At 73.9% G+C, this 57671-nt stretch carries 39 protein-coding genes and 1 tRNA gene (1 of these 40 only partly in view); 22 read left to right on the forward strand and 18 right to left on the reverse strand.

Translation table 11 applies throughout. The annotated features are described in order from the left end of the window. Window positions 1-60: 60 nt before the first annotated feature. The 3 genes from ACZ6ZR_RS24000 to ACZ6ZR_RS24010 all read right to left on the reverse strand — a co-directional run bounded on the left by ACZ6ZR_RS24000 (window position 61) and on the right by ACZ6ZR_RS24010 (window position 3656). Complete coding sequence (locus ACZ6ZR_RS24000) at window positions 61-933, reverse strand: geranyl diphosphate 2-C-methyltransferase (RefSeq protein ID WP_465645455.1); 873 nt, start codon at window positions 931-933, stop codon at window positions 61-63. A gap of 66 nt (window positions 934-999) precedes the next feature. Further along, window positions 1000-2262, reverse strand: a complete 1263-nt coding sequence (locus tag ACZ6ZR_RS24005) for a family 2 encapsulin nanocompartment cargo protein terpene cyclase (RefSeq protein WP_465645457.1) — start codon at window positions 2260-2262, stop codon at window positions 1000-1002. After that, window positions 2259-3656: a family 2B encapsulin nanocompartment shell protein gene (locus ACZ6ZR_RS24010; protein WP_465645459.1), complete on the reverse strand. Its 1398-nt coding sequence runs from the start codon at window positions 3654-3656 to the stop codon at window positions 2259-2261. The genes ACZ6ZR_RS24005 and ACZ6ZR_RS24010 overlap by 4 nt, the downstream gene beginning before the upstream one ends. A gap of 497 nt (window positions 3657-4153) precedes the next feature. Between ACZ6ZR_RS24010 and ACZ6ZR_RS24015 the strand changes: the two genes are divergently transcribed. The 4 genes from ACZ6ZR_RS24015 (at window position 4154) to ACZ6ZR_RS24030 (ending at window position 7865) form a co-directional block, all read left to right on the forward strand. Continuing rightward, window positions 4154-4894, forward strand: a complete 741-nt coding sequence (locus ACZ6ZR_RS24015) for a class I SAM-dependent methyltransferase (RefSeq protein ID WP_465645460.1) — start codon at window positions 4154-4156, stop codon at window positions 4892-4894. A 66-nt stretch (window positions 4895-4960) separates the two neighbouring features. Further along, entirely contained in the window at window positions 4961-5917 is a 957-nt protein-coding gene (gene pip / locus ACZ6ZR_RS24020; protein WP_465645461.1) for a prolyl aminopeptidase, read from the forward strand. A 165-nt stretch (window positions 5918-6082) separates the two neighbouring features. Next, window positions 6083-6970 (forward strand): SGNH/GDSL hydrolase family protein, encoded by an 888-nt coding sequence (locus tag ACZ6ZR_RS24025; protein ID WP_465645462.1) that lies wholly within the window; start codon window positions 6083-6085, stop codon window positions 6968-6970. 142 nt (window positions 6971-7112) lie between these two features. Continuing rightward, window positions 7113-7865 carry a ferritin-like domain-containing protein gene (locus ACZ6ZR_RS24030; RefSeq protein ID WP_465645464.1) on the forward strand — a complete coding sequence of 251 codons (753 nt, stop codon included), beginning with the start codon at window positions 7113-7115 and terminating at the stop codon, window positions 7863-7865. Between the two features lie 103 nt (window positions 7866-7968). Here the strand turns inward: ACZ6ZR_RS24030 and ACZ6ZR_RS24035 are convergent, their stop codons facing one another. Together ACZ6ZR_RS24035 and ACZ6ZR_RS24040 are read right to left on the reverse strand one after the other, a co-directional pair. Beyond that, window positions 7969-10377: an ATP-binding cassette domain-containing protein gene (locus tag ACZ6ZR_RS24035; protein ID WP_465645466.1), complete on the reverse strand. Its 2409-nt coding sequence runs from the start codon at window positions 10375-10377 to the stop codon at window positions 7969-7971. A 118-nt stretch (window positions 10378-10495) separates the two neighbouring features. After that, window positions 10496-11911: an amidase gene (locus tag ACZ6ZR_RS24040; protein ID WP_465645468.1), complete on the reverse strand. Its 1416-nt coding sequence runs from the start codon at window positions 11909-11911 to the stop codon at window positions 10496-10498. A gap of 213 nt (window positions 11912-12124) precedes the next feature. On the opposite strand from ACZ6ZR_RS24040, the gene ACZ6ZR_RS24045 reads away from it, so the two are divergent. Further along, window positions 12125-12526 carry a hypothetical protein gene (locus tag ACZ6ZR_RS24045; RefSeq protein WP_465645470.1) on the forward strand — a complete coding sequence of 134 codons (402 nt, stop codon included), beginning with the start codon at window positions 12125-12127 and terminating at the stop codon, window positions 12524-12526. On the opposite strand, the gene ACZ6ZR_RS24050 is transcribed toward ACZ6ZR_RS24045, so the two are convergent. Continuing rightward, a complete protein-coding gene (locus ACZ6ZR_RS24050; RefSeq protein ID WP_465645471.1) occupies window positions 12499-13161 on the reverse strand; it encodes a response regulator in 663 nt (220 codons plus the stop codon). The two genes, ACZ6ZR_RS24045 and ACZ6ZR_RS24050, sit on opposite strands and share 28 nt — an antisense overlap. Before the next feature lie 32 nt (window positions 13162-13193). Beyond that, a complete protein-coding gene (locus tag ACZ6ZR_RS24055) occupies window positions 13194-14342 on the reverse strand; it encodes a sensor histidine kinase (protein WP_465645473.1) in 1149 nt (382 codons plus the stop codon). Window positions 14343-14536: 194 nt separating this feature from the next. On the opposite strand from ACZ6ZR_RS24055, the gene ACZ6ZR_RS24060 reads away from it, so the two are divergent. Further along, window positions 14537-15193 (forward strand): DUF2306 domain-containing protein, encoded by a 657-nt coding sequence (locus ACZ6ZR_RS24060; protein WP_465645475.1) that lies wholly within the window; start codon window positions 14537-14539, stop codon window positions 15191-15193. A 62-nt stretch (window positions 15194-15255) separates the two neighbouring features. Continuing rightward, a complete protein-coding gene (locus ACZ6ZR_RS24065; protein WP_465645477.1) occupies window positions 15256-16161 on the forward strand; it encodes a hypothetical protein in 906 nt (301 codons plus the stop codon). Window positions 16162-16168: 7 nt separating this feature from the next. Here ACZ6ZR_RS24065 and ACZ6ZR_RS24070 read toward each other — a convergent pair whose 3' ends face one another. Next, entirely contained in the window at window positions 16169-17575 is a 1407-nt protein-coding gene (locus tag ACZ6ZR_RS24070; RefSeq protein ID WP_465645478.1) for an FAD-binding oxidoreductase, read from the reverse strand. Window positions 17576-17956: 381 nt separating this feature from the next. On the opposite strand from ACZ6ZR_RS24070, the gene ACZ6ZR_RS24075 reads away from it, so the two are divergent. Next, window positions 17957-18391: an LppU/SCO3897 family protein gene (locus ACZ6ZR_RS24075; RefSeq protein WP_465645480.1), complete on the forward strand. Its 435-nt coding sequence runs from the start codon at window positions 17957-17959 to the stop codon at window positions 18389-18391. Between the two features lie 29 nt (window positions 18392-18420). On the opposite strand, the gene ACZ6ZR_RS24080 is transcribed toward ACZ6ZR_RS24075, so the two are convergent. From ACZ6ZR_RS24080 to ACZ6ZR_RS24090, 3 genes are all read right to left on the reverse strand, one after another. Then, entirely contained in the window at window positions 18421-19014 is a 594-nt protein-coding gene (locus tag ACZ6ZR_RS24080; RefSeq protein ID WP_465645482.1) for an NUDIX hydrolase, read from the reverse strand. 5 nt (window positions 19015-19019) lie between these two features. Continuing rightward, complete coding sequence (locus ACZ6ZR_RS24085; protein WP_465645484.1) at window positions 19020-20525, reverse strand: hypothetical protein; 1506 nt, start codon at window positions 20523-20525, stop codon at window positions 19020-19022. A 470-nt stretch (window positions 20526-20995) separates the two neighbouring features. Further along, complete coding sequence (locus ACZ6ZR_RS24090; protein WP_465645486.1) at window positions 20996-21619, reverse strand: NPCBM/NEW2 domain-containing protein; 624 nt, start codon at window positions 21617-21619, stop codon at window positions 20996-20998. A 424-nt stretch (window positions 21620-22043) separates the two neighbouring features. Between ACZ6ZR_RS24090 and ACZ6ZR_RS24095 the strand changes: the two genes are divergently transcribed. The 3 genes from ACZ6ZR_RS24095 (at window position 22044) to ACZ6ZR_RS24105 (ending at window position 23909) form a co-directional block, all read left to right on the forward strand. Then, window positions 22044-23342: a hypothetical protein gene (locus tag ACZ6ZR_RS24095; protein ID WP_465645488.1), complete on the forward strand. Its 1299-nt coding sequence runs from the start codon at window positions 22044-22046 to the stop codon at window positions 23340-23342. Window positions 23343-23472: 130 nt separating this feature from the next. Then, complete coding sequence (locus ACZ6ZR_RS24100) at window positions 23473-23613, forward strand: hypothetical protein (RefSeq protein ID WP_465645490.1); 141 nt, start codon at window positions 23473-23475, stop codon at window positions 23611-23613. Between the two features lie 222 nt (window positions 23614-23835). After that, a tRNA-Met gene (locus tag ACZ6ZR_RS24105) sits at window positions 23836-23909 on the forward strand. Window positions 23910-24401: 492 nt separating this feature from the next. Here ACZ6ZR_RS24105 and ACZ6ZR_RS24110 read toward each other — a convergent pair. The 4 genes from ACZ6ZR_RS24110 to ACZ6ZR_RS24125 all read right to left on the reverse strand — a co-directional run bounded on the left by ACZ6ZR_RS24110 (window position 24402) and on the right by ACZ6ZR_RS24125 (window position 28441). Next, window positions 24402-24563 (reverse strand): hypothetical protein, encoded by a 162-nt coding sequence (locus ACZ6ZR_RS24110; protein WP_465645492.1) that lies wholly within the window; start codon window positions 24561-24563, stop codon window positions 24402-24404. Window positions 24564-24953: 390 nt separating this feature from the next. Next, complete coding sequence (locus ACZ6ZR_RS24115) at window positions 24954-25262, reverse strand: GNAT family N-acetyltransferase (protein WP_465645494.1); 309 nt, start codon at window positions 25260-25262, stop codon at window positions 24954-24956. 55 nt (window positions 25263-25317) lie between these two features. Next, window positions 25318-25659 (reverse strand): VOC family protein, encoded by a 342-nt coding sequence (locus ACZ6ZR_RS24120; RefSeq protein ID WP_465645496.1) that lies wholly within the window; start codon window positions 25657-25659, stop codon window positions 25318-25320. Between the two features lie 109 nt (window positions 25660-25768). Continuing rightward, a complete protein-coding gene (locus ACZ6ZR_RS24125; RefSeq protein ID WP_465645498.1) occupies window positions 25769-28441 on the reverse strand; it encodes an SCO7613 C-terminal domain-containing membrane protein in 2673 nt (890 codons plus the stop codon). A 243-nt stretch (window positions 28442-28684) separates the two neighbouring features. On the opposite strand from ACZ6ZR_RS24125, the gene ACZ6ZR_RS24130 reads away from it, so the two are divergent. Continuing rightward, window positions 28685-29458 (forward strand): hypothetical protein, encoded by a 774-nt coding sequence (locus ACZ6ZR_RS24130; RefSeq protein WP_465645500.1) that lies wholly within the window; start codon window positions 28685-28687, stop codon window positions 29456-29458. An 18-nt stretch (window positions 29459-29476) separates the two neighbouring features. Here the strand turns inward: ACZ6ZR_RS24130 and ACZ6ZR_RS24135 are convergent, their stop codons facing one another. After that, a complete protein-coding gene (locus ACZ6ZR_RS24135; RefSeq protein WP_465645502.1) occupies window positions 29477-30223 on the reverse strand; it encodes an SDR family oxidoreductase in 747 nt (248 codons plus the stop codon). Between the two features lie 104 nt (window positions 30224-30327). Between ACZ6ZR_RS24135 and ACZ6ZR_RS24140 the strand changes: the two genes are divergently transcribed. The 4 genes from ACZ6ZR_RS24140 (at window position 30328) to ACZ6ZR_RS24155 (ending at window position 34028) form a co-directional block, all read left to right on the forward strand. Next, on the forward strand, window positions 30328-30888 hold the full coding sequence (locus ACZ6ZR_RS24140) for a TetR/AcrR family transcriptional regulator (protein ID WP_465645503.1): 561 nt from the start codon (window positions 30328-30330) through the stop codon (window positions 30886-30888). 230 nt (window positions 30889-31118) lie between these two features. Further along, window positions 31119-32513: a hypothetical protein gene (locus tag ACZ6ZR_RS24145; protein WP_465645505.1), complete on the forward strand. Its 1395-nt coding sequence runs from the start codon at window positions 31119-31121 to the stop codon at window positions 32511-32513. After that, entirely contained in the window at window positions 32506-33654 is a 1149-nt protein-coding gene (locus ACZ6ZR_RS24150) for an ImmA/IrrE family metallo-endopeptidase (protein WP_465645507.1), read from the forward strand. Before ACZ6ZR_RS24145 ends, ACZ6ZR_RS24150 begins: the two co-directional genes overlap by 8 nt. 14 nt (window positions 33655-33668) lie before the next feature. Next, window positions 33669-34028, forward strand: coding sequence for a hypothetical protein (locus ACZ6ZR_RS24155; protein WP_465645509.1), 360 nt, complete (start codon window positions 33669-33671; stop codon window positions 34026-34028). 24 nt (window positions 34029-34052) lie between these two features. Here the strand turns inward: ACZ6ZR_RS24155 and ACZ6ZR_RS24160 are convergent, their stop codons facing one another. After that, on the reverse strand, window positions 34053-34634 hold the full coding sequence (locus tag ACZ6ZR_RS24160; protein WP_465645511.1) for an AMIN-like domain-containing (lipo)protein: 582 nt from the start codon (window positions 34632-34634) through the stop codon (window positions 34053-34055). A gap of 178 nt (window positions 34635-34812) precedes the next feature. Between ACZ6ZR_RS24160 and ACZ6ZR_RS24165 the strand changes: the two genes are divergently transcribed. The 4 genes from ACZ6ZR_RS24165 (at window position 34813) to ACZ6ZR_RS24180 (ending at window position 42357) form a co-directional block, all read left to right on the forward strand. Continuing rightward, window positions 34813-38121 carry a hypothetical protein gene (locus ACZ6ZR_RS24165; protein WP_465645513.1) on the forward strand — a complete coding sequence of 1103 codons (3309 nt, stop codon included), beginning with the start codon at window positions 34813-34815 and terminating at the stop codon, window positions 38119-38121. A 567-nt stretch (window positions 38122-38688) separates the two neighbouring features. Beyond that, the gene (locus ACZ6ZR_RS24170; protein ID WP_465645515.1) at window positions 38689-41463 is read left to right on the forward strand and encodes an AAA family ATPase; all 2775 of its coding nucleotides are present in this window, start codon (window positions 38689-38691) and stop codon (window positions 41461-41463) included. A 114-nt stretch (window positions 41464-41577) separates the two neighbouring features. After that, the gene (locus ACZ6ZR_RS24175) at window positions 41578-42156 is read left to right on the forward strand and encodes a helix-turn-helix domain-containing protein (RefSeq protein ID WP_465645517.1); all 579 of its coding nucleotides are present in this window, start codon (window positions 41578-41580) and stop codon (window positions 42154-42156) included. 24 nt (window positions 42157-42180) lie between these two features. After that, on the forward strand, window positions 42181-42357 hold the full coding sequence (locus tag ACZ6ZR_RS24180; RefSeq protein ID WP_465645519.1) for a hypothetical protein: 177 nt from the start codon (window positions 42181-42183) through the stop codon (window positions 42355-42357). Between the two features lie 117 nt (window positions 42358-42474). On the opposite strand, the gene ACZ6ZR_RS24185 is transcribed toward ACZ6ZR_RS24180, so the two are convergent. Further along, window positions 42475-42975, reverse strand: a complete 501-nt coding sequence (locus tag ACZ6ZR_RS24185; protein WP_465645521.1) for a hypothetical protein — start codon at window positions 42973-42975, stop codon at window positions 42475-42477. A 315-nt stretch (window positions 42976-43290) separates the two neighbouring features. Here ACZ6ZR_RS24185 and ACZ6ZR_RS24190 point away from each other — a divergent pair, with 315 nt between their 5' ends. Continuing rightward, window positions 43291-52491, forward strand: a complete 9201-nt coding sequence (locus ACZ6ZR_RS24190; RefSeq protein WP_465645523.1) for a type I polyketide synthase — start codon at window positions 43291-43293, stop codon at window positions 52489-52491. Window positions 52492-52506: 15 nt separating this feature from the next. Beyond that, on the forward strand, window positions 52507-57671 hold part of the coding region annotated (locus tag ACZ6ZR_RS24195) for a type I polyketide synthase (protein WP_465645525.1) (this coding region is incomplete at its 3' end). Its footprint extends 1085 nt past the window's final position; 5165 of 6250 annotated nt are visible.

The raw sequence follows: 57671 nt of genomic DNA on the forward strand, positions 1-57671 counted from the left end.
GAAGCTCTGCGGATCGGCAGAGCTTCGCGCCCCCGGAGGCGTAGCCGGTCATCCGGAAGGTCAGACCCGGTCGGCGGCGATCAGGAGGTACTGGAAGGAGCCGTCCTTGTAGGACTCGATGAAGGCCTCCTCGATGCCGGTGACGATCGAGGTGGTGGCGCGGAGCTCCCAGTAGGGGAGGGTCGCCGGGGTGAGGTCGATGACGGCCTGCGGGACCAGGCGGTTGTCGGCCAGGGCGCGCATGTACTCACGGCGGGAGTGGATGTTGCACTCGAAGTGGGCGTTGATCTGGGAGACCCACTTGGAGGGCTGGCCGTAGACCGGGTTCCAGCAGCCGGTGATGGTGACGTAGCGGCCGCCGAGCTTGAGGATGCGCGAGTGCTCGGCGAACAGGTCCTCGAGGTCCACGTACATGCTGGACTCGTTGTTCCAGGACGCGGCGGCCTGGCCGGTCTCGAACGGCATGTTGAGCATGTTGGCGACCCGGGAGCGGACGGCGTGGTCGATGCCGAGCTCGCGGGCGCGGTTGTTGCCGAAGTCGGCCTGGGTGCTGGAGAGGGTGACGCCCTCGACGGTGCAGTTGAAGCGCTGGTGGGCCATCACCATCGAGCCGCCGCGGCCGCAGCCGGCGTCGACCAGGGTGTCCTCGGCGGTGACCGGGCCGAGGTGGTCGAGCAGGACGTTGGTCTGGGCCGACTCCAGACGGTGCAGCTCGGTGATCACCTTCGGCTCGCGCTCGGCGTCGTTGTCGGCCTGGATCGCGGCCTGGTCGACGTCGCCGATGCCGTAGTGGTGGTGGTAGAGGCCGTCCACGTCGCCGAGGAGCAGGTTCACCGGGCGGGCCTCGTTGTTCCAGTACCGGGCGATGTCGCCCTGGTAGCTGGTGGCCGGGCCGGGGATCGCGGCGGTGGTGGGGGCGGCGGTCGTGGTCATGGGGGACTCTCCTCGTCGAAAAGGGTGTGGCGGACGAATGGCGGGCCGGCCGGGGGCCGGCGGCGCTCACCAGAAATCGGGGAGCGTGTAGCGGTAGGTGTTGGTCTGGTGCCAGTTGTGGTTGCCGTCCAGCCAGACCGCGACGCCGCGAAGGAAGCGCAGCAGCGCCGGGTTCGGGTACTCGACGGCCAACTGGGCCGATTCGGCCTCGAAGGCGTACATCAGCTCGTTGTGGACCTCGACGGCCTTGAGGTAGGCCTCGCGGGCCTCCAGCTCCTCGCGCCGGGCGATCACCACGGGGAGGTTGAGGTGCAGGCCGGGGCTCTGCAGCTCCTTGGTGTAGGAGTAGAGGTCGTTGACGATGGTGGTCGCGTTCCCGGCCAGCGCGATCACCCGCTGGAGGGCGGGCAGCGCGTGCAGGTCGGCCGGCAGCTCGTAGCCGCCCACCGTGTCGGTGATGGTCGGGCAGGGGCGGAAGTTGTTGAACTGACGCATCGCCAGGTACTCCCACACCTGGGGCACGTAGTCGGTCTCGTCCCACGCCGCCTCGGCCAGGTAGCCCAGGTGCAGCCGGGCCATGTCGTGCCGGAAGCGGTCGGCCTGGGAGGGGCTGGCGGCCTGCCGGAAGTACTCCATGGCCGAGGAGTACGCCCGGCGCGGCGCGTCGGACTGCAGCGACTCCTGCCAGGCCGGGGTGTACCCGGCGGCGGTGTGCACCGGGTCGAGCGCGGTGTGCGCCAGCAGGAGGCGGCCGCCGAGGCCGACCGGGGAGCCGCCGTGGTCCTCGCAGTAGACGTCGTCGACGACGTTCTCGGCGGCCATCAGCCGGGTGGCGATCATCAGGTGGTCGACGGTCGGCGCGTCCGGGTGGCAGGTCACCATGTAGCGGCCGAGCGAGAAGCCGTCGAACTGGTCCTCCCACTCCGGCGGGTAGAGCGCGACCTCGTGCACCGCCCAGTCCTTGATCCGGCGGCTGACCTCCTCGACCCGTGCCGGGTCCGGCTCGGCGACGGGGTGGAAGTACAGGCCGGGCACCGGATCGCCGGGGGCCGGCTTGCCGGAGGGGGCTGGCTCGGCCGTCGGCGCGGCGATCTCCCGGACGAGGAAGGGGAGTTGCGGCGGCCCGGGCAGCGTGACCGGCACGACCGCGGGGGCCTCTGCCACCTCGACCGCTCCGGTGACCCGGGCCGGCTCGGTGACCTCGGTGACCTGGGGGGCCTCGGTGACCTGAGGGGCCTCCGTGGGGCGCGTCAGGAAGAGGCTGGCGGTGCCCAGGCCGCTCGGGCCGCGCAACAGCCGCCCCAGCTCCTGGAGTTCGGTCCCGGTCATGCGGCCGCCCCGATCTGGCAGTTCTCCAGCAGCCCGAGCGCGTCCGGCACCAGGACGGCGGCCGAGTGGTAGCCGCTGACCAGGTACCGCAGCACGGACTGCTGGTTGATGCCCATGAAGCGGACGTTCAGCCCGGGCTCGACCTCCTCCGGGAGGTCCTTGGGGCGCAGGCCGATCACGCCCTGCTGCTCCTCGCCGAAGCGCATCGCCATCACGGTGGAGGTGTGGGTGTCGGAGACCGGGATCTTCGAGCAGGGGAAGATCGGCACGCCCCGCCAACCGGGCACCAGCTTGCCGTTGACCTCGGCCGGGGCCGGGTACAGGCCGCGCTTGTTGCACTCGGCGAAGAAGGCCGCGATCACCTTCGGGTGCGCGAAGAAGGCGTGGGTGGAGCGCCGCATGGCGAGCAGCTGGTCCAGGTCGTCCGGGGTCGGCGGGCCGCTGCGGGTGGAGATCCGCTGGTCGTAGGCGGCGTTGTGGAGCAGCCCGAACTCGCGGTTGTTGACGATCTCGTGCTCCTCCCGCTCGCGCAGCTCCTCCACCGTCAGGCGCAGCTGCTGCTGCAGCTGGTCCATCGGGTCGTTGTAGAGGTCGGAGACCCGGGTGTGCACCTGGAGGATGGTCTGTGCCACCGACAACTCGTACTCGCGGGGCGCGAGTTCGTAGTCCACGAAGCTGGTGGGGATCTGCGGCTCGCCGTGGTGGCCGGCGCTGATGGCGATCTCGGCCTCGCCCTTGCGGTTGACGGCGAGGCCCGCGCGGGCCCGGAACTCCTCGGTGTGCGCCCGCAACGAGGGCGTGCGGTCCAGGAGTTCGCGGTACCGCTCCCAGGGGAGCGCGAGCACGGTGGCGTCGGTGGCGGCGCGCACGGTGGCCGACCACTCGGCGTTCGGGCGCAGGTGGGCCTCGTCGCCCAGGTGGGCGCCGTCGGTGACCACGCCGACCACCTGGGCCTCGCCGTACTTGCCCTCGACGATCCGCTCGAACCGGCCGTGGGCGATCAGGAAGACCTCCTCCACCGGCTGCCCCTGACCGGCCAGCAGGTCACCGGCCCGGACCTCGCGGACCCGGAAGCCGGCGGCCAGTTCGGCCAGCACCGCCTGGTCCGGGTAGCCGCGCAGGGCGGGCAGCGCGTCCAAGGAGGCCGGTACGGGCCGGACTTGGTCCGCACCCTCCTGGACGAAGAGCACCCGTCCGGAGCCGGTCCTCAGCAGCAGCCGCCGGTTGACCCGGTACGTTCCGGCCGCCACCTCCACCCAGGGCATGGCACGCAGCAGGTTCCGGGAGGTGATCCCCTGCATCTGCGGTTCGGACTTGGTGGTCGTGGCCAGCAGCCTGGCCGCCTGCGTGGACAGGCTCGACTGCGGCGTGGGTGGTGCTCCCAGGCCAAGCATGACTTCTCCTCGGGGAAAGGGCTCTCACGGGGCTGCCGGGGCGCGGTGCGCACCGCGATCGGGCACGAGCGGACGGCACGGACCGGCCGTCCCGGCGCGGTGCCCGGGGCGTCGGTTGCCCGTTCTGGTTCTGATCGGTTCGTTCAGAGGTGCCGAGGTGCCGGTATTCGCCGTCCGTCCGGTCTCACATCGGTGTCTCTCCCCAGACCGTCGGTCGGCTTCCGAGATCATGATTGCGGAGTCCGGGCGGAAGTCGGGCCGAAGGATCGGAAGAGACCGAATGTGATCGTTCCGGTTCGCACGACTGTACTGGCGGGTGTGCGAACGCTCGATCGCCGTACGGTGCAACGCTCCTGACGGTCCGTAATCTCTGCCCGTGGGAACGCCGCGCGGGCCTGGTTTCTCTGTGTCATCCACCAATACGGCAGCCCGGTGGTGCGGGGAGAGACTTTCGGCCACGGCCGTGCACGGTGCACGGTCCGGAAGGGGGACCGTCCATGAGCGGGCAGCAGTACGACGCGATCGGTGAGGCCTTCGAGGGCTTCAAGGCCCTGCCGCTGATGCGTTTCGGTGAGGTGCCGAGCTTCCTGGAGCTGGTGGGGGACGTGCGGGGCCGGTCCGTCCTCGACCTGGCCTGCGGCACCGGCTTCTACAGCCGGGAGTTCAAGCGCCGCGGCGCGGGCGAGGTGTTCGGGGTGGACATCTCGGTGGAGATGATCGCCGCCGCGCGGGAGATCGAGCAGCGCGAGCCGCTGGGCGTGCGCTACGAGGTCGGTGACGTGCTGGAACTCGGCGACCTGGAACGGCAGTTCGACGTCGCGCTCGGGGTGCAGTGTCTCAACTACGCCCAGTCCGTGGCCGAGATGGAGCGGATGTGCCGCAACATCCACCGCAGCCTGGTGCCGGGCGGTGAGTTCTTCGTGCTGGCGCAGAAGCCGGACTACGCCTTCGACTGCGCCGACCTGGAGAGTTACGGCTTCCGCTGCGAGCCGGCCGGTGAGATCGAGACCGGCACCCGGGTGCGGGTCACCGCGCTGCTGGAGCCGGAGCCGATCACCATCGTCTCCTCGGCGCCGCGCCGCGAGGTCTACGAGAAGTGCCTCCAGGCGGCCGGTTTCAGCGAGGTCGAGTGGGTGCCGCTGCGGATCACCGAGGCCGGACTGCGGGAGTACGGCGAGGAGTTCTGGGCCGAGGCGCTCGCCCACCCGCCGCTGGAGATGTTCCGCGCCCGCGCCTGACGCCGGGTCGGCCGTTCGGCAAAAACCGCTTGGCAGCGCAGGGCGCGCACTGCTAACTGCTTGGTCATGGCTCTCTACACACCGTTCACGCCGTTCGACACCGGGCTCCTCGACACCGGCGACGGGAACCGCGTCTACTACGAGCAGTACGGAAATCCGGAAGGCAAGCCCGCGCTCGGGGTGCACGGTGGCCCCGGCGCGGGCAGTCCGCGGAACCCGCTGCGGGCCTGGGACCCGGAGCGCTACCGGGTGATCCGCTTCGACCAACGCAACTGCGGGCGCAGCACCCCGCACGCGAGTGACCCGGCGGCGGACATGAGCCTCAACACCACCTGGCACCTGGTCGAGGACATGGAGCGTCTGCGCGAGCACCTCGGCATCGACAAGTGGCTGGTCAACGGCGCCTCCTGGGGCGTGACACTGGCCCTGGCCTACGCGCAGCGGCACCCCGAGCGGGTCAGCGAGATGATCCTCCAGGCCGTGATGACCAGCAGCCGGGCCGAGATCGACTGGCTCTACCGGGGCGCCGGACGCTTCCACCCCGAGGCCTGGGACCGCTTCCGCGCGGGCGTCCCCGAGGCTGAGCGGGACGGCGACCTCCCGGCGGCCTACGCCCGGCTGATGGAGCACCCCGACCGCGACGTCCGGGCGAAGGCCGCCGCCGACTGGCTCGCCTGGGAGGACGCCGTCATCTCGCTGGAGCCCAACAACCGCCCGGGCATGTACAGCGACCGGGTCGGCGACGACCAGATCGCCTTCGTCCGGATCTGCTCGCACTTCTTCGGCCACGGCGCCTGGCTGACGGAGGACCAGATCCTGTGCGACGCACCCCAGTTGGCGGGCATCCCGGGCGTGGTGGTGACCGGCCGCCACGACATGGGCTGCCCGCCGCAGACCGCCTGGCGGCTGGCGCGGGCCTGGCCGGGCGCCCGGCTGCACATCTCGGAGGACTCCGGCCACATCGGCAGCGAGAGCATGGTGAAGGTGGTCCACGACGCCATCGAGGAGTTCAAGAACCGTTGACCCGACCGGGGGAAGGTCAACTCGGCTTGCCGTCAAGGTGCTTGACTGCGGGTCGGGCTGGCCACATCCTTACCGAGCGGTAAGACCGCCCGGTAACCACGGCTGGAGCAGGTCCGTGGCGGTGTGCCGTCCCCCACCCCTCGTCACCGCCACGGAGGCACCCCCATGCCGACGACCCGGATCCCGCGCGCCCGCGCGGCCCTCACCACCCTCGCCCTCACGGCCTCGCTCGCCGCTGGCGCCCTCACCGGAGCCGGCCCGGCGGCCGCCGCCACGGCCCAGGGCCCGTACGCGCGCTACGTCGCCCTCGGCGACTCCTACGCCTCCGGCGCCGGGGTGCCGACCCAGGTCGACACCGCCTGTGCCCGCTCGGACAAGAACTACCCCTCGGTGCTGGCCGCGGCCCTGGCGCCGGGCGCGAAGGCGGACGTCACCTGCGGCGGCGCCACCACCGTCCACATGACGACCACGCAGAGCGGCTCCGCCGGGCCGCAGTTCGACGCGCTGACCGCCGACACCGACCTGGTGACGCTGACCATCGGCGGCAACGACGTGGGCTTCGCCGACATCATCCTGCGCTGCACCACGCTGGGCTTCTTCAACGGCAACGGTGCTCCCTGCAAGGGGAGTTACACCTCCGGCGGGGCGGACCAGCTGGCCGCCAAGGTGGACGCCACCGGGGCCAAGGTCGGGGCGGTGCTGGACGGCATCCGGCAGCGGGCGCCCCGGGCGGCGGTGCTGGTCACGGGCTATCCGGCGATCCTGCCGGACGACGGGTCCAACTGCTGGGCCACCGTCAGCATCGCCAAGGGGGACGCGCCCTGGCTGCGTGACACCGAGAAGCGGCTCAACTCGGTGATCGCCGCCCAGGCCGCCGCGCACGGCGCCCGCTACGCGGACGTCTACGGGCCCTCGGTGGGTCACGACGTCTGCAAGCCGGTGGGGACGCGGTGGCTGGAGCCGCTGTTCGGCAGCGGAGCGGCGGCCTTCCACCCGAACGCGGCGGGGGAGCGCTCGATGGCCGAGGCGGTGCGCGTGGTGCTGGCTGGCTGAGCCCCGGCGGCCCGCGGTGCGTGACGACCTGCTGTGCGTGGCGACCTGCGGTGAGCTGTGTTGAACGTGTTCAGTTATCCGTCTAGAGTCGTCCTCGTCGCAGGGCGGAGCGAGCCGCGCCGCCGTCACGAGGGGGACCGCCATGCCCGAGCACGACTTCGCCCGCTGGGTGGACCACTTCCACGCCGAGGCCGCCCGCCGGGCCGCCACCGCCGAGCCCGACTGGTCGGCGGGGGCGCGGCTGCCGGACACCGTCTGGGCGAGCCTGCAGAAGTTCCAGGTCGGCGAGGACGGCGACGGGGCCAACCTGATCGGCAAGGCCGACGACGAGGGCGACCCGGACTACGCGTTGGCCGCCCGGCTGTTCGTCGCCGAGGAGCAGAACCACGCCCGGCTGCTGGCCCGGCTGTTGGAGGCCGGTGGCCGCCCGACCCTGGACGGGCACTGGAGCGACCGGGTCTTCGTCCTGGTCCGGCGGCTGCTCGGGATGCGCACCGAGCTGCTCGTGCTGATGATCGCCGAGCTGGTCGCCGTCCCGTACTACCGCGAGGTCCGGGACGGCGCCGGCGATCCGCTGGTGAGCGAGGTGGCCGGGCGGATCATGGCCGACGAGGAGCGGCACATCCCCTTCCACTGCGAGCGGCTGGCCGACTCGCTGGCCGAACTCGGCCCGGCCGCCCGGCGGGTGACGGTCGGTGGGTGGCGGCTGCTGCTGCTCGGAGCCGCGCTCTTCGTGGCGGTCGACCACGGCCCCGCGCTGCGGGACCTCGGAGCCCGGCGCTCCCGCTTCGTCCGGGACGTGTTCCGCCGCTCGGGCCCGGTAGCGGCCGCGATCCTCGGCGGCGCGGCCCAGGTCCGGACGGACCGTCAGCGCGCGGTGCCGCAGGCCGCCTGACGGAGCGTGCGCCCCCCATGAGCCGGAGGCCCGGCCGGACTGCCCCACGGGGGTGGACAGTCCGGCCGGGCCTCCGTCGTGACCGCCGGGCGCGCGCTCCCTCTCACGCCCCCACGTACGCGGCCAGGTGCTCGCCCGTCAGGGTGGAGCGGGCGGCGACCAGTTCGGCCGGGGTGCCCTCGAAGACCACCGTGCCGCCGTCGTGGCCGGCGCCCGGACCGAGGTCGACGATCCAGTCGGCGTGGGCCATCACGGCCTGGTGGTGCTCCACCACGATCACCGACTTTCCGGAGTCCACCAGCCGGTCCAGCAGCCCGAGCAGCTGCTCCACGTCGGCCAGGTGCAGGCCGGTGGTCGGCTCGTCCAGGACGTAGAGACCGCCCTTCTCGCCCATGTGGGTGGCCAGCTTGAGCCGCTGGCGCTCGCCGCCGGAGAGGGTGGTGAGCGGCTGACCGAGGGTCAGGTAGCCGAGCCCGACGTCGGCCAGCCGGTCCAGCACCCGGTGCGCGGCCGGGGTGGCGCCGGCCCCGCCGGAGCCGAAGAACTCCTCGGCCTCGGTGACCGACATGGCCAGCACCTCGCTGATGTCCTTGCCGCCCAGGTGGTAGTCCAGCACCGAGGCGTCGAACCGCTTCCCCTCGCACTCCTCGCAGGTGGTCGCCACCCCGGCCATCATCGCCAGGTCGGTGTAGATCACCCCCGCGCCGTTGCAGGTCGGGCAGGCGCCCTCGGAGTTCGCGCTGAACAGGGCCGGCTTCACCCCGTTCTCCTTGGCGAAGGCCTTGCGGATCGGCTCCAGCAGCCCGGTGTACGTCGCCGGGTTGCTCCGCCGCGAGCCGCGGATCGGGCTCTGGTCCACCACCACCACGCCCGCCTCGGCAGCCGCCCGGCTGCGCACCAGCGAGCCGTGCACCAGCGAGCTCTTGCCCGAGCCCGCCACGCCGGTGACCACCACCAGCACCCCGAGCGGGACGTCCACGTCCACCTTCCGCAGGTTGTGGGTGCTCGCGCCGCGGATCTCCAGCACCTCGGAGGACTTGCGCACCTCCGCCTTGAGCGAGGCCCGGTCGTCCAGGTGACGGCCCGTCACCGTGCCGCCCTTGCGCAGCCCCTCGACCGTGCCCTCGAAGCAGACCGTGCCGCCCGCCGTCCCGGCGCCGGGACCGAGGTCCACCACGTGGTCGGCGATCGCGATGACCTCCGGCTTGTGCTCCACCACCAGCACCGTGTTGCCCTTGTCGCGCAGGCGCAGCAGCAGCTCGTTCATCCGCTGGATGTCGTGTGGGTGCAGACCGGTGGTGGGCTCGTCGAAGACGTAGGTGACGTCGGTGAGCGAGGAGCCGAGATGACGGATCATCTTGACCCGCTGCGCCTCGCCGCCCGAGAGCGTCCCGGCCGGGCGGTCCAGCGAGAGGTAGCCGAGGCCGATCTCCACGAAGGAGTCGAGGGTGTGGCCGAGCGAGTCCAGCAGCGGGGCCACCGAGGGCTCCTTCAACCCGCGCACCCAGTCGGCCAGGTCGCTGATCTGCATGGCGCAGGCGTCGGCGATGCTCACCTTGCCGATCTTCGAGGAGCGGGCCGCCTCGCTGAGCCGGGTGCCGCCGCAGTCGGGACAGGCGGTGAAGGTGACGGCGCGGTCCACGAAGGCGCGGATGTGCGGCTGCATCGCCTCCCGGTCCTTGGAGAGGAAGGACTTGCGGAGCTTGGGGATCAGGCCCTCGTAGGTGAGGTTCACCCCGTTGACCTTGACCTTGGTCGGCTCGCGGTGGAGGAAGTCCTGCATCTCCTTCTTGCTGTACTCGCGGATCGGCTTGTCCGGGTCCAGGAAGCCGGAGTTGGCGAAGATGCCGACCGTCCAGACGTTGTCCGCCTTGTAGCCGGGGATGGTGATGGCGCCCTCGGAGATCGACTTGGAGTCGTCGAAGAGCTCGGCCAGGTCGAGGTCGGAGACGCTGCCCCGGCCCTCGCAGTTCGGACACATGCCGCCGGTGATGCTGAAGCTGCGCCGCTCCTTGACGGTCTTTCCGGCCTTCTCGACGGTGACGGCGCCCGCGCCGCTGATCGAGGCGACGTTGAAGGAGAAGGCCTGCGGCGAGCCGATGTGCGGCTTGCCGAGGCGGCTGAACAGGATCCGCAGCATCGCGTTGGCGTCGGTGGCGGTGCCGACGGTGGAGCGCGGGTCGGCGCCCATCCGCTGCTGGTCCACGATGATGGCGGTGGTCAGGCCCTCCAGTACGTCCACGTCGGGCCGGGCCAGGTTGGGCATGAAGCCCTGGACGAATGCGCTGTAGGTCTCGTTGATCATCCGCTGCGAGTCCGCCGCAATGGTGTCGAAGACCAGCGAGCTCTTCCCGGAGCCGGACACCCCGGTGAACACCGTCAGGCGGCGCTTGGGGAGCTCCACGCTGACGTTCTTGAGGTTGTTCTCGCGCGCGCCGTGGACCCGGATCAGGTCGTGGCTGTCGGCGACGTGCGGTGCGGGCGACTGCTTGGCGGCCTTGCTGGCAGGCATGCTGTCCGACTCCATCCTTACGACGGGACCGCGCGTATGCGCTCCCTGACCGTGTTCCTGGCTCGGCTCGATACTGCCAGCTCGAGCGGACGGCGCACGGTCGGGAGGGCGCGGCGCGTCAGTCCTGGATGCGGCGCCAGGGGCGGTCGGCCTCCAGGGCGAAGGCGAGTTCCAGCAGGAGGCGCTCCTGGCCGTGGGCGGCGGAGAGGTGGACGCCGATCGGCAGGCCGTTGTCGGCCGTGCCGGTGGGGAGGGTGATGGCCGGGCCGCCGGTGACGTTGTTGACGGGCGTGATCGCGACGTAGCGCAGCAGACGCTCCGTCAGCTCCTCGAACTCCACGGTGGGGCTGAGGTGGCCGAGCGGTGGAGTGGTGTGGGCCAGGGTGGGGGAGAGGATCGCGTCGTGGTCCCGGAAGATGCCGGCGTAGGTGCGCTCGGCCTGCCGCAGGCGGCGCAGCACGCCCGGGCCCCGGCGGTACTCGCGCAGGAAGCTGCGGCGCAGGCCGGTGGTGAGCGGGTCGAGGTCGCGGGAGCGGAAGCTGCGGTCCACCACCAGGCGGCCGGTGGAGGCGATCACGAAGGCGATGAAGCCCCAGTAGAGCAGGAAGTCGCGGGAGAACTCGGCGCCGAACGGCAGGGTGGCGGGGGTGACCTGATGGCCCATCGCCTCCAGCCGGGCCGCCGTCTCCTCCACCGCCCGGCGGGTCTGCTCGTCGCTCGCCGCGATCGGGGAGTCCACCACCAGGCCGATCCGGAGCTTGCGGGTGCCCGGGCCTTCGACCAGGCCGATCGGCGGCAGGGCGGGGCCGCGGGTGCTGCGGTGGTGCTGCTCGGCGGCTGCGTAGAAGGCCGCGGTGTCGCGGACGGAGCGGGTGACCACGCCGTCGGTGACGATGTCCAGCGGGAGTTGGCGGCCCTGCTCGTTGGCGACCAGCCGGCCCCGGGTCGGCTTGAGGCCGACCAGGCCGCAGGCGGCCGCCGGGATGCGGATCGAGCCGCCGCCGTCGTTGGCGTGCGCGATCGGCACCACGCCGGAGGCCACCAGCACGGCCGAACCGCCGGAGGAGGCACCGGAGGAGTGCGAGGTCTCCCAGGGGTTGCGGACCGGCTCGGCGGCGGCGTACTCGGTGGTCGCGTTCAGCCCGAACTCCGGGAGCCGGGTCTTGCCGAGCACCGTCACCCCGGTGGTGAGGAGGAGCTCCGTGAACGGCGCGCTGCGGCGGGCCGGGCGGGGACGGAAGGCGGCGCTGCCGTGGCCGGTCGGCACGCCGAGCAGGTCGACGTTGTCCTTGAGGTAGGTCGGCACGCCGTACAGCGGGCCGTCGGGAGCGCCGGGGGCGGAGCGCGGGGTGTCGTGCAGCGGGAAGGCGACGGGGCGCAGCGCCTCGACCTTGCCGGCCCGGGCGGCGGCAGCGGCGGCCAGCTCGGCCGGGCTCACCTCACCGGAGCGGACGGCGGCCGCCAGGGCCACCGCGTCGTGCTCGCCCAGCGCGTCGTTGCCGAACGCGTGCACCCGGCCCTGGCCGTCGGTCATGTCGTCCCCTCCGTACCTACTTACCGCCCGGTAACGTCGCGGGCAGGGCAGCAGTGTACGGGTGGGGCGGTGGTGCGGCCAGAGGGCGGGTGGGTCCGGGGAAGCGGGTGGAAAGCGCTTGCTGACGGGGCGTCGGAAATCACGTTGACCCTTCGTCCGCGACCCGGCGAGGGTGGCGGTGACGACCTGACGATCGTTTCCAGGGGGCCGCTGATGATGTTCGGGAGTTCTGACGAGTGGTGGGTGATCTTCATCCTGCCGGCGGTGTTCTGGGTGCCGCTCGGGCCCTTCGTCATGGCGGCGATGGGCGTCGCCTGCGCCCGGCGCCCGGGCTGGCGGACCCGGCTGGCCTCGGTCCTGCTGCCGCTGCTGCCGGTCACCGTGGTCGGCGTCATCGCGGTGCTGCCGACCGACACCTGGGACGAGGAGACCTGGCTTCCCGACCTGCTGCTGGGCTTCGTCGGGTTCTACGTCGGGCTGATCACCGTGCTGCCCTGGCTGATCGGGTACCTGGCGGTGCGGGTCTCCCGGGCCGTGAAGGCCCGGCGCGGGGTGGCGCCGTTGGTGGTCACGGAGGTGACGGTGGGTCAGGAGGACATCAGCCCGCCGCGGTAGGAGATGGCCACCGCCTGGGAGCGGTCGCGGGCGCCGAGCTTGGCCAGCACCCGCTTCATGTGGGTCTTGACGGTGGACTCGGCGAGGAAGAGCCGGGTGGCGATCTCGGGGTTCGACCAGCCCTCGGAGGCCAGCCGGAGCACCTCGCGTTCGCGGGTGGTGAGGCGGCCCAGGCGTGGATCCTCAGGCCGGGAAAGCGCTTTCCCCGGCGTGGCGGAGGCGATCCGGTCCACCAGCGCCCGGGTGACCGCCGGGTCCAGCAGCGCCTCGCCGGCGGCGACCGCCCGGACGGCCTCGATGAGGCGCTCCGGTGAGGCCCGCTTGAGCAGGAAAGCGCTTGCCCCGGCCCGCAGCGCCTCCCAGACGTACTCGTCGTGCTGGAACACCGTCAGCACCAGCACCCTCGCGGGGTGCTCCCCGGCGACGATCCGGCGGGTGGCCTCGATGCCGTCGATCCCCGGCATCCGTACGTCCATCAGCACCACGTCCGGCCGCAGTTCCTGGCAGAGCCGCACCGCCGCCAGTCCGTCGGCCGCCTGTCCGACCACCTCCAGGCCCTCGTCGGTGCCCAGCACCAGGGCGATCCCGGCCCGCAGCAGCGCGTCGTCCTCGGCGACCACCAGCCGGATCCGCACTGTTGCCCGTCCTGCCGGTTCCTGACCCGCCGTCACCGGACCGGCAGGACGGCGTGCAGCCGGAACCCGCCCCGGTCACCTCCCCCGTGCTCCACGCTGCCGCCGAGCATCGAGACCCGCTCCGAAATGCCGATCAGCCCCCGTCCGGGCACGTAGCCCTCGGCCGGCCCCCGGCCGTCGTCGCTGACCTCGATCTCCAGGCGGTCCCCGCGCCGCCGCACCGAGACGTCCGCCGAGGCGGCCCGGCCATGCTTGACGGTGTTGGTCAGCGCCTCCTGGACGATCCGGTAGGCGGAGACGTCGATGCTGCGCGGGAGCCGGGCGACGGCTCCCGGGTCCACCCGCAGGTCCACCGTCAGCCCGGCCCGGTCCATCCGCCCCGTGAGCCGGCCGAGGTCCGCGAGCCCCGGCCGTCCTGACGGATCGTCCGGATCCTGCCCATGCCCATGCCCCTGCTCCCGATCCGGCTCCGGCCCTGGCTGGTGGCGGAGCGCGGCCAGCACCCGGTCCAGCTCGTCCAGGGCGTCCCGGCCGGTCTGCTCCAGCTCCGTGAGCACCGTGCGGGTGCGCTCCGGTTCCCGGTCCAGCAGCCGCCGGGCCGCGCCCGCCTGGACCAGCATCACGTTCACCGTGTGCCCGACCAGGTCGTGCAACTCCCGTGCCATCCGTGCCCGTTCGCCGTTCACCGCCTCCCGGTGCAGCCTGGCCCTGGCCGCCTCCCGCTCCTCCAGCCGGCGCGCCGTGCCGTAGCCGATCGCCCAGCCGAGCAGCCAGAGGAAGAGCACCCCGGCAGGGATCGCCGGGTAGGCGCGGGCCCCCTCCGAGCCGGTGAAGTACCCCGCCATCCCGGCCAGCGCGATGAACGGTCCGGCCCACGCCCGGGCGCGGGTGCCGTACAGGCCGAGCGCGTGCAGCACCACGATGTTGGCGTACGGGGCGACCGGCGAGGTCAGCACCCAGAGCGACTCGGCCGAGAGCGCCGCGGTGGCTGCCAGGTAGGCGCTCAACGGGGTCGAGCGGCGGGCGGCGACGGCCGCCGCCTGGACGGTGCTGAGCAGTACGGCGAGCGGCATCCTGTCGCCCAACTCCGCTGCCACCGCCGTGCGTTCGACGAGCATGGCGGCGAGGAAGGCGGAGGCGAGGAGCAGGTCCAGCACGAGGCTGCGGGACGGTCGCGTCATGTGGTGGGTTCCCGGGCAGGTCGTGGAGGGATCTCGGGCGGGGCGTGCGAAGGTCCGTTCTACCGGTGCCAGGGTGGCCGGCGCATCACCCTTCGGGGGTACTCCGGCCCGCTGCGGGTGCCCCGTGGAGGACCGCCCCGTGGACCCCCGGCGGGGGACGTTCCGGCCCGGTCACCGGGCCTACCTTCCGCCCCATGGACAACGCCACGCCCCACCGGGCCGACCGCCCCGCCTCCCCGCTCCCGCGCCGCCTGGCCCTGGCCCTGTTCGCGTTCCTCGGGCTGGTGGTCGTACTGCTCTCCGCCCGCTACTTCACCCTCGACCCGGACGCCTTCCTGGAGGACCAGCGCGCCACCTACCTCGCGCACCTGGTCCCGCTGCTCTGCCACATCGGTGGCGGCACGGTGGCCCTGCTGCTCGGCCCCTGGCAGTTCGTCAGCCGGCTGAGGACCCGCCGCCCCGCCGTGCACCGCTTCACCGGCCGGGCCTACCTGCTGAGCGTGGCCGTCACCGGCCTCGGCGGCCTGCTGCTCGCCCCGTACGGCCTGTACCCGCCGATCGCCCCGATCGGCTTCGCCGTCCTCGCGGTGCTGCTGCTGACCTGCTCCGCCGCCGCCCTCCGGACGGCCCGTCAGCGCCGCTTCGACCGCCACCGGGTCTGGGCCGTCCGCTCCTACGCCCTGATCCTGGCCGCCGTCACCCTCCGTGTCTGGCTCCCGCTCTTCGACGCGCTCGGCGCCCCCTTCGAGCAGGCCTACGCCTCCGCCGCCTGGACCTGCTGGCTGATCAACCTCGCTGTCGCCGAGGCGTTCCTGGCCAGGAATCCGCCCCCCAGTTGCCGGTCGGTCTAAGTGAGGCTTTCAAGGACGGGCCGACAGGGTATCCGTCGGGCATCGACCGCGAGGGGGAGCACATGGATCCGATCGGTTCTCCGGCGACCGTGGCGGTGGGTGCGATCGTGGCGCTGCTGTCGTGGGCCGTCGTCCTGTTGCACCACCGGGCGGAGTGGCGGGCCTGGCAGGCGCTGGCAGCGACGGCCGGTCCGCCCCGCACGGCCGACGACGGCCTGAGCCTGTACGAGGTGCCCCTGGTGGACCACGGACCGTGGGGCTTCGGCAGGGTGCACGAGGTCGCCCTGGTGCGGATGCACGGCGAGGGCCGCCTCCGGCTGATCAGCAACGCGTACGACGACGTCCGGTTCGACGTGGTCGACCCCGTCCCCCGCGACGAGGTCGAGGCGGCGATCCTGGCGGAGCTGACGGAGCGGCAGGGAGTCCTGCCGAGCCACTCGACCTGGTACTACCACCCTCCCGCCGTGCTGCGGGAGGAGTACGACCGCAGGTGCGTGGGGGGAGGGCTGTGGGCCGAGCTGGGTCTGCCGGACGGAGTCCGTGCCGACTCGCCCGCCGTGGCGGAGTGGCGGGCGAGCCGGCACCGGGCCCGGCGTGTCCATCTCCTCCTCCTGTCCGCCCTGGTGCTCGCGGGCGCGGCCGTGCTGTTCGGAGCCTGGCTGCCCTTCGCCGTCCAGGTCGTCGTCCTCCTGCTGCTGGAATTCCGTCGCTCCCGACGGTCCTGGCCCCGGTCGTCGGCCGGGACCACCGCACTCGGCTGGGCGCTCCTCGAGGCCGCCAAGAGCGAACAGCCGCCCCCCGGCACGCCGGACGGGCTGCTGTACCAGGTGGCGCGCAGGGGGACGCAGTTCGGGCTCCCCGAGGACCACCCGCTCACCGACGTGCCTCCGCCTCCGCCTCCGCCGCGCGAGCCGGACCCGCCGCGGGTCGAGTTCGACTTCAACTCGCCGGGCCTGGGCGGCCTCTGACGGAGGCTCAGAAGGCCTTGCCCGGGTTGAGGATGCCCAACGGGTCGAAGGCGTGTTTCACGCTGCGGTGCAGGTCGAGCACGGCCGGGTCCAGGGCGGTGGCGAGCCGGCTGCGCTTGAGGGTGCCGACGCCGTGTTCGCCGGTGATCGAGCCGCCGAGGTCGAGGGCCTTGCGCCAGAGCAGCTCGGCCTTCCGGTGGGCCTCGCGGAAGGTCTCGGGGGCGCGGTCGGGGAGGATCAGCACCGGGTGCAGGTTGCCGTCCCCGGCGTGGCCGACGGTGGCGATCCGGACGGTGCCCTCCCGGCCGGTCCGTTCGATGTGGCTCAGCATCTCCACCAACCGGCTGCGCGGCACCACCACGTCCTCCACGATGGTGGCCGCGCCGGAGGCGAGCAGCGCCTCCCCGGCCGAACGCCGCACGGACACCATCTCCTGGGCCCCGTCCGCGCTGCTGGACATCGTCATCGAGGTGGCCCCCTGCTCCTGGCAGAGCCGGACCATCTCCGCCACCAGGCGCTGAGCGTCGCCCCCGTCGGCCTGGCCGATGAGCAGGGCGGCGGAGGAGGTGTCCACGCCGTTCGGCCGGTACGCCTCGACGGCGTCCAGCGCGGCCCGGTCGAGGAGTTCGAGCATGGACGGCCGTCCGGGCAGCCGGGCGATCGAGGCGACGGCCGCACCGGCGGCCCGCAGGCTGTCGAACCCGGCCGTGAAGGTGGCCGGCTCGGTGGTCGGCACCGGACGCAGCCGCAGGGTGGCGGCGGTGATGATGCCCAGCGTGCCCTCCGAACCGATGAAGAGCCGGGTCAGGTCGTACCCGGCGACGTTCTTGAGCGTGCGCCCGCCCGTGTGCACCAACCGGCCGTCGGCGAGCACCACTTCGAGCCCGAGCACGTTGTCCGCAGTGACGCCGTACTTCACGCAGCGCAGACCGCCGGCGTTGGTGGCCACGTTCCCGCCGATGGTGGAGACCTCGGCGCTGCCCGGATCCGGCGGGTAGAACAGCCGCTGCGCCGCGGCCGCCCGGCCGAGTGCGCCGTTCACCACCCCGGCCTCCGCCACGGCGTACTGGTCGGCGGCGTTCAACTCCCGGATCGCGGCAAGCCGTTCGAGCGAGAGCACGACCCCGCGCGCCAGCGCGGACGCCCCGCCCGCGAGCCCGCTGCCCGCCCCGCGCGGCACCAGCGGCACGCGGTGGCGGCTGGCCCACCGGGCGATCCGCTGCACCTGCTGGACGTTCTGCGGCAGTGCGACGGCCACCGGCAGCTGCTGCTCGACCGCGTCGGCGCGGTCACCGGCGTACGGGCGGACCGCGTCCTCGTCGTGGAGCAGCGCGTCCCTGCCGAGGAGGGCGCGGAGTTCGGCGATCTCCGGCAGGGCCGTGGTCCGCAGGTGCACGGCCGGAACAGCGTTCACGAATCACCCAAGTCGTCAGTGCGTTAAAGCCGGTGGACGGATGGCGCGGGTCGAATCGGCGGGATGGAGAGACGCGGAGGTGACGCGTTCTCGTCATTCCCGGGCGTACCGTGGAAGGGGCGGCCGTGGAGCGCGTTCCGATTCGCCCTCGATCCTGCCGGGCCGCGCACACCAGTTGACGCATTTTCGGGACAACCCACGTGTCTGACGTGGGGTTGTGTCATAATTCCTCCACTCCGCAAGGGATTAGCAGGATTTGACTACTCGTCCGATCGGCGGGAATCCCCGAGAGTACTTCCGGGGACAGGTCTTCACGCTCGCTTTGTCATGCCCTAGTCTCTCGGGGCCGAGAGCGGGTTGACGACCACGGGGGATTTCGAGATGAGCACACCGCCGACCGCAGACCAGTACGCCGACGCCCGTCCCGAGGGCGCCTGGGAACCAGTGGGGGCCGTCGCTCCGCCGCCGTGGGCCCCGCCGCGCCGCCGGGCCCGGAAGCTGCTGCGCGGCGCCCTGGCGGGGCTGGCGCTGGTCGTCGGGATCAGCGCCGCGCTGGCCGTGGCCGGCTACTACTACCGGGACGCCCCGATCACCGCCGACGCCGGTGACTGCGTGCACAACACCGGCAGCACCGAGGACCCGGAGGTCAGTGTGGTGCCGTGCTCCTCCCCGGAGGCCGAGTTCGTGGTGATCAAGATGATCCACCTGGTGAACGACGACGCCTGCGACGGCGTCCCGGGCACCGTCGCTACCTACCGCGAGGAGCGCACCCGCGCCTCCTTCAGCCTCTGCCTGGGCCGCAACGACTACTCCTGACGCACCGTCGGCGGGCGGGCGGCGGGCGGTCAGGGCCGGGTGAGGCGGCCGTGCGCCTGGGCGAGGGTGAGGGCGGCCAGGGTCATGCCGTCGTCGAGGTCACCGGTGGCGATCCGGTCCCAGAGGTCGACCAGCGGGAGCCAGCGGGTCGCGAGGACCTCGTCGTCGTCGGACGGGGTGCCGGCGGCGGTCGGGTGGGTCGGCACGGTCGCGTGGACGACGGCGACCTCGGTGGCGAGCAGGCCGGAGTCGGGGGTGATGGTGCCGAGGAGGTGGAACTCGGCCTCCCGGACGCCGAGTTCCTCAAGCAGCTCGGCCTCGGCGGTGACCAGCGGGTCCGTGCCGTGCGAGAAGCCGCGGGGCAGGGCCCACTGGGGACGGCCGAGGGGGTAGCGGTAGGTGCGGACGAGGCCGACGGTGTCGCCGCTGCGGACCGGGAGGACCACCACGCCGGGCCCCTCGGTGCAGGGCCGGATCCGCAGGTGGCTTCCCTTCGTCCCGCTGGGGAAGGTGACCTCGTCGTCGTACACCTCGACGAAGCGGTTGCCGTAGGCGAGCACCTCCCGGTCCCGCCGGATCGCGCCCGCAGTGTCCGGGCCCTCGTGACCCTCGGTGTCCGTCATGCCGGTCAGCCCCTCACGTCCACGACTTGCCCCAGTGCGCACGCCAGCCGACGGGTGGTCAGGCGGCGGACCGCGGTCTCCTTGCCCTTGCGGAACAGGACGTTACCGACCGCGCCGACCGCCATGGCCGGATAGCCGACGATTCCGGGGAGTCGCCACACCTCCAGAGCCATCGCCGGGCCGACCGCCCCAGCGGCCGTGAGCACCAGCTCCACCGCGAGGCCGCCCCTGGGGGCGACGGCGACCCGACTGCCGAGGAGTGCGGCGACCCGGGCCAGGTGGGCGTCCAGGGCCTTGCGGGCGGCGAGCTGGTCCGGTGCGGCGCGCAGCTCGTCGACGCCCTTCCAGAACGGGGACGTTCCCGTGCGCCCGCGTTCGGCGCGGGCCGCCAGGAGGGCGCTGATCGCCTCGGTCGCGCCCGCCTCCAGGGCGGCCAGCCGGGAGCGTACCGGCTCCGCGGCGAGGCCGCCCACCGCGTCGACCCGGACCTCGAACAGCGGTGGCGCGTACGGCTGTTCGGCGGTGGGTGGCGGCTGGGCGGGGAGCGTGTCGCCGGACGGTGCGGTGGCGGGGCGGGTCAGGGAGCGGTGGTGGGCGAGGGCGAGCTCTTTGGTGATGCCGTGGTCGGCCAGGCCGTCGACGGAGGGGCCGGTGTCGGTGCTCAGGGTGGAGTCCGCGACGCCGATCGAATCGGCGACGACCAGGTTGTACAGGGTGTCCACGAACCCGATCAGCAGGGCCAGCGGGCCGGGCCCACCGACGATCTCCTCCGGGGTCCGCCCGTCGGCGTCACCCGGCCACGGCAGGGCCAGCCGGAGCCGGCTGCGGTCGTCGAAGTACTCCGGCCGGCCCGTCCCGAGCCTGCGTATCGCACCGGCTAGTGCGGCCCGGACCTCCTGGTACCGCTCGGGTAGCGCCGGCGCCGGCGGCTCCGCTGCGGCCGCGACCACCAGTGCACCGAGCGCGACCCGCCCACCCGCCGGCCGGGCGGCCACCCTCGGCACCCGCCGGAACTCCTCGCGGACCAGCGCGATCCCCTCGGCCCGTTCGGTGCCGAGCCACTCGGCGTTCAGCAAACGGTCGAGGCCGACCGCCTGTTGGCGCACCTCGTCCGGGTCGAGGCCGTACCCGGCGGGGTGGTTGAGCTCCGGTAGCAGGAAACTCATGAACGGCCGTTCGTGGCCAACGGCCCGCCCCAGCATGGCGGTTGCCGCCTCCTCGTAGGAGTGCGCCCCGAACAGGTGGATCCGGAAGGGGTGTTCACCCGCAGCTGCGGCGGGTCTCGACCGCAGCACGGTGGTGGCGACGCGCAGGAAGCCGTACGAGTCGAAGGCGTACGCCTGCGGGACGACCACCTGACGGCCCAGCACGAGCGTCATCAGCACCTCGGTGAAGATCTGCAGCCGAAGCTCCGCGTCCGCGTCCGCGTCCGCCGCCGCCCCCGGCCGGACGGTGCGGATGGAGTCCAACACCTCCAGGTACTGGTACCGCGCACCCTCGCCGTACGCCATCTCACGCCCCCCGGTGTGATCCCTGTCCCGACAGCTGGACGCTACCGCCGATCCCCGACCGCCGACCAGTGGTTTCGCGACGTGCGACGCGGGCGCGGACCTGCTATCCAGACACCTCAGGGAACAGATCGGGGGCCGGGAAGCGGACGCTGAACAGGGGCATGCCGGGGTTGAACTTCCCGATGGGTCCTGGTGGGACTGGGACGTCGTCGCCTGGGACCGTGGGCAGTTCCGGCTCGCCGCGGACTACGACCTCACCTATCACCACGGCCTGGGGCTGGTGTTCGGAGAACCGTTCTTCGTCAGCTGCCCGGCGGCGTTCCGGGATCCCCTTTTCCGCCCACCCGCGTCCGAGGAACTGGCGGCAGTCACCGGTCCGCTCGGTGAAAGGCCGTCCGTGCTCGTCGCCTTCGAAGCGGACGCCGGCGGGGCGGACCCGGTCTCGTGCCTCGTCGCCGCCCACTACTCGCTCAGGGCTTGAGACTTGCCTCTGCGATCGCCGCCACGACGCCGTCGGCGTCGCAGGTGAAGCCGCCCGGGCTGAAGTCGGGGGAGACCTTGAGCATGACGACGCCCGTGAGGTCCACGCTTACCTGCTGCGGGTTGTTGATCTCCAACATGACGGTCTTGAGCAGCTTGCCGTCACCGTAGACGGACAGCTTCCCGGGTTTGCCGACCCCGCCGTCGTCGAGTCCCGCGGTGAGGGAGAGCGACTTGTACCGCTGGTTGATGCTGTACTCGTAGCCGCCCTGGCAGGGGTACCGGAAGACCATGGAGTTCGGGTACGTCTTGCGGCCCATGGTCGTGGTCCGCAGCTGGAGCCCGTCGTTGCCGAAGCTTCCGAGGGCGGTGAGGTCGTGCAGCTCCGCTCCGCCGGCGGGCAGGGACGGGGGGCTCGGCGGTCCCGAAGTGCCGACCGCGGCCGAGGCCGTCGCGGTGACCGTGACCGTGACGGTGGCGGTGGCCGTGGCATGCACGGTCTCCGTCACCGTTTTGGCGGTTGGCGAGTTCACCACGGTCGGCAGACCGAAGAAGCCGAGTAGGAGGCCCGCCACCGCCGTGCCGGCGGAGACGAGCGCGGCGACCTCCCCCAAACGTCGGGATGCCGGTGCCTGGGGCGTTGCCGGCGGAGCTGCGGGCGGCAGGGGCGTGCCGGCTCCGGGGGGCGTTGGCGCACTTACGGGGTCTCCTCTGACGGGCTCGAAGGGACCGCGAGGGCAGACCTGAGCCGCCCGTGGTCGGGCCTCGCGCCCCCGCGTCGCAGACATGAATTCCAGCGGGCGACCGACACCCCGTCAAGACCACGTCCACGACACCATCCCAGCACCCGGTGCGGCGCGCGCGGGCCGGGACCGGCGGGTTCGACGACGCCTCCGTGGCCGCCCGAGAGCCACACCTGGCCGGAGTGCCACTCGAACAACTTGACCACCGATCGCCACTCCTGAGCCACTGTCAGTGGCGGATGGGAGTGTGGGGCGTCCGTCCGGGGCAGGCCGGACGGGAGGGGAGGGCGGACAGTTGGGCCAGCCGGCACAGGTCTACGTCGTCGTCGACGCCAGCAGGTACGCGGGGAAGGTCGGGCTCTCCGGCACGCCGGCGAACTCGCGGGTGCAGGACCACATGGGGCGCGGCTGGGCCTTGTACCGTTCGCTGATCCTGCCCACCCGTGAGCAGGCCGCCCTCGTCGAGGGCCTGGTGAAGGACGCCCTGGAACTCCGGGGCGTCCTGGGCTTCCTGAGGCCTGATCAGATGCCTCAGCGCGGGTACACCGAGACGTTCGACATCCGGATCATCTCGCCGGCCGAGGTGTTCGCCATGGTCACCGGCGGGGCCGCGTTGCTTCCGCCGGTCCTGCCGGTGGCCGAGCTGCAGGCGGCGCCGGACCTGGCGGAGGCGGCTCCGCCGAGGAAGGGCCGGTTCGCCAAGCTGAAGGACAAGTTCCTCGGCAAGGCCAAGGGCTCCGCGCCGGCGGTGGCGCCGGCCGCACCTGTGCCCGAGGCGCCACCCGATCCCGAGGGCGTGCTCGACCAGCAGGCCGCGCGCGCACACGAGGCGAGGCAGGAGTCGAACGCCCGTCTGGCCGCGAGGAGTTCTTACCGGGAGGACCCTTACACGGCGATCTGGAGCACGTGCCACCGCTGTGGCTCCCTCACCCGGACCCTGCTCGCTGTCGCCGCCTGGTCGGGGCCCGAGTGCCCGAGCTGCCTGCGGGGCCCCACCCTCATGGGCGGGCGGACGAGACGGTCCGGCCTGTTGGTCACCGTGCAGACCCGCGGCAAGGGCCCGGGCGCGCTCCGCGGCTTCTGCGTGGTGCCCTGGTGGCGCGACGCGTACCTTCCGGAAGGGCCGCAGGGCACCCACAACCGGCGCCCGGCACGGGCCTTCGGGTTCATCCCGACCTCCTTGCCCGGACTCCTCGCGGGCGCCGTCATGTATCGCTTGGAGGAGGACCACGGTCTGACGCCGAGTCGGAGCCAACAGGATTCCCGGCGCGAAGTCCACCGGTACAAGAGCGACTACATCGATGCCGGGTACGTCCTCGCGCTGGCCCAGACCGAGCTGCTCCTGCTCAACGCCGCTGACGAGGCCATCACCGACAGGGCGTTCACGGCGGAGATGGAGGGCACGCTCCGCTCGATCGTCCGGGACCGGTGGGCCCCGCCCGAAACCCTCCTTCGATGGGTCGGTGAGGACTATGTCGGGGACCTGGTCCCCTCGCGGCGGCTCGCCGTCCGCTGGACGCCTCCCGTGCCCTCCGGCTCCGCCCACCGACAGGAGGCCGGAGAGCGGGCCGCGATCAGCGCTCAGCGGATCTAACCTTCGGTCCCCGCATGTCAGTTGCACTGATCCGCCGTGCGAAGGAGCCGGCCGACTGAGCAACACCGAGCCCGACAAGCACCTGGACGTCACTCGGATCCCCGCCGACCCGGCCGAACTGCCGCTCCCGATGTTCCCCACCGTCCACACCGCGCTCGTCGCCTACCTCGGAGGCTCCACCGGATTCTCCACCCACGGCTGGGACGACGGCGTCGACCCGCGCGCCCTCGTCACCACCCGCGCCGCCCACCACTCGCCGACCTCGGGCTGACGGACGTGCTGACAACCCACGCCTCGCCGCCACGGCCAGTGCCGATCTGATCTACGTCCTCGACCAGTGCACCTGGGCGCGGTGCGCCGCCGAGGAGGGCCCTGCCGGAACGTGACAGCTCATTCCGCCCGGCTGCTCCCCAGGGAGATCCGCCGGAGCGTGCCACCAGGGGATATCGGATTTCCGGTATCGCGGCCGGTGCCGTACTGTTGCGTTCACCGACGCGGGGTGGAGCAGCTCGGTAGCTCGCTGGGCTCATAACCCAGAGGTCGCAGGTTCAAATCCTGTCCCCGCTACTACAAGAGGCCCGGTCCCGGTGCACAGTGCACCGGGACCGGGCCTTTTCTCATGGCCGAGCCTTCGGGTTGGACGGACTTCCAGCAGCGGCGGGGCCCGGTCGGGCGGGACGTGATGGGGCCGGTCGACCGGTCGCCGGTCCGCCGAGGGCGTGCGGTCCGGTACTTCGTTGTGGGTGGGGCTGGAAGAGGTCACCACATGGACAGGGGCGGCGACATCACGCTGCGGTTCGAACCGGATCAGTGGGAGCGGCTGGAGCCGTTGCTGCCGGTGGGATCGGCCGGGACGTTACGGTCGGCTCGATGTCCGTTCCCACAGGTTCAACGGCTCAGGCAGTTGCTGGCCGGGCCAGGGCGATCGCGTCTTGCAGGCCGTCGTGACCGGGTGGGTGATCACCCCCCCCAGGCGCGTGCGCAGGCGGTGAAGCGGTCCAGCAAGGTGCAGTCCGGTCCGAGCAGGCCCCCCGTGACGACCATGGGTTCGCCCGGGGCTCACGGGTGCCGCCGCTGTGCGAGAGGACGATCGCCACATCGCCACATCGCCACATCGCCGCTGCCGAGCACCGCAGCGCCCGTGAGTGCCACATGGGTGTCGCTCCACGACCAGGCCGACATGCCGATCCGGTACAGCCGCTGCTGGAACTCGGTGGCCACGGTGGCGCTGCCACCGACACCGAAGAGCGACGGCGGCTGTCGCGGCGGCCGGCAGCACGGGGAGGGGCGGTGCCTCGTCGGTCACGGTGGAGACGCCGTCCAGCACCACCACCGTCCGGCAGCACGACGACGTGATCCTCCGTCGGTCGCGAGGGGCCGCCTCCGGGTCGTCCGCCGAGCAGTACGTGCCAGGGGGTCGCCGGCGCGTGGAGCGGTGGCGTGAGGGTCTCCGGTTTCCGGTTCTGCCGCATGTCGTACCTCCGCCGTGGAGTCCGGCGGCGGAAGGTGAACGGGGGGCGGCGCGGAGCGGGACGACCGGGGTGACGCGCGATCAGGTACGCGGCACCCCGGCCGGGTTCCGGGCTCCCCGGACGGGCGGAGGAGAGAGGGTCAGAGCTCGAAGTAGTCGCGGCTGTTGGCCGGGACGAGGTCCACGTACTCGGGGTGCTTGACGATCCAGCCCTTGATGTACGGGCAGTACGGGAGCACCGCGAGGCCGCGCTCGCGGGCGTCGTCCAGCGCGAAGCGGGCGAGCGTGCTCGCCAGGCCGTGGCCCTCGAAGGCGGGGTTGACCTCGGTGTGGGTGAAGGCGATCTCGCCCTCCCCGAGGCGGTACTCGGCGAAGCCGGCGAGCCGGTCGCCGTCGACTATGACCTCGTAGCGGTTGAGGTCCGGGCGGTCGACGATCTTCGATTCCATCGGGGGCTCCAGGGTGGTCGGTGAGGACTCGTGGTCGTCCTCGCGTGCGGGTGGGTCAGTGGCCGTGGCTCACACAGAACTCGTTGCCGGCCGGGTCCTGGAGAACGGTCCAGGACAGGCCGGGCACCTGCTGCTCGCCGACGACCGTCGCGCCCAGGTCCACCAACCGCCGGACCTCGGCCGCCAGGTCGTCGGCCTTGAAGTCCAGGTGGACCCGGTTCTTGCCGAGCTTGGGTTCGGACACCTGCTGGAACCCGAGCGTCAACGGCTCCGCACCGACCATCACGAACTCGCCGAAGTCCTGGGTGATCTCGGCGCCGAGCGCACCGGCCCACCACCGGGCCAGTTCGTGTGGGGAGGAGCAGTCGATCGTGATCATCGTTGCGGAGACGGTCATGGGTCACCCTAACCACATCCGACCCGGTCCGCGTCAACCGCCTGACATGCCGTCACTTGGGTGGAAGCGGTCCGTCAACTCATGCGTGGGGTGGTCGGGCCGGGGCGGGTCAGTGGAGGCGGCGCAGGCCGTCGCGGACCCGGCGGGCGTCGCGCAGGCGCCGCTCGTAGGTGGCGCCGAGGACCAGCAGGAGCAGGCCACCCGCCGCGAGTGGGACCCAGCGGGGGAGCGCGCCGATGAGCTGGGTGACCAGCGGGGTGAGCTCGTGCACCGCGACGGCGGTGAGGGTGGCCGCGCCGAACAGCAGCGGGGCGCGGAGCCGCTGCCGGGCGCCGAGGACGGTGAGGGCGAGGGCCGCCGAGCCGAGCAGCAGCGGGCGTGGCCAGGTCGGTTCGGCCCAGACCGCGACCATGCTGGGCAGCAGCGCGAGGCCGAGCCCGGCACCGTAGGCGGTGGTGGAGGAGAGCTCCGGGCTGCGGCGGCGCCGCAGGTGACCGATGGTCAGCGCGGCGGCCGCCACGCTCAGGGTGTACGGCTCGGGGACGGTGACCCCGGCCAGGGCGAGGCGCACCCAGGAGGAGAGCACCAGCAGTCCGGTGCCGACCAGTGCGGCCTGGCGGCGGTCCGGCCGCAGCGCCACGGCGAACGCCAGCACGCCGCCGACGGCCAGCGCCAGGCTGAGCGCGCCCGGGTGACCGGCCGTCAGCGCGAACGCCGGGAGCGCGGTGGCGTATCCCGTCCCCTCGACGGCCAGGGCGAGCGAGGGACGGTCGCCCTCGTGGGGGCGGCGGGCCAGGACGGCGGCCGCCGCGATGGCGAGGGTGGTCACGGTGAGGAGGAGGAAGGCGAGTTGGTACGGGGCCAGGCCGCCGGTCTGCCCGGCGGCGAGGGCGGTGACGGTCATGGCGACCACGGCGAAGGCGCCGAAGGGCGGTGCCCAGCGCTGCGGGAGCCGGCCGGCGAGGAGCGCCGCGCCGACCGTCAGGACGGACCAGACGACGAGCGTCGCGGTCCGGTCGGCCCCGCCCCAGACCACGGCGGCGGTGGCCGCCGGGAGCAGCGCGAGCAGGTACGGCGCGGGGTCGGTGGGCCGTCGGAGGGCAAGGGCGGCGGTCGCGGCGGCGGTGAGCAGCAGGGCCCAGAACGTGCCGGTGGTGAGGGGGAGTTCGAGGAGGGCAGGGAGCAGGCAGGCGAGTACGGAGCCGGTGGCGAGGGCGGTGCGGAGCAGGACGCGGGCGGGCGCCGGGCGGCCGGTACGGGCGCAGCGGGCGGCGGTGGCGGCCAGCAGGGCGGTCAGCAGTCCGAGCAGGGCGGCCGGGGCGAGGGGGAGCGACCAGGTGGTGGTGCGGAGCTGGGTGAAGTCGGCGCCGGGCCAGTCCCAGGCGAGGGCCCAGCGCTCCAGCGGGCCGAAGTAGGCGAGCGCGAGGGCCGGCAGGGCGGCGAGTTGGGCGAGGAGGACGGCGCCGGCGCCGGCGATGAACAGGCCGAGGGGTGTGGGTGGGGCGGTCGGCGTCTTGACGGTGGCACTGCCTTCGGGCGCGGCCGGGGCGGTGGGAGGAGGGGTGGGGGTGGAGGCGGTCAGGGGGACGAGGGTGGCGAGCAGCAGCAGGGCGCCGGGGACGGCGTAGCCGGCCGGGACCCAGGGGGTGGGGAGGAGGAAGCGCAGGCCGACGCCGATCCCGGCGAGCGGGGCCGCACCGGCCAGGACGGCTGCGGCGCAGCGCAGTTCGTGGCCGACCGCGCGGGGGAGCAGGGAGGCCGGGCGGCCGGTGGAGACGGCGAGTCCGAGGGCCGTGAGGAGGATGAGGGAGGGCCAGGCGAGCTGAGCCTCCGTCAGGCCGGTCGCGGTGAGGAGCTGGGTGGCGGAGGTGAGGGTGCCGAGCAGGGTGAAGCCGACGCCGCAGGCGACCAGTGCGTGGGTGGGGCCCGGAGCGGAAGAATTGGTGGTGCGGGGCGGGATCCGGGTGGCCAGGAGGAGGTCGAGCAGGGCGGTGAGCAGGAAGGCGGTCGCGTAGCCGCCGATGTCGGTGCCGATGGCCAGGGCCGCGAGCGAGAGCGGCAGTTGGGCGAGCACCAGGGCGGCGGCGCGGGGGCCGCGGAGGGTGGTCGCGGTGCCGTAGGCGGCCGCGCCGAGGGCGGTCAGGGCCGTGGTCGCCGCCCAGTAGGAGGCGGCGGGGACCTGGTCGAGGGCCGCGAGGCCGACGGCGCGGGCGGCGAGCCAGTCGAGGAGTACCAGGACCACGCCGAGCACGGCGAAGGTCTCGGCGGTGGCGGTGAGGCCCCGTCGGCGCAGCGGCAGCGGGGCGAGTAGCGCGCAGAGGGTGACGGCGGCGAGCACCGCGGCGCGGCCGCCGATGCCGAGGCTGCCCCAGCTGACGACGGTGAAGACCAGCGCCGCGATCGCCACCATCAGCCCGCCGAGCACCAGCAGTACCGTCTGCGCCGACGGCCCGGAGACCTCCTTGGCGGGGGCGGGCGGCCGGCCCCAGGGAGCGGCCGGGGCTGCCCAGTTGGGGCCGGCGGGCGGCCGGGCCGGCTGGAACGGTCGGGGCGGCGGGTCGGGGAGGTCCTGCCGCGCGCGGAGGGTGGCGAGGAGCTGGTCCCGTCGCACGATCAGCCCGTGCCGTTGGGCGTCGAGCGCGTTGAGGGCGACCGTCACCTGCCAGAGCGCGGCGGCGTCCTGCCCGAGCAGTGGCAGCCGGCAGGAGGGGCAGCGGGCGGCCCCGGGGGTGGTGGCCAGTGGTGCGCCGCAGCCCGGGCAGGGCAGTGAACCGGTCGTCATGACGGAGATTGTGAGGCCGGAACGGGTGCCCGGCCATGAGTACGGCTACTCAGAAACCGTGCTCAGCCCATCCGGCCGTACCTGGCTGGGCCGACGGAGGCCGGGCGGGACGGTGTGTGGGACGGCAATGGTACGGCGGGGGCGGGCGGTGGAACTGATCGTTCTGACGGGCCGTCATCTCTACCGGAGCGCCGTGAGAGCGGCCTTCCGTGACCGCTCTTCCGCCGAGACCGAGGTGACCCCGTGGCCGACACCGTCGACACCGTGATGAACCGCCTGCACGAGGTGCTGGTGGACATGCTGACCAGGGGCGCCGCCGCGGCCGGCACCAGGGGCCTGCACGAGGTCGTCCAGCGGGCGACCGCGCTGGGCCCCGAGGGGGCCTGGCTGGCCGCCGCCGGACGGGGGAGCCTCGCCGGACTGGCCATCGCCCAGGGGCAGTTCGAGGTGGCCCTGCTCCACCTGGATGCGGCGGTGGACGGCGGCTTCAACGACTGCGTGCTGTTCCACATGCCGGTGGTGGCCCCGCTGTACCGCGATCCGCGGTTCCACGCCCTGTACGCGCGGATGCGGATCTCCCAGGCCGACCTCGACGAGCTCCTCTGGCTGCACCGGGAGGTGCAGATCATGACGAAGCAGGCCCAGGACGCGAGCGTCGACAACATCGGCCGCCTGGACAACGGGGTCTCGCTCCTCCCGCAGGCCCCGATGCCGACCCGCGAACCGGACACCGTCGGCGTCCTGATGACCCGCATCGACCTGGCCGCGACCCGGACCGCGCTCCAGGCGGCCGCCGTCCGGGCGGACCTCCAGCGCGCCTCCGGCAACGTCAGCCTCAGCCTGATCGACGACTCCTGGGACTACGGCCGGGCCAGGCGCGACGCCTGGTACGCCGACGGCCTGGAGTCGCACCGCCTCCAGGCGGGCGAGCTCCGCGCCTTCGTCGAGCGGCCGGGCGTCTCGCACGCCCTGCTGCCCTGCCCGCCGCTGGGCTCGATCGCCTACCCGACTGTCTGAGGGCGGCGGGCTACCCGCTCAGCGTTGGGCGGTGGGACGGACGACGATGTCGTTGACGTCCACCGCGGTGGGCTGGGCGATCGCGAAGGCGACGGCCTCGCCCACCGCCTCCGGCGGGATCGCGAACTCCTCGCGGGCGGAGAGGAGTTCGGCGCGGACGCGGTCGTCGGGAACGGAGTCGACGAAGTCCGTCCGGACGAAGCCCGGTGAGACCACGGTGACCCGGACGCTCGCCCCGGCCTCCTGGCGCAGGCCCTCGGAGAGGGTGCGCACCGCGTTCTTGGTCGCGGCGTAGACGGCCTGGTTCGGTACGACCTTCAGGCCGGCGGTGGAGACGACGTGGACGAACTGGCCGCCGTCCTGGGCACGGAAGACCGGCAGGGCGGCGGCGATCCCGTACAGGACGCCCTTGAAGTTGACGTCGACCATCGCCTCCCAGTCCTCGACCCGCAGGTCGTCGAGCGGCGAGACCGGGCCGATCCCGGCGTTGGCGACCAGGACGTCCAGGCGGCCGTAGCGTTCCCGGGCCAGCGTCACCAGCGCCGCGAGGTCGGTGCGGCGGGTGACGTCGGTGGTCGCCCAGACGGCCTCGCCGCCGAGTTCGGTGATGCGGGCGGCGAGGCCGCGCAGGCGGTCGGTTCGGCGGGCGCCGAGCACGAGGCGGGCGCCGCGCTCCGCCAGCAGGAGCGCGGTGGCCTCGCCGATGCCGCTGCTCGCGCCGGTGATGGCGACGACCTTGCCGCGGATGCCGTCGGTTCCGGACATGGATGTACCCCCTGGGAGTCGAACCGGACACGTGTCCGGAACTGCTGGCAAGCGTAGCGGACACGTGTCCGGTTATGCTGGGGGTGAGGTTTGGAGGATTGGGAATGGCCGAGGATTCACCGGCGGCACGACGTGCCGACGCGGAGCAGAACCGGGCGCGCATCCTGGCGGTGGCGCGGGATGCGCTGTCGCGGTCCGGGGGTGAGGTCACGCTGAAGTCGATCGCCGGGGAGGCGGGTGTCGGACAGGGCACGCTCTACCGGCACTTCGCGACGCGCGAGGCGCTGGTGCTCGAGGTCTACCGGCGGGATGTCGCCGAACTCGTCGCAGCGGCAGATGAACTGTTGGACCGTCAGGAGGCTTGGCCGGCGCTGCGGTTGTGGTTCGACCGGCTGGCGGAGTTCGGCCGGGTCAAGCACGGGATGGCCGGTGCGCTGGACGCGGCCACCCGGAACGAGCTGTCGGCGGAGCACTACCAGCCGGTGGTCGACGCGATCGAGCGGCTGCTGGCCGCCTGCCGGGAGGCCGGGGTGGTGCGGCGCGACGTGGACGCGGCGGACGTCCTGCTGCTGGTCGGCTTCCTGTGGCGGGTCGACTGGACCACCGCCCCGGACGGACGGGCGCAACGCCTCCTGGGCATCGCCCTCGACGGACTGCGCGCCTGAAGCCTGTCGGACCGATGGTCGGTGGCCTGACCGCTCCTGGCCGTGACGTCGTTCACCGCACGAGCGACCTGTGCCCGGGCTGACCTGCCGGAGTCGGGCGTGGGCCGGCAGCCTTGAGGGAATGGCCGGGAACAAGCGGCCCGCCCGCCCCCTGGGCACGATCACTGAACTCGCCCGGAACTCCACGCCGTTGAGACCTGTCAGGCCGGTTCAGGACCCATACTGGTGCGGTGACGGACTTACAGGGCGCGGCCATTGAGGACGGCGGGATCTGGGGTCGTTCAGCCGCGCACGCTCGATCCGCCCGGGCCTTGGCCGAGCACGCACTGGCCGGCGGGGACGCGCGGGCATTCGCAGAGTCGGTCACGCAGTGGGAGGTCGTTCTGCGGGACCCGACCGTTCCGGATCCGGCCCTGCCGCTCTTGGAACTCGTAGCCGTGGAGGTCAACTGGTCTCTGGTGCTCGGCAGTACGGAATCCCTGTCGAGAAGCATCGCCCGCCTGGACCAGGCGTTGGCCCGCTCTCCGGAGGCACGCACCCGGACGGACGTCCAGCGGGCACGACTTGCCGCCCACGAGGTCCGTGCCTCGCTCACCGAGGCCACTGACCCTCCGCATTCGGCGGAGGACTGGTCGACGGTCTCGGGCATCGCGCGATTCCTCGCGCATTCGGCGACGAACGGCAGTACCGAGCAAGGAGGATGGTTCGCCGTCATTGGCCGAGCCCTCCTCAACCACCACGAGCTGACGCTGGATCCGGAATCCATGGGCGAGGCGATCCGGTCACTTCGATGCGCCGTGTCCGCCCTCACCGGCCCTCGGCGGGAGATCGCCGGTGCCTGCTACTTGCTGGGTCGTGCACTTCGCCTGCGGGGAGAGCGAGATCGCTCGCCGGACGATCTCAGCGAGGCGGTCGGCCTCCTGGCCAGGGCCGTGACCGAGGCGGATTTCGACTCGCCGTCCATCATGCCGTACCTGTCGAACCTCGGTTTCGCCCACCTCGCTCGGTACCGTCTCACGGGCGAACTCGACTCACTGGACGACACGATGTCGGCCCTGGCACGTGCTCTGGCTGCCTCCAACGACCCGCTGGAGTCCGACCACCGACTCCAGAACCTCGTCAACTGCGTGGGTGAATGGATAAGTGTCGGCGGTTACGCGCACACACTGCTCAGCCACATCGCGCTGGTGGAGTCGCGCCTGGCGCCAGGCCGGCTGGCCGGCTGGACGCTCCTCGACCTGGGGCTCACGGCCTACCGTCGAGCGGTCGGCCAAGGGGCGGTGTCCGACTACCTGCTGGCTGCAGTGATCTTTCGTCGCTGCGCCCGCCTGATCCCTGCCGACACGACCACCTTCGACGGCCTGCTCACTCGATCGGGCGAGCCCGTGAGCTGCCACGAGGACGTGCGCTTCGCATGGACGCTCGACGGCCTCAGAACCCTCATGGCCACGACCGGCCCGAGTGACTCGTACGCCGCGGTTCTCACGGCTGCGGCCGAGGGCATCGGGGAGCGACTGCTCTCCGGGGGCATCAGCGCGCACGCCACCATGGCGGGACACATGGCCGCCGACTACGAACTGGCCCTGTTCGTCCACCTCGACAATCTTGGAGCAACCGATGCCTGAGGAGTTCGGCGGGATCAGTTTCGACGGTGACTCCTACCTCAACTACCTGTTGGACGACTCGTCAGAAGACCCCTTCCCACCGGGAAGCATCCCTGACCTCTCACCCTGGGAAGAGGACCGCGAGCGCCAGTTGCTGATCTACTTCGTCCTCCGATCGGTGGCGATCCTCGGATCGGCTCCGGACGAAGGCGCCATGGAGGGGCACCGCGCGTGGAGGCGGGCCGTCCTCGATCGTGCGCTGCGTCTGTACTGGTGGACCAAGCAGGGGAATCCGCTGCCGCTGCCCACCTGGGCGGAGGAAACGGTCACACAGGTCCGCGATCACCTTCGTCCCTCCTTCCCCCACGTCGATGACATCGAGGTCGTCGTCACGTTCGACCCCCGTCTGTACGTTCGGGCGCACCATTCGACGCGCCAGATCAAGTTGTCCCTGGTCACTCGACAGCTGTGGCACAACATCGATCTCTTCCTCTGGAACTCCGTGAGCCTGCGGCAGGACCTGGTGGGCACGACCGGCAGCAACGCCGCACTCCCACGACCTTCCTACGACAGCCTCATCCCGTTCCTCCTGCCGCTCTACCGCAATGTCCGATGGGACCAGATCCCGATGATGCGGGTGTCTTCCGAACTGGCCGGCGGGGGAGCCGTCAATGCGGCACGGATCCAGATGACCTTCATGATCGCCCACGAGTTTGCCCATCTCCTCCTGCACGAAGAGGGCAGATCGGGCCCGGAGCTCGAGGCCGAGGCCGATCGCTTCGCCTACGACACCCTCTTCAGGAACCCGACGGCCAACATCACCGTCGGCGACGTCTGGATGGCGATCCGCTGGCTGTTCGAGATCCGCGCTGTGGAAAAGCTCCTGGCATGGCGCCTGTCAGGCGAGGAAGGAACGTTCCCGACCACCGGACCACCACGCCAGACCCTGCTCCACCCCTTCGTCCGCGTGGCCGGACCCTCGAGCATCGACACCGTACTGGGAGGTGCCGGACTGTACGTCATACGGTCCATCAGGCGTCAACTGGAAGCTTCGAGTGCGAAGGCCGTCCGAGAGAGTGCCTCCCGCTGGGAGAGCACCCTGACGTCCGAGGAAGCGAACCGTCCGACCTCGCACGCCATTCAGATGTTCCCCCCTTCCTAGCCCTGGAGACATGAATGACCGTCATCGAGCTCGACGTGGAGATCGATCCCCACGACTCCGGACTTCCGGGATCAGCGTTGATCGACGTCGAGGAGCACAGGTTCACGGACCACGGGATCGACGTCAGAGTGCTGTCCGTCGAGGAGGGACACGGCTTCGGCGTCTCGGAAATCGTCACCATCGCCCTTTCGATCGCCGGCGGGGTGGCCTCCGACGTCATCGCGAGCGCGCTCAAGTCGGCCACCCGCGGGGTGATTCGCCGTGTCCGCTCACGCCGGTCGCGCAGCGACGGAAGCGTCGAGGGAATCACCGAGCTCATCGAGCGCGAACGTCATGAGCCCGAGCAGGCCGACGGGGAGCGTCACTCGGATTAGAGGCCGTGCCGGTCGGTGCGGGGGTCAGGGAGTGGCGGTCCAGGTGTGGGCCACGTCGATGACGAGGCGGTTGTCCAACTGGAAGACGTGGAAGGGGAGTCGGGCCCGGACGCCGAGGCCGAGCTGGGTGCGGCCCTCGAAGCTGGAGGCGAACTTGGCCTCCACGAAGGTGCGGTGGCCGGTGAGGTCGATGCCGGGGAGGGGCTGGCCGGCGTGGCCGGGGTAGGTGGGGGTGCCGGTGGTGGGGGAGTAGGAGGGGGCGTCGGCGTAGATCTCGAGGATCGCTCCGCCGCGGACGGGGATCGGCCGGCCGGAGCCGTCCTGGTAGAGGGTGTCGACGTACTGGACGTGGTAGCCGACGGGGTGGGCGGTGGAGGTGCCCGGGACGTCGAGGACCAGGCGGTCGAAGCAGGGGTGGGCGCCGGCCCGGACGTCGGTGAGGGGCTGGGAGTTGGTGGAGGTGGCGGACTTCGGCAGGCTGCCCCAGCCCGTGGGGCAGGTCACCGGGGCGGAGGCGGTGGGCGTGCCGGGCCAGGCGGGTGCGGCCGAGGCCACGCCGCCGCCCAGCAGGACGGCCACCAGGGGGATCACGACCAGGCGCTTCATCGGGTGCCTCCTCGGTTCGTTCCTGGTCAGTCAGGAGTAAGGACGTGGACGGAGCGTCGATGGTTGCGCGACAAGGCCGGATCGGGAAGGGAGTTGCGCGTGAGGTCGGTGGGGTGGCAGCATCCCCGGCCATGACGACGAAGCGAAAGGCCGCGCGCCTCACCAGCCGGTGAGCGCGATGGCAGCACAGAGGAACCACCCGGGCATCCCGAGTCATCAGGATCTGCCCCGGTCCGCCCGGCAGAGCGCCATCGCGCGCCTGGCCCGGCGGTTGACCCCCGACGAGTACCACGAACTGCACGCCGCCCTGGACGCGGGGAGCGGCGAGGACCGGCACACGGCGCTCTTCCTGGCGACCGTCCGCCGCGACCTGGACCGGGTGGTGGCGGCGCTCCACGACCCCGTTCTCCGTTCACGAGCCCTGGCCGCAGCGGGACGGTTGCCTGTGCCCGACGAGGCCCTGGTGGGGGTGGTCAGGAGTGCGCCGCAGGCCCACCGGCTCGACCTCTACCGGCAGTTGCGCCGGACCAGGAGGCGGGAGCTGGCCGACCGGCTGCTGCCGGAGGTGCACGAGCGGTACGGACGGCGGGAGGCGGCCCACCTGTTGGCGGCCTGCTCCCCGGAGACCGTCCACCCCTGGCTGTCCCGGCTGACGCTCGGTGACGGGGTGCTGGCCGCCCTGGCCAGGACCGCTCCGGTGGAGCTGGTCCGCTTCCTGGCCGAGGAGGAGCAGGAGCAGGGGAAGAAGCGGTACGGCCGAGGTTCGGGGCCGAGCCCTTGGCGCGGTGTGAACCGGCAGCTGGTCACCTCCGCGACCAGGCGGGACGTGGAGGCCGGATTCCAGCTGCTGGCCACGGCACCCCAGTTGCTCACCGGCGAGGCGGTGGTCGAGCTGCTGGCGCGGCCCGACCGGGTCGTGGAGGCCGTCCGCCTGCGAGGGATCGATGAACTCCCGTTGCCTCAAGATGAGTTGCCGCCACACGTGGCGAGGGCGGTCCGGCGGCTGTCGGAGGAGCAGCTGGTGCTGCTCGCCCGCACCTGCCATCCGCCGCGTTGGTCCGGCGCACGCCAGGGTCTGTTCGTCGAGCCGCTGCTCGCGCTGCTGGAGCCGGGGCTCCGGGCCGAGGTGGCGGCGGCGGTGATCGGGGAGTCCAAGGCCGGAGACTTCCCGGCCACCGGCCTGCTGCTGGCTCTCGGGCCGGAGCAGCGGGCCGAACTGGCCCGTTCGTATCTGGCGGCCCACCCTGGCCGCCGCCGGTCGAGGACGCTCGGCGTGCTCCGGCTGCTGCCGCTCGCGGAGGCCGAGGACCGGCTGACCGAGGCGACGGCCGCGCCGCGCCACCTTGAACGGGCCGAAGGGTGGCGGGCGTTGCTGGACTGCGCGACCGCGCAGGGCGATCCGGACGAGTTCGCCCGGATCGCCCGCCTCGGGGAACGGGCCTGGCACGACCAGCCCGAGGTGCGGCAGGCGGTGCTCGGGAAGATGGCCGCCGCGCCCGCCGCCCTGCTCGCCGCCGTGCCGACGGAGCTGCTGCGGGACGCCACCCTGACGGTGGCCCAGGCCCGGGACACGACGGCGTACTGCCTGGGGCCGATGGCCGGCTGGCTCCGGCGGACCCTCCGGCGAGCGGTGGCCGACCGGGACCTCCCGCGCGTGACCGAACTCATCGCCCTGCTTGCCCAGTTGGCGGCGCACGCCCGCTCTCCTGACCTCGGGGAAGGTGGGTCGGGCCTCGGGGTGCCACTCCCGGTGGCGGAGCGGGTGTGGGAGGGCCTGCACGCCACGGCGGCCATGCGACGGCCCGCCCGTTGGCTGCGGCTGGCCGCGCTGCTGCCCCCGCTGCCGGGGGTGGACGCCCGCTTGGAGGCGTACCTGCTGGGCGGGGAGGGGAGCGCGGAGCGGGACGGGCCGCGGGAGTTGGCGGCCGCGCTGTGGCTGCGCTCCTCCGGTGGTGCAAGGGATGGCCGCTGTGTCGAACTGGTCGGTGTGGAGCTGGAATTCGTCCGCATCGAGGCCGTTTGGCAGGTGCTGTCCAGGAGGCGGACCGACCTGCTGGCGGACGTCTTCGCCAGGGCCCGGGAGCAGGGGTCGGCCTGGGCTCCGCCGCTGCCGCCCGGGGCCGGCCCGCAGGCCCGGGCGGCGCACACCGCGCTGGTCGGCCCGGCCGTCTTTGACGAGGAGGCCGAACTCGACGTGCGGGTGGCCGCGGCGGGGGTGGTGACCGAGCCGGGGCTGCTGCGGGAGGCGGTCGAACGTGGTCCGCAGCCGGTGGCGGCCGCCGCACTGCGACAGGTCGCACGGGTGCTGCCCGCCGGGGAGGCGCTGCCACTGGTGGTGCCGCAACTGGGAGGGGGTGGGGTGCGCGGGCGGTCCGCCGCACTGGCGGTCCGTCAGCTGCTGGCGCGGAGTACCGAGCAGGAGGCGGAGCGCCTGCTGGCCGGGCGGCTGACGGACACCGGGGGCGGGGTCGGTGCCGGGGTCGGCGTCGGGGCCGGGAAGGAACTGGTCGCCGCGCTGGGGGACCTGTCGGACCCGGTGGTGCTGCGGACGGCACTGGCGGACTGGGACGCCCCCGGCCTGCACCGGGACGTCCGGGCCCGGCTGGCTGCCCTGCTCACGGGGTTCCTGGACCGTCCCGAGGTGGCGGAGCGACTGCTGGACGCCCTGGGCGAACCCGCCGTCTGGTTGGCGGTGTCCGGGGCCGGTGGTCGGAGCCGGGAGCGGGACACCGTACTGCGGCCCGCCTGGGAGGAATTCCTGAGCGCGGCGACCGCGCACCCGGATCCGGACGTGGCCGACGGCGCGTTCACCGCGCTGCGGGGGTGGGCGCGGGCCGACGGGCCCGGAGTCGCGGCGGTGGCACGGGAGTTGTCGGCCTTCGGCCGGCCGGGACGGATCTGGCGGGCGGCGGTACGGCTGATCGCCGAGGAGGACGGCCCGGACTTCACCGCGCGCTGGACCGAGGCGGTGGACCGTCTGGCGACCCTGGCGACCCTGCCGGGCGCGGCGCTTGCGCAGCAGGCGCGGGCCCGGTTGGCGGTGCTCGCCGGCGGCGAGTACGGGCCGGAGGTTTCCGCGCCCGCCCTGCTGGAGGTCCTGGTGGACCGGTTGGCGGCGGCCGGGCTCGGCGGGGCGGCGGCGCGGACCGCCGTGGTGCTGGCCGGGCGTGCGCTGGCCGGGGGCGATCCGGCCCCGGAGCGGTGGGGCCGGGCCCTGGAGCTGCTCGAAGGCCACCCGCTGCGCTGGACGGCGCTGCCGGAGAACCTCGGGCTCAACTGGGGTGACGAGCTACCCGAACACGCGCTGCGGGCGGTGCTCGACCGGCTGCGGGCGCGGGGGACGGCGGAGGGCGTCCTGCTCGCGGCCCGGCTGGCGAGGTGGATCACCGACCGTGGTCGGCAGCCGGACTGGTGGCAGGAGGAGCTGGCCCACTGGCGGGACCATCCGGACCCGGACGTCGCGGAACTGCTGCTGGCGCGGGACTGAGCGGGGGCCCGGTGGAGTGACGAACCGTCAGTCCACCGGGCCCTTGGGCAGTTGCGCAGCTCAGCCGACCGGGATGGTGCGGCCACGGAGGAGCGGAGGGCCGTGGTGCCCGGGCGTGGACGCCGATTGACTCCGTCACTAGGCGGTTCATAGACTCGATCGCAGGTGGACTCCGTCAGGTGCCGATGCGTGGGCCGTGGGCCGAACGCGACCGGGCCGGGAGAGCCGCCGGAGCAGGTGTCCCGGGGATCTCCGGTGACACGGCGTCACACCGCACGCCTCGCGCGTGGTGGACCGGGGGAACGGAAGCGGAGATGGCAGTGGAGCAGGTGACGGCCGGCCGTGGTGCCGCGCGCCTGCGTCTGGTGGCCAGGCTCGACGTGGACCTGCACCGCCGCGCCAGCTCGCTCTGTCGCTGAGGGCGGTCGGCCCCGCGCTGTAGCAGACACGTGCGGCGGACCGACGGAAAACGCTTTCCCCGAGCTTTCCCTGAATTCCGCGAACCCCGCGCGCGTGGAGGGCAATCCGCCTGCCCGCCCGGCGCGCCGCCTGCTCCAGGAGTACCCGATGCCCACGCACCTCTCCCTTCCGCCTGCCCCGCTGGATCCGACCAGAGCCCGGCCGACGACCGGGCGCGAGAACGAGTTCGGCCGCCTCGTCGAGGGCCTGGAGCGCTGCGCGGCCGGGGCCGGCGGGGTGACGGCGCTGCACGGTTCGGTCGGCAGCGGCCGCACCGAACTGCTCTACTGCTTCACCGACCTGGCGACCCGTCAGGGCGTCCAGGTGCTGCTGGGCACCGGCTCGCCGCTGGAGCGGGAGTTCCCGCTCGGCCTGGCCCGCCAGCTCTTCCAGAGCGCCGACCTGGACCAGGCCGAGGCCGAGGCCGCCGAGCGGCTGCTGGCCCAGGGCGTGGCCGAGAGCTCCGGCCCGGCGGCCGCCGACGGCGGGCCCGGCCAGCTCACCCAGCGGACCCTGGAGGGCCTGTTCGGCCTGGTCCGGGGACTGGCCGGCCGGGGCCCGGTCCTGGTGGCGGTGGATGACCGGCAGGACGCCGACCCGCAGTCGCTGGAGTTCCTGCTCTACCTGGTCCGCCGGACCAGGAACGTGCCCGTGCTCACCGTGCTCGGCTCGCGCGAGACGATGACCCCGCCCAACCCCTTCTTCGAGGTCGAGCTGGCCCGCCAGCCGCACCACCGGCAGGTCCGGCTGGAGCAGCTGCCCGTCGAGGTGGTCGCGGAGCTGTTCCGCGAACGGCTGGGCAGCGGCGCCGCCGACCGGCTGGCGGCCGAGGCGCACGCGCTCACCGGCGGGAACCCGCTGCTGGTGCACGCCCTGATGGACGATCAGGAGCGCGGCGGCGCGGCCGTGGGGCCGACCCCGGTGGGCCGGCTGGTGGTCGGGGAGGGGTACCGGCGCGGGCTGATGCACTGCCTGCACCGGATCGACCCGCTGGCGCTGCGCTGCGCCCGTGGCGTGGCGGTGCTCGGCTCCGGCGCCGGGCCGGAGCTGCTGGCCGAACTGCTGCTCCTGGTCCCGGACTCCGTCACCCGGGCGCTCTACCTGCTGAACGCCGCCGGGCTGTTCCGGGGCGACGGCTTCCGCCACCCGACGGCCGCGGGCGACCTGCTGGCCGCCGTCCGACCGACCGAACTGGCCGCCCTGCACCGGCGGGCCGGTGAGCTGCTGCGGCGGCGCGGGGCGGCGGAGGGGGCGGTGGCCGAGCAGTTCCGCGCGGCCGAGGGGCATCTGCGCAGTCCCTGGGCGGTAGCCGTCCCGGAGGGCGAGCCGACCACCCTCCGCCCGCCGGTTGCGGTCACCCCCACTGCCCCGCAGACCTCTGCCCCGGTCGCCTTCCCGCAGGCCGCCCACGACCTCGCGGACGCCCCCGCCCCGGACCTCCCGGAGCCCCCGGCCGGCGGGGACCGGATCGAGTGCGTGCCGTCCCTCCCCGGCACCGTCACCGACCGCGCCTCCACCGTCCGGCACGAGCTGCGCTCGATCCGCTACCTCTACTGGCACGGCCGCCTGACGGAGGGCCAGGAGGCACTGGCCCGCTTCGAACGGGACGGCGCCGACCCGCAGGGCGCGGCCCGGCTGCGTTCCTGGCTGGCGTACTGGTACCCGGGCGAGCGGGACGGCTCGGGCCCGGGTCCGGACCGGACGGCCTACCGGGCGGACGGGCTGCGGCTGTTGGAGGCGCTGCTCGCCGGTACGGTCGAGCCCGCCGAGGCGGTGCTGCGGGCGGAGGCGGTGCTGCGCGCCGGTGGGCTGGGCGGCGTGCCGATGGACTCGCTGACCTCCGCGCTGACCGTTCTCCTCTACACCGACCGGGCCGACCGCGCGGCGCGCTGGTGCGGCCCGGTCGCCGAGCGCCCCGGTGCGCGGGGGAACCCGACCTGGCAGGCGCTCTTCTCGGCGCTGCGGGCCGAGACCGCGCTGCGGCTGGGTGACCTGCGTACGGCGGACGAGCAGGCGCGGGCGGCCTTCGCCCAAGTCCGTCCAGAGGCCTGGGGCGTGGCGGTGGGGCTGCCGCTGTCCACCCTGGCCGCCGCCCGTACCGCCCTGGGCCGGCCCGAGGACGCCGCGCACTACCTGGGGCTGGCCGCGCCCGAGGGGATGGAGCTGACCCCGGCGGGGCTGCACCACCGGCACGCCCGGGCCGGGCACCTGCTGGCGACCGGCCGGGCGGAGGAGGCACTGGCGGAGTACCGGGGCTGCGGCGAGCTGATGGCCCGTTGGGGGCTGGACCACCTGCCGGCCCTCGCACCGTGGCGGATCGGCGCGGCCCGGGCGCAGCTGGCGCTCGGCCGCCCGGGCGCCGCGGCCCACCTGGCGGACCAACAGCTGGCCCGTCTCGGTTCTGCCGGGCACGCCCGGATCCGCGGTCTCGCGCTGCTCGTCCGCGCGGCGTCCGGGGAGCGGGCGGAGCGCACCCCGCTGCTGGAGCGGGCCGTCGGCCTGTTGGAGGAGGCCGGGGCGGAGCACGAACTCGCCGGAGCGCTGGCCGAGTTGAGCGAGGCGCACGGAACGGACGGCGATCCGGGACGGGCCCGGGAGACCGACCGGCGGCTGCGCGCCACGCCGACCCTGTCGGTGGTGCAGGACGCCGCGCCGCTGGACGGCCTCTCGGAGGCCGAGCGCCGGGTGGCCGAACTGGCCGCCCGGGGGCTGTCCAACCGGGAGGTGGCCCGCAAGCTCTACGTCACCGTCAGCACCGTGGAGCAGCACCTGACCCGGGTCTACCGCAAGCTCGGCGTCCGCCGCCGCGCCGATCTGGCCCGGGTGGTCCCGGCCGTCCCCGGCCCGGCGGAGCCGGCCGAGGCCAAGGCCCGGCCCGCCTGACGGAACCGGACAGCACTCCGTCCGGCCCCTGATCCCGCCCCCCGATTGACGGACGGTCACCAGGGGTAGGTTCCGGCGCCGGTTTGGCGTGTGCACGATTAACTGGGGGCGGGCATGACTTCTTTCGGGCGGATCCTACGGCTGCTGCGTCGGCGCGCGGGCATCTCCCAACCGGAGCTGGCGGCAAGGGTGTTCGTGTCCCAGCCGACGATCAGCCGGCTGGAGTCGGGCGACCGGACGCCCGACCCAGCGCTGGCCGGGCTGCTCGACGAGGCGCTGTCGGCGGGTGGTGCGCCGGCCGGCCTGATCCCGGCGGATCCCGACCGCGCCGACTTCATGGCCCGCAGGCCGCAGCTGGTCGACCGGGCGGCGATCGCCGAGTCGGAGTCGGGGCTGCTCCGGCTGCGGAAGCTGGAGGACGCGTCCTCCTCGGCCGGGGTCACGCCGATGGTGAGCGCGCGGACCGAGTTGGCCGTCCGGTCGGCCAACGACGCACCGTACGCCCTGCGCGGCGCGGCGATCGGGGTGGCCGCCATGGCCGCCGCCTACCTGGGCTGGTGTCATCTGCCGGCCGGCCGGTACGAGGACGCCGCGCAGGCACTGGACCGGGCGGTCGTCTACGCCTACGAATCACAGGACCCCGACAGCCTGGAGCGGACCATGAGCTACCGGGGCGTGATGGAGTTGGTCTGAGGCAGCCCCGCCGCCGCGGCGAGCATGCTGGCCGCCGCCGGGCGGGACACCCGTGCCCACCGGGCGCTGCGGGCCTACGACCTCTTCGGCAAGGGGGCCGGCAGCGCGCACCTGATCGACGACGCCCTGCTGCCCGGCTCCCTGTGGAGCGTCACGGACCTGACCGCGAAGGGCGTCGCCCCGGTCCTCGGCGGCAGCTGAGCCGGTACCGGGCCCGGTAGCCGTCAGCGGTACGGGAGTTCGTGGCCGGGGCGATCCACTCGCCCCGGCCGCACCGCTGTGGTCCGGCGGGGCGGCCGGCGGTGTCCTGAGCGGGCGTCAGAACAGCCGGTGGCCCTTGGCCAGGATCGAGTTCTTGCCGTCCGTCCCCACCCGGCGGAAGCGCTTGATGCCGACGTAGGACCAGCCGTACCGGAGGTAGGTCAGCCCGGCGATGAACGCGACGACGGCATAGAGGAACAGCCGCCCGAGCCCGTCCGTGGCGTGCGGGTCGTTCTCGTCGACGGTCTGCCCGCCCAGCGAGACGATCTGCGGGACGACGTAGAGCAGCGAGAGCAGCAGCACGGCTCCCACCGCGACGTAGATCCACCGCTTCAGGCGCGCCCTGCCACTGTTCTCGACGGTGACGCGGAACGCCCGCCGGCAGCGCGGGCAGGTGAAGTCCGCGACGGCGCTGCCCTGCCGGGGCCGGTTCGGGTCCTCGCCCGAGAGGGACGCGATGCTCCAGTCGATCCTGGTGGACGTGAGTCCTGGCTGCACGCTCACGCGGCAGCCCAGGCTGATCGAGTACTTCTCCTGGATCGACCGATCGGCCGCCATGTTTCCCCCCTGCCGCCCGCGCCTCTCGCGGGTGGGCCAGGGTACCGCCGGAGAGTGGGGTGGGGATGCGGAATGCCGATCAATTGGCTTGCAAGGAGCAGGAATTGGTGCGGCTGTGGCCAGAGTGGCCGGAACGGTGCGGCGGTGGCGAGGGCTCGGCGGCTCCAGCCGTACTAGGGGTACGACAGGGGTTGCCTAGGGGCCCGGTGGGGAGAGGTGCGCGGAAGGGTGTGGGGCAAGGAAACAGCCTCCCCACAGGAGTGACCGACCATGCCTCGCCTGGACCCGTTCGACCCTTCCGCGCCGGATGGCGCAGTGCCCGACACCGCCTCGCCGGACGCGGTGGCCGTGGTGGGTGCCGCCTGCCGGTTGCCGGGGGCGGCGAGCCCGGCGGAGTTCTGGCGTCTGCTGGCGGCGGGGGGCAGTGCCGTCGGGGTGTACCCGCCGGGGCGGTTCGCGGAGGGGGAGCGGCCCCGGGCGGGCGGGTACCTGGACGAGGTCGGCGGCTTCGACCCGGAGTTCTTCGGGATCTCGCCCGCCGAGGCGGCCGCCGCCGACCCGCAGCAGCGCCTGGTGCTCGAACTCGCCTGGGAGGCACTGGAGGACGCCGGTGTGGTGCCCGCCGCGCTCGGCGGTTCGCGGACCGGGGTGTTCGTCGGCGCGATCGGCGCCGACTACGCGGCCCTGGCGGCCCGGACCGGGAGCATCTCCAGGCACACCCTCACCGGCCTCAACAAGGGCGTGATCGCCAACCGGGTCTCCTACGCGCTCGACCTGCGCGGCCCGAGCCTGACCGTGGACACCGCGCAGTCCTCCTCCCTGGTGGCGGTCCACCTGGCGGTGGAGAGCCTGCGGACCGGCGAGTCGGAGTACGCCCTCGCGGCCGGGGTGAACCTCAACCTGGCGCCGGACTCCACCCTCACCGTCGAGCGCTTCGGCGCCCTCTCCCCGGACGACCGCTGCTTCACCTTCGACGCCCGGGCCAACGGCTACGCGCGCGGTGAGGGCGGTGTACTGCTGGTGCTCAAGCCCCTGGTGCGGGCGCTCTCGGACGGCGACCGGGTCTACGCGGTGCTGCACGGCAGCGCGGTGAACAGTGACGGCGCCACCGAGGGACTGACCGTGCCGAGCGCCGCAGCCCAGGCCGAGGTGGTCCGAAAGGCGGTGCGGCGCGCGGGAGTTGCTCCCGGGCGCATCGGGTACGTCGAGCTGCACGGCACCGGGACCAGGGTCGGTGACCCGGTCGAGGCGGCCGGGCTCGGTGAGGCGCTCGGCGCCGGCCGGCCGGTGCGGGCCCCGCTGCTGGTCGGCTCGGCCAAGACCAACGTCGGCCATCTGGAGGGCGCGGCCGGGATCGTCGGCCTGCTCAAGACCGTGCTCGCGGTGCACCACCGCACGGTGCCCGCCAGCCTCAACTTCGAGACGCCCAACCCGGACATCCCCTTCGAGCGGCTCGGCCTCGCGGTCGCCGCCGAGGCCCGTGCCTGGCCCGAGGACGCGCCGCTGGCCGGCGTCAGCTCCTTCGGCGTCGGGGGCACCAACGCGCACGTCGTGCTCGGCGCCGCGCCCCTGCGGGCCGAGCGGCCGGTGAGCGGGAGTGGTGACGAGGTGGGCTTCTGGCCGCTCTCCGCCCGTTCGGCCCCGGCGCTGCGTCAGCAGGCCGCCCGCCTGCGGGAGTTCGTGCAGCAGGCGGACGCCCCGCACCCGGCCGAGGTCGGGCGCGCGCTGGCCACCACCCGGAGCCACTTCGAGCACCGCGCCGTGGTCAGCGGTGCCGACCGGGCCGAACTGCTCGACGCGCTGGCGGCGTTGGAGACCGGCGAGCAGGCCGCGGGCCTGGTCCAGGGCCGGGCCCACCGGGGCGGCGGCACCGTGCTGGTCTTCCCCGGGCAGGGCTCGCAGTGGGACGGCATGGCCCGCGAACTGCTGGACACCGCACCGGCGTTCGCCGCCGAGATCGAGGCCGTGGAGCGGGCGCTTGCCCCGTACGTGGACTGGAAGCTGACGGAGGTGCTGCGCGGGGAGCCGGGCGCGGCCGACCTGGAGCGGGTCGACGTGGTGCAGCCCGCGCTGTTCGCCGTCAACGTCGCGCTGGCCGCCCTCTGGCGGGCCTCAGGGGTGCGCCCGGACGCGGTGATCGGCCACTCGCAGGGGGAGATCGCCGCCGCGTACGTCGCCGGTGCGCTCTCACTGGAGGACGCCGCCGCCGTGGTCGCCCTGCGCTCGCAGGCCATCGCCGGGCTGGGCAGCAGTGGGCAGGGCGCGATGGCGGCGGTGCCGCTGCCGGCCGCCGAGGTGGCCGCCGAACTGGCCAAGTGGGGCGAGAGGATCAGCGTCGCCGCCGTCAACGGACCGGCCTCGACGGTGGTTTCGGGCGACCGCGCGGCGGTGACGGAGCTGGTCGAGCGCTACCGGGAGCGGGAGGTCCGGGCCCGGCTGGTGCCGGTGGACTACGCCTCGCACTCCCCGCAGGTCGAGCCGCTGAGCGAGAGCCTGCCGCAGCTGCTGGCGGCGATCCGCCCGCGCGCCACCGACACCGCCTTCTACTCCACCGTCACCGGCGGCCTGTTGGACACCACCGAGCTGACCGCCGCCTACTGGTACCGCAACCTGCGCTCCACCGTGCGGCTGGAGCAGGCGGTCCGGGCCGCCCTCGCCGACGGCCACCGCAGCTTCGTGGAGAGCAGCGCCCACCCGGTGCTCACCCTCGGCCTCGGCCAGACCACCGAGGGCACCGGCGCCGCCGTCACCGGCACGCTGCGCCGCGACCACGGCGGGCTCGAGCAGTTCCGCACCTCGCTGGCCGAACTCCACGTCCGGGGCGGCACGGTGGACTGGACCGCGCTGTACGGTCCGGGCGGCGGTAGCCACGTGGCACTGCCCACCTACGCCTTCCAGCGCCGGCACCTCTGGCTGGACGGCACCACCGCGCCGCTGCCCGAACGGACCGTCACCGAGGCCACGCCGGGAGCCCCGGACGGGCTGGACGAGGCGCAGGCGCTGGCCGCCGTCCGCTCGGCCGCCGCGCTGGTGCTCGGTCAGAGCGGCCCGGAGGCGGTCGACCCGGCGCACACCTTCAAGGAGCTCGGCTTCGACTCCGTCGCCGCCGTGGAGTTCCGCGACCGGCTGGCCGGGGCCACCGGCCGGAGCCTGCCCGCCACCCTCACCTACGACCGGCCGACCCCCGCCGCAGTGGCCGCCTACCTGGCTGGGGCGGACGAACCCGATGGAGCGTCAGCTCCGGTACGCGGCAGCGGGGATGACGACCCGGTGGTCGTGGTCGCGCTCAGCGGGCGCTGGCCCGGCGGCGCGGACAGCCCCGAGCGGCTCTGGGAGCTGCTGCGCGAGGGCCGGGACGCCATCGGCCCGTTCCCGGAGAACCGGGGCTGGGACCTGGAGGCGCTCTACGACCCGGAGGGCGAGCGCCCGGGCACCACGTACACCCGGCAGGGCGGTTTCCTGCACGACGCCGACACCTTCGACGGCGCCTTCTTCGGCCTGGCCCCGCGCGAGTCCGCCGCGATGGACCCGCAGCAGCGCCTGCTGCTGGAGTCCGCCTGGGAGTTGACCGAGCGGGCCGGGATCGTCCCGGCCACCCTGCGCGGCACCCGCACCGGCGTCTTCGTCGGCGCGATGCAGCAGGAGTACGGGCCGCGCCTGCACGAGACCCCCAGCGGCTACGAGGGCCACGCGCTGACCGGCACGCTCGGTTCGGTCGCCAGCGGGCGGCTGGCGTACGCGCTGGGACTGGAGGGCCCGGCCATCACCGTGGACACCGCCTGCTCCTCCTCCCTGGTGGCGATCCACCTGGCCGCCCAGTCGCTGCGCTCCGGCGAGAGCGACCTGGCGCTGGCCGGCGGTGTGACGGTGATGTCCGCCCCGGGGATGTTCACCGAGTTCAGCCGTCAGCGCGGCCTGGCCGCCGACGGCCGCTGCAAGCCGTTCGCGCGGGGCGCCGACGGTACCGCCTGGGCCGAGGGCGTCGGGCTGGTGCTGCTGGAGCGGCTCTCCGACGCCGGGCGCAACGGGCACCGGGTGCTGGCGGTGCTGCGCGGCAGCGCCGTCAACCAGGACGGGGCCTCCAACGGCCTGACCGCGCCCAACGGCCCGGCCCAGGAGCGGGTGATCCGGCAGGCACTGGCGCAGGCCGGGCTCGCCGCGCACGAGGTGGACGCGGTGGAGGCGCACGGCACCGGGACCGCGCTCGGCGATCCGATCGAGGCCCAGGCGCTGATCGCCACCTACGGGCGGGAGCGCGAACAGCCCCTGCTGCTCGGCTCGTTGAAGTCCAACATCGGCCACACCCAGGCCGCCGCCGGGGTCACCGGCGTCATCAAGCTGGTGCAGGCCTTCGAGCACGGCGAGCTGCCCGGCACCCTGCACCTGGACGCGCCCACCCCGCACGTGGACTGGAGCGCCGGCTCGGTGCGGGTGCCGACCGGCACCACCGCCTGGCCGGAGACCGGCCGCCCGCGCCGTGCCGCCGTCTCCTCCTTCGGCATCAGCGGCACCAACGCCCACCTGATCCTGGAGGCGCCGCCGGCCCAGGAAGTGACGGAAGACGCAGCCGAGGAGGCGAACGCGCCACTGCTGCTCTCGGCGCGCAGCGCGCCGGCTCTGCGGGCGCAGGCCGGTCAACTCGCTGCCGTGGCAGACAAGTCCGGCCTGGCGAGGGCGCTGGCCACCGGCCGGACCCACTTCGAGCACCGGGCCGCCGTGCTCGGCGACCGGGCGGATGGCCTGCGGGCGCTGGCCGAGGGCCGGGAGACCCCCGAGGTGCTGCGCGGCACGGCCGTGCGGGGAGCCAGGACGGCCTTCCTGTACTCCGGCCAGGGCAGCCAGCGGGCCGGGGCCGGGCACGAACTGTACGAGCGGGAGCCGGAGTTCGCGGCCGCCGTGGACGAGATCGCGGCGCTCTTCGACACCGAGCTGGAGGTGCCGCTGCGGCGGGTGCTGTTCGCCGAGCCCGGCAGCGCGGAGGCCGAACTGCTGGACACCACCGCCTACACCCAGCCCGCGCTCTTCACCCTGCACGTCGCGCTGCACCGCCTCGCCGAGGCGCGCGGGCTGCGGCCGGACCACCTGATCGGCCACTCCGTGGGCGAGTTGAGCGCCGCTCACCTCGCCGGGGTGTTCCCGCTCGCGGACGCGGTCAAGCTGGTCGCCGCGCGCGGACGGCTGATGGAGGCCCTCCCGGCGGGCGGCGCGATGGCCGCCGTGCAGGCCACCGAGGCGGAGGTGCTGCCCGAGCTCGGTGACGGGGTGTCGGTCGCGGCCGTCAACGGGCCCCGCTCGGTGGTGGTCTCCGGAGACGGGGACGAGGTGCGGCGGCTCGCGGAGCGCTGGAAGGCGCAGGGGCGGCGGACCAAGCTGCTCACGGTCGGCCGGGCCTTCCACTCCCCGCAGATGGACGCCGTGCTGGCCGGCTTCCGGGCGGTGGCGGAGGGGCTGAGCTACGCCGAGCCCCGGCTGTCCGTGATCTCCAACCTGACCGGATCCCCGGTGAAGGCGGGGGAGTTGACCGATCCCGAGTACTGGGTGCGGCACATCCGCGAGGCGGTCCGCTTCCACGACGGGGTCCTGGCCCTGGACGGACTCGGCGTCACCGCCTACCTGGAGCTCGGCCCCGGGCCGGTGCTCACCGCGCTGGCGGAGGAGAGCCTGGACGGGCTGGGGGAGACCCCGCGCGTCCTGACGGCGCTGCTGCGGGCCGGGCGGCCCGAGCGGGAGACGCTGACCGAGGCGCTGGCCCGGCTGCACGTCCACGGCGTCGAGGTGGACTGGCGGGCGGCCCTCCCCGGCCCGACGGCCCGGGTCGAGCTGCCGACCTATCCCTTCGAGCGGCGGCGGTACTGGCTGGACCAGGCGGCGGCCGGGACGGCGGACGCCGGGGCGGGCGGCCTGGCCGCCACCGGGCACCCGCTGCTCTCCGGCGTGACGGAACTCCCGGACGGGGAGGGCTGGTTGCTGGCCGGTCGGGTCTCGCTGCGGACCCACCCGTGGCTGGCCGGGCACGCCGTCGGCGGCGCGGTGCTGCTGCCCGGCACGGCCTTCCTGGAGCTGGCCGCGCAGGCGGCCCTGCGGGCCGGGGCGGGTGGGGTGGAGTCGCTGGACCTTGAGGCGCCGTTGACCCTGCCCGAGCGGGGTGGGGTGCGGCTCCAGGTGCTGGTCGGAGCGGAGGACGGCGAGGGGCGGCGGGCGGTGCAGATCCGCTCCCAGGGGGAGCAGGGTGACGAGGAGTGGACCCGGCACGCCGCCGGGACCCTCGCTGCGACTGCGACTGCGACTGCGACGTCGGCCTTCGAGACCTCCGAATGGCCGCCGCACGGCGCGCAGCCGGTGGACCTCGACGGCCTGTACGAACGGCTGGCCGAGCGGGGCTACCGCTACGGGCCGGCCTTCCAGGGGCTGACGGCCGCCTGGCGGCACGGCGAGGAGCTGTACGCCGAGATCGCCCCGGCGGCCGACGGTGCGGAGTACGCGCTGCACCCGGCCCTGCTGGACGCGGTGCTGCACGCCGTCGTCCAGGACGCCGAGCGCACCCTCCTGCCGTTCGCCTGGCGCGAGGTGACGGTCCACCACCCGGGCCCCACGGCCCTGCGCGCCCGGATCACCCCGACCGGCCCGGACACCGTGGCCCTCGCGGTCACGGACCGGGTAGGCCTGCCGGTCGCCACCGTCGGCGCCCTCACCCTGCGGGCCGCCGCCACGACGGCGGTGACGGACTCGCTGTACCGCCTCGACTGGCAGCCGCTCCCTCCCGCTGAGGGAGAGGCTCCTCCGACGGGCGGTCAGCCGTGGGCCGCGCTGGGCGGTGGGCGGCTGACGCCCGGGTGGCCGGTGCTCGGTTCCGTTGCCGAGGCGGCGCCGGGGCAGCACGCGCTCGCTCCGGTGGAGGACGCCGGGCAGGCGCTCGACCTGATCCAGGCCTGGCTCGCGGGGGAGGGCGGCACGCTCGCCCTGGCCACCGAGCGGGCCGTGGCCACCCACCCGGGCGAGGACGTGCCGCACCCGGAGGCCGCGGCCGTCTGGGGCCTGGTCCGCACCGCGCAGACCGAGCAGCCCGGCCGCCTCGTCCTGCTGGACCTGGACGGCACCCCGGCCTCGGCGGCGGCGATCGCCGGTGCACTCGCCACCGAGGAGCCCCAACTCGCCCTGCGCGCCGGGGAGATCCTGGTGCCCCGCCTCGCCAAGGTGCGCCCCGCCGACACCCTGGCCGTGCCGGACGGCGCGTGGCGGCTGGACACCGCGAACCCCGGCAGCCTGGAGAGCCTCGCCCTGCTGTCCGCCCCGGAGGCCGAACGCCCGCTGTCCGAGGGCGAGGTGCGCCTCGCCGTCCGCGCCGCCGGGTTGAACTTCCGGGACGTGCTGATCACCCTCGGGATGTACCCGGGCGGCGCGCGGATCGGCGCCGAGGCGGCCGGCACCGTCCTGGAGACCGGCCCGGGCGTGACCAGGCTGGCCGTCGGCGACCGGGTGACCGGTCTGGTGCAGGGCACCCTCGGCCCGGTGGCCGTCACCGACCACCGCCTGCTGGTCAAGGTGCCGCAGCGGTGGACCGACGCCGAGGCGGCCACCGTCCCGGTCGCCTTCCTGACCGCGCACCACGGCCTCTACGGCCTGGCCGGGCTGCGGCCCGGCGAGAGCGTGCTGGTGCACGCCGCCACCGGCGGCGTCGGCCAGGCGGCGGTCCAACTCGCCCGTCAGGGCGGGTCGGTGGTCCACGGCACGGCGAGCCCGGCCAAGTGGGACGTGCTGCGCGGACTCGGCCTGGCGGAGGACCGGATCGCCTCCAGTCGCACCCTCGACTTCGAGGCGGCCTTCCGCTCCGCGACCGAGGGGCGCGGCGTGGACGTGGTGCTCAACGCCCTCGCCGGGGAGTACACCGACGCCTCGCTGCGGCTGCTCGCCCCGGGCGGGCGGTTCGTCGAGATGGGCAAGACCGACCAGCGTGACCCGGCCACCGTGGCCGCCGCGCACGGCGGGGCCGCGTACCTGGCCTTCGACCTGTTCGACGTCCACCCGGACCGGATCGCGGAGATCTTCGCCGAGCTGGAAGAGCTGTTCGCCGCCGGCGAGTTGACCCCGCTCCCGGTAACGGCCCAGGACGTCCGGCAGGCGCCGCAGGCGCTGCGCCGCCTGAGCCAGGCCAAGCACACCGGCAAGCTGGCGCTCACCCTGCCCCGGCCACTCGCCGAGGAGGGCACGGTGCTGGTCACCGGCGGCACCGGGGCGCTCGGCGCCCTGGTGGCCCGGCGGCTGGTCACCCACCACGGCGTCCGGCACCTGCTGCTGGCGAGCCGTCAGGGCGTCAACGCCCCCGGCGCGCCCGAGCTGCTGGCCGAACTGGCCCGGCTCGGGGCCACCGCCACCGCGACGGCCGCCGACATCGGCGACCCGGTGGCCGTCGCGGCCCTGGTCGCCGCCGTCCCGGCGGAGCGCCCGCTGACCGCCGTGGTGCACACCGCCGGGGTGCTGGACGACACGGTGCTCACCTCGCTCACCCCCGAGCGGCTGCGCGCCGTGGCCCGGCCCAAGGCGGAGGGCGCCTGGCACCTGCACCGCGCCACCGCACACCTGGACCTGGCCGCCTTCGTGCTGTTCTCCTCCGCCGTCGGCCTGCTCGGCAACCCCGGCCAGGCCAACTACGCCGCTGCCAACGCGCAGTTGGACGCGCTGGCCCAGCATCGGCGGGTGCGCGGCCTGCCCGCGGTCTCGCTGGCCTGGGGCGTCTGGGCCGAGGCAGGCGGCATGGCGGCCGGCCTCGGCGCGGCGGAGATCGAGCGGCTGGCCGCGACCGGCCTGGCGCCGATGACGGACGATCAGGGCCTGGCCCTCTTCGACGCCGCCCTCGGCGGCCTCGGCACCCCGTACGCCGCCCTCACGGCGGCCCGGCTGGACACCGCCGCGGTGCCCGCCGGCCGGCTGTCACCCGTCCTGCGCGGCCTGGTCCGGCACCGGCCCCGCCCGGCCGGCGGCGGTGGCGAACCGGCGGCGTTGGCAGGACAGTTGGCGGGCAAGGTGGCCGCCGAGCAGGAGAGGATCCTGCTCGCTCTGGTCCGCTCCACCGCGGCCGCCGTACTGGGCCACCCGGGTCCGGAGGCGGTCGGGCGGGTCGGCGGCTTCATGGACATCGGCTTCGACTCGCTCGGCGTGATCGAGCTGCGGAACCGGATCAACGCCGCCACCGGGCTGCGCCTGCCCACCACGGCCGTCTTCGACCACCCGACCCCGGTCTCCCTGGCCGCCCACCTGCGGGAGCGCCTGGCCCCCGCCGAGCAGGCCGCCGAACCCGAACCGCTGGACCTGGAGGCGGAGTTCGGCCGCCTGGAGCGCTCCCTGGGAGCCCTCGGTGAGGAAAGCAGGGCCGACGCGGCCGCCCGCCTGGCCGCCCTGCTGGCCACCCTCGGCGGAGCCCCGTCCGCAGCGGCGGACGACGGGATCGCGGACCGGATCAGCGAAGTCAGCAACGACGACATCTTCGACTTCATCGACAACGAGCTCGGAATTTCCTGAGAGGCGCACGCAGAGATGAGCAGCAACGAGCAGAAGCTCCGCGACTACCTCAACAAGGTGGCCACCGAGCTGCACCAGACCCGTCAGCGGCTGAAGGACGCCGAGGCCCGTGCGGCCGCGGCCGACGCCGGCCCCGAGGAGCCGATCGCCATCGTCGGCATGGCCTGCCGCTTCCCCGGCGGCGCCGACACCCCGGACGCCCTCTGGCAGTTGGTGGCCGAGGAGCGCGACGTGGTCGGCCCGTTCCCCACCGACCGCGGCTGGGACCTGGACCACCTGTACGACCCGGACCCGGACCGGCCCGGCCGCAGCTACGCCCGGGAGGGCGGATTCCTGTACCGGGCGGGCGAGTTCGACGCGGCGTTCTTCGGCGTCTCGCCGCGCGAGGCGCTCGCCGCCGAGCCGCAGCAGCGCCTGCTGCTGGAGACCGCCTGGGAGGCGCTGGAGCACGCCGCCATCGACCCGGACACGCTGCGCGGCAGCCGGACCGGAGTCTTCGCGGGCGTCATCGCGCAGGAGTACGGCCCCTCCATGCACCACCTGCCCGCCGAGCAGACCGACGGCTACGTGCTCACCGGTACCACCACCTCGGTCGCCTCCGGCCGGATCGCCTACACCCTCGGCCTGGAGGGCCCGGCGGTCACCGTCGACACCGCCTGCTCCTCCTCCCTGGTCGCGCTGCACCTGGCCGCGAGCGCGCTGCGCTCCGGCGAGTGCGAGCTGGCCCTGGCCGGCGGCGCCACCGTGCTCTCCGCGCCCGGCCTGTTCATCGAGTTCAGCCGCCAGCGCGGCCTGGCCCCCGACGGCCGCTGCAAGGCCTTCGCGGCCGCCGCCGACGGCACCGGCTGGGGCGAGGGCGCCGGGCTGCTGGTGCTGGAGAAGCTCTCCGACGCCCGCCGCAACGGCCACCGGGTGCTGGCCGTGCTCAGCGGCTCCGCCGTCAACCAGGACGGCCGCAGCAGCCAGCTCACCGCCCCGAGCGGCACCTCCCAGCAGCGCGTCATCCGCCAGGCCCTGGCCTCCGCCGGGATCACCGCCGCCGACGTCGACCTGGTCGAGGCCCACGGCACCGGCACCCGCCTGGGCGATCCGATCGAGGCGCAGGCCCTGATCTCCACCTACGGGCAGGCGCACGACGCCGAACGCCCGCTCTGGCTCGGCTCGTTGAAGTCCAACATCGGCCACACCCAGGCCGCCGCCGGGGTGGCGGGCGTGATCAAGTCGGTGCTGGCGATCCGGCACGGCGTGCTGCCGCGCACCCTGCACGTGGACCAGCCCTCCCCGCACGTGGACTGGTCCGAGGGCACCGTCCGGCTGCTGACCGAGCGTCAGGACTGGCCCGCCCTGGACCGCCCGCGCCGCGCCGCGGTCTCCGCCTTCGGCGTCTCCGGCACCAACGCCCACGTGATCGTCGAGCAGGCCCCCGAGGAGGCCCCTGAACAGGCCGCCGACGAGGCCCCCGCGACGCTGCCCTACCTGCTCTCCGCCCGCACCCCCGAGGCGCTGGAGGCGCACGCCGCCCGCCTCGCGCTCACCCTCGACCAGGTCGCGCCGCTGGACCTGGCCCACACCCTGGCCACCGGCCGGGCCCACCTGGAGGAGCGCGCCGTCGCCATCGGCGGCCCGGCGGCCCTCGCCGACCTGACCGCCCCTCAGGTGGTGCGCGGCCGGGCCGCCACCCCCGGCAAGGTGGTCTTCGTCTTCCCCGGCCAGGGCTCCCAGTGGAGCGGCATGGCCGCCGGACTCCTGGACACCGAACCGGTCTTCGCCGCCGCGCTGACCCGGGCCGCCGAGGCACTCGCCCCGCACACCGACTGGTCGCTGCTGGACGTGGTGCGCGGCTTGCCCGGCGGCCCCGACCCGGACCGGGTCGACGTGGTCCAACCCACCCTCTGGGCCGTCATGGTGGCCCTGGCCGAGCTCTGGAAGTCCTACGGGGTGCGCCCCGACGCGGTGGTCGGCCACAGCCAGGGCGAGGTGGCCGCCGCCTACGTGGCCGGCGGCCTCGGCCTGGCCGACGCGGCCCGGATCGTGGCCCGCCGCGCCCAGGCGCTGGCCACCCTCTCCGGCAAGGGCGGCATGCTCTCGGTGGCCCGGCCGCTCGCCGAGGTGGAGGCCCGGATCACCGCCTGGCCCGGCCGCCTCTCCATCGGCGTGGTGAACGGCCCGCTCTCCACCGTGGTCTCCGGCGACCTGGACGCGCTGGCCGAACTGGCCGCCGCCTACCGGGCCGAGGGCGTCCGCACCCGGCCGGTGAACATCGACTACGCCTCCCACTCGGTGCAGACCGAGGCGCTGCGCACCGAGCTGCTGGAGCTGCTCGCCCCGGTCGCCCCGCGCACCGGTGAGGTGCCGCTGCTCTCCACCGTCACCGGGGACTGGCAGGACACCGCCGCCCTGGACGCCGAGTACTGGTACCGCAACCTGCGCTCCACCGTCCGCTTCGAGCAGGCCACCCGCCGGCTGGCCGAGGACGGGCACACCGTCTTCGTCGAGGTCAGCCCGCACCCGGTGCTCACCGGCGCGATCGAGGACACCCTCGACGCGGCCGGGGTGGCCGCTCCGGTGGTCGCCGGATCGCTGCGCCGCGACCACGGCGGCCGGGAGCGCTGGCTGGCCTCGGTGGCCGAACTCCACGTCCGGGGCGTCCCGGTGGACTGGACGGCCGCCTTCGCCGGCACCCGCCCGCACCCCGCCGACCTGCCCACCTACCCGTTCCAGCGCCAGCGGTACTGGCTGGACGCCAGCCGCTCGCCCGAGCAGCTCACCGGCACCGCCGGCGCCCCCGACGAGGCCTTCTGGGATCTGGTCGCCGAGGGTGACGCCGGGCGGCTCGGCGAGGCCATCGGCCTGGACGGCGAGCGGCTCGTCCCGGTGCTGCCCGCCCTCGCCTCCTGGTGGGACCGGCGCCGCTCCGCCACCGCCGCCGACGGCTGGCGGCACCGGATCACCTGGCGCCCCGTCACCCCGGCCACGGCCGGGAGGCTGACCGGTAGCTGGCTGGTCGTCACCCCGGAGGAGCGGAGCGGCCACCCGTGGGTCGCCGCCCTCACCGAGACGCTCGCCGCGCACGGCGCCGTGCCCGTGGTGGTGCAGGGAGGAACCGACCGGGCCGCGCTGGCCGGGACCCTGGCCGCCGCCGGCCCGCTCGCCGGGGCCGTCTCGCTGCTCCAGCTGCACGAGGGAGCGCACCGCGAGCACCACCCCGAGCACCCCGCCGTCCCGTTGGCCTACGCCGCCGAGGTCACCCTCGCCCAGGCCCTGGAGGACGCCGGTGCCCAGACCCCGCTCTGGTACCTCACCCGGGGCGCCGTCTCCACCGGGCAGGCCGACCCGGTGACCGACCCCCAGCAGGCCCTGGTCTGGGGCTTCGGCGCCATCCTGGCCGCCGAACTGCCCGGCCTGCACGGCGGGTTGGCCGACCTGCCGGCCGAGCCGGACGCCCGCACCTGGCAGCAGCTCGCCGCCCTGCTGGCCGACACCTCCGCCGAGCGCGAGGTCGAGCTCGCGCTGCGCCCCGCCGGCGTCTTCGCCCGCCGCCTGGTCACCGCCGCCCCGGCCGGGGCGGCCGAGCGCCCCTGGCAGCCGAGCGGCACCACCCTGATCACCGGCGGCACCGGCGCCCTCGGCGGCCACGTGGCCCGCTGGCTGGCCGGACGCGGCGCCGAGCACCTGCTGCTGGTCAGCCGCCGGGGCGCCGAGGCCCCCGGCGCGGCCGAGCTCGCCGCCGAACTCACCGCGCTGGGAACGGAGGTGAGCTTCGCAGCCGCCGACGTGGCCGACCGCGAGGCGCTCACGGCCGTGCTGGCGCGGATCCCCGCCGAGCGTCCGCTGACCGCCGTCGTGCACACCGCCGCGGCCCTCCACGACGGGCTGATCCCCTCCCTGACGGTGCCTCAGCTGGAGCTCGCGCTCCGCGCCAAGGCGGGCGCCGCCCAGCTGCTCGACGAGCTCACCGCCGGGCTGGACCTCTCGGCCTTCGTGCTGTTCTCCTCGGTCGCCGGCCTCTGCGGCATCCCGGGGCAGGGCAACTACGCCCCCGGCAACGCCTACCTGGACGCCCTCGCCGAGCGGCGCCGGGCCGCTGGGCTGCCCGCGACCTCGATCGCCTGGGGCCACTGGGCCGGGGACGGCATCGCCGCCGACGGGGCCGAGGAGCAGCTGCTGCGCCACGGCCTGGTCTCGCTGCCGCCCGCCCGGGCCGTCGAGCTGCTCGGCCAGGCGCTGGACCATGGCGACACCACCCTGGCGGTGGTGGACGCCGACTGGCCGGTGCTGTTCCACGGCCGCCGCCACCCGATCGCCACCGAGCTGATCCGCCGCGCCGCCGAGCCCGCGACGGCCGCCACGCCCGCCGTCGAGGGCGACCTGACGGCCCGTCTGGCCGCGCTGCCCGCCGCCGAGCGCCGCCGGAGCCTGCTCGCCCTGGTGCGGGCCGAGGCCGCCGCCGTGCAGCGGCACGGTTCTGCGGAGGCGATCGACCCGGCCAAGGCCTTCCGCCTGCAGGGCTTCGACTCGCTCACCGCCGTCGAGTTCCGCAACCGCCTCGGCGCGGCCACCGGCCGCCGCCTCCCCGCCACGGTGGTCTTCGACCACCCGACCCCGGCCGCCCTGGCCGACTGGCTGGCCACCGAGCTCTGGGGCACCGAGGAGCTCACCGCCGCGCCCGCCGTCCGGCTCGCGGACCTGGACGAGGACCCGATCGCGATCGTCGGCATGGCCTGCCGCTACCCCGGCGGGGTCGCCTCGCCCGAGGACCTCTGGCGGCTCGTCAGCGAGGGGGTGGACGCCCTCACCGAGTTCCCGGCCGACCGGGGCTGGGACCTGGAGTCGCTCTACAGCCCCGACCCGGACCGGCCCGGCACCTCGTACGCCAAGCACGGCGGATTCCTGGTCGGCATCGGCGAGTTCGACGCCGAGTTCTTCGGGATCTCCCCGCGCGAGGCACCCGCGATCGACCCCCAGCAGCGGCTGCTGCTGGAGACCACCTGGGAGGCCTTCGAGCGGGCGGGCATCGACCCGACCGCGCTGCGCGGCAGCCGGACCGGCGTCTTCGCCGGCATCTCCGGCCGCGACTACGCGGGCGCCGGCCAGCAGGTGCCGGACGAGCTGGAGGCCTACCTCGGGATCGGCAACGCCGGCTCGGTGGCCTCGGGCCGGATCTCCTACAGCTTCGGTTT

Source organism: Kitasatospora sp. NPDC088742 (assembly GCF_055584905.1).

What these genes read in the sequence shown, in the direction of transcription:
- ACZ6ZR_RS24000 (WP_465645455.1), bottom strand. Translation starts at nt 933, where the DNA reads ATGACCACGACCGCCGCCCCCACCACCGCCGCGATCCCCGGCCCGGCC.
- ACZ6ZR_RS24005 (WP_465645457.1), bottom strand. Translation starts at nt 2,262, where the DNA reads ATGACCGGGACCGAACTCCAGGAGCTGGGGCGGCTGTTGCGCGGCCCG.
- ACZ6ZR_RS24010 (WP_465645459.1), bottom strand. Translation starts at nt 3,656, where the DNA reads ATGCTTGGCCTGGGAGCACCACCCACGCCGCAGTCGAGCCTGTCCACG.
- ACZ6ZR_RS24015 (WP_465645460.1), top strand. Translation starts at nt 4,154, where the DNA reads ATGAGCGGGCAGCAGTACGACGCGATCGGTGAGGCCTTCGAGGGCTTC.
- pip (WP_465645461.1), top strand. Translation starts at nt 4,961, where the DNA reads ATGGCTCTCTACACACCGTTCACGCCGTTCGACACCGGGCTCCTCGAC.
- ACZ6ZR_RS24025 (WP_465645462.1), top strand. Translation starts at nt 6,083, where the DNA reads ATGCCGACGACCCGGATCCCGCGCGCCCGCGCGGCCCTCACCACCCTC.
- ACZ6ZR_RS24030 (WP_465645464.1), top strand. Translation starts at nt 7,113, where the DNA reads ATGCCCGAGCACGACTTCGCCCGCTGGGTGGACCACTTCCACGCCGAG.
- ACZ6ZR_RS24035 (WP_465645466.1), bottom strand. Translation starts at nt 10,377, where the DNA reads ATGCCTGCCAGCAAGGCCGCCAAGCAGTCGCCCGCACCGCACGTCGCC.
- ACZ6ZR_RS24040 (WP_465645468.1), bottom strand. Translation starts at nt 11,911, where the DNA reads ATGACCGACGGCCAGGGCCGGGTGCACGCGTTCGGCAACGACGCGCTG.
- ACZ6ZR_RS24045 (WP_465645470.1), top strand. Translation starts at nt 12,125, where the DNA reads ATGATGTTCGGGAGTTCTGACGAGTGGTGGGTGATCTTCATCCTGCCG.
- ACZ6ZR_RS24055 (WP_465645473.1), bottom strand. Translation starts at nt 14,342, where the DNA reads ATGACGCGACCGTCCCGCAGCCTCGTGCTGGACCTGCTCCTCGCCTCC.
- ACZ6ZR_RS24060 (WP_465645475.1), top strand. Translation starts at nt 14,537, where the DNA reads ATGGACAACGCCACGCCCCACCGGGCCGACCGCCCCGCCTCCCCGCTC.
- ACZ6ZR_RS24065 (WP_465645477.1), top strand. Translation starts at nt 15,256, where the DNA reads ATGGATCCGATCGGTTCTCCGGCGACCGTGGCGGTGGGTGCGATCGTG.
- ACZ6ZR_RS24075 (WP_465645480.1), top strand. Translation starts at nt 17,957, where the DNA reads ATGAGCACACCGCCGACCGCAGACCAGTACGCCGACGCCCGTCCCGAG.
- ACZ6ZR_RS24080 (WP_465645482.1), bottom strand. Translation starts at nt 19,014, where the DNA reads ATGACGGACACCGAGGGTCACGAGGGCCCGGACACTGCGGGCGCGATC.
- ACZ6ZR_RS24085 (WP_465645484.1), bottom strand. Translation starts at nt 20,525, where the DNA reads ATGGCGTACGGCGAGGGTGCGCGGTACCAGTACCTGGAGGTGTTGGAC.
- ACZ6ZR_RS24100 (WP_465645490.1), top strand. Translation starts at nt 23,473, where the DNA reads ATGTTCCCCACCGTCCACACCGCGCTCGTCGCCTACCTCGGAGGCTCC.
- ACZ6ZR_RS24115 (WP_465645494.1), bottom strand. Translation starts at nt 25,262, where the DNA reads ATGGAATCGAAGATCGTCGACCGCCCGGACCTCAACCGCTACGAGGTC.
- ACZ6ZR_RS24120 (WP_465645496.1), bottom strand. Translation starts at nt 25,659, where the DNA reads ATGACCGTCTCCGCAACGATGATCACGATCGACTGCTCCTCCCCACAC.
- ACZ6ZR_RS24125 (WP_465645498.1), bottom strand. Translation starts at nt 28,441, where the DNA reads ATGACGACCGGTTCACTGCCCTGCCCGGGCTGCGGCGCACCACTGGCC.
- ACZ6ZR_RS24135 (WP_465645502.1), bottom strand. Translation starts at nt 30,223, where the DNA reads ATGTCCGGAACCGACGGCATCCGCGGCAAGGTCGTCGCCATCACCGGC.
- ACZ6ZR_RS24140 (WP_465645503.1), top strand. Translation starts at nt 30,328, where the DNA reads ATGGCCGAGGATTCACCGGCGGCACGACGTGCCGACGCGGAGCAGAAC.
- ACZ6ZR_RS24150 (WP_465645507.1), top strand. Translation starts at nt 32,506, where the DNA reads ATGCCTGAGGAGTTCGGCGGGATCAGTTTCGACGGTGACTCCTACCTC.
- ACZ6ZR_RS24155 (WP_465645509.1), top strand. Translation starts at nt 33,669, where the DNA reads ATGACCGTCATCGAGCTCGACGTGGAGATCGATCCCCACGACTCCGGA.
- ACZ6ZR_RS24160 (WP_465645511.1), bottom strand. Translation starts at nt 34,634, where the DNA reads ATGAAGCGCCTGGTCGTGATCCCCCTGGTGGCCGTCCTGCTGGGCGGC.
- ACZ6ZR_RS24165 (WP_465645513.1), top strand. Translation starts at nt 34,813, where the DNA reads ATGGCAGCACAGAGGAACCACCCGGGCATCCCGAGTCATCAGGATCTG.
- ACZ6ZR_RS24170 (WP_465645515.1), top strand. Translation starts at nt 38,689, where the DNA reads ATGCCCACGCACCTCTCCCTTCCGCCTGCCCCGCTGGATCCGACCAGA.
- ACZ6ZR_RS24175 (WP_465645517.1), top strand. Translation starts at nt 41,578, where the DNA reads ATGACTTCTTTCGGGCGGATCCTACGGCTGCTGCGTCGGCGCGCGGGC.
- ACZ6ZR_RS24180 (WP_465645519.1), top strand. Translation starts at nt 42,181, where the DNA reads ATGCTGGCCGCCGCCGGGCGGGACACCCGTGCCCACCGGGCGCTGCGG.
- ACZ6ZR_RS24185 (WP_465645521.1), bottom strand. Translation starts at nt 42,975, where the DNA reads ATGGCGGCCGATCGGTCGATCCAGGAGAAGTACTCGATCAGCCTGGGC.